Source organism: Paraglaciecola polaris LMG 21857, assembly GCF_000315055.1.
Taxonomy (GTDB): Bacteria; Pseudomonadota; Gammaproteobacteria; order Enterobacterales; family Alteromonadaceae; genus Paraglaciecola; species Paraglaciecola polaris.
This window is the reverse complement of record NZ_BAER01000097.1, coordinates 1-51,377: the sequence shown is the minus strand read 5'-3', so window position 1 is coordinate 51,377 and position 51,377 is coordinate 1. Positions and strand designations below refer to the sequence as shown.

General features: G+C 42.8%; 42 protein-coding genes. 29 read left to right on the top strand and 13 right to left on the bottom strand.

The window, feature by feature from the left end; genetic code table 11:
• The 11 genes from GPLA_RS16255 to GPLA_RS16205 all read right to left on the bottom strand — a co-directional run.
• A partial coding sequence (locus GPLA_RS16255) for a helix-hairpin-helix domain-containing protein (protein WP_304621364.1) occupies positions 1-994 on the bottom strand: 994 nt, incomplete at its 3' end.
• A complete protein-coding gene (locus tag GPLA_RS16250; RefSeq protein WP_007106046.1) occupies positions 991-1,428 on the bottom strand; it encodes a VPA1267 family protein in 438 nt (145 codons plus the stop codon). The genes GPLA_RS16250 and GPLA_RS16255, both read right to left, overlap by 4 nt.
• On the bottom strand, positions 1,428-2,105 hold the full coding sequence (gene gmtX, locus GPLA_RS16245; protein WP_007106045.1) for a gamma-mobile-trio protein GmtX: 678 nt from the start codon (positions 2,103-2,105) through the stop codon (positions 1,428-1,430). Before gmtX ends, GPLA_RS16250 begins: the two co-directional genes overlap by 1 nt.
• Position 2,106: 1 nt before the next feature.
• Positions 2,107-4,773 (bottom strand): gamma-mobile-trio integrase GmtZ, encoded by a 2,667-nt coding sequence (gmtZ, locus tag GPLA_RS16240; RefSeq protein ID WP_007106044.1) that lies wholly within the window; start codon positions 4,771-4,773, stop codon positions 2,107-2,109.
• Positions 4,773-6,230 carry a gamma-mobile-trio recombinase GmtY gene (gene gmtY / locus GPLA_RS16235; RefSeq protein ID WP_007106043.1) on the bottom strand — a complete coding sequence of 486 codons (1,458 nt, stop codon included), beginning with the start codon at positions 6,228-6,230 and terminating at the stop codon, positions 4,773-4,775. Before gmtY ends, gmtZ begins: the two co-directional genes overlap by 1 nt.
• Before the next feature lie 304 nt (positions 6,231-6,534).
• Positions 6,535-7,476: a protein translocase subunit SecF gene (gene secF, locus GPLA_RS16230; RefSeq protein WP_007106042.1), complete on the bottom strand. Its 942-nt coding sequence runs from the start codon at positions 7,474-7,476 to the stop codon at positions 6,535-6,537.
• 10 nt (positions 7,477-7,486) lie between these two features.
• Positions 7,487-9,331 (bottom strand): protein translocase subunit SecD, encoded by a 1,845-nt coding sequence (gene secD, locus GPLA_RS16225; RefSeq protein ID WP_007106041.1) that lies wholly within the window; start codon positions 9,329-9,331, stop codon positions 7,487-7,489.
• A 76-nt stretch (positions 9,332-9,407) separates the two neighbouring features.
• Positions 9,408-9,743 (bottom strand): preprotein translocase subunit YajC, encoded by a 336-nt coding sequence (yajC, locus tag GPLA_RS16220; RefSeq protein WP_007106040.1) that lies wholly within the window; start codon positions 9,741-9,743, stop codon positions 9,408-9,410.
• Between the two features lie 30 nt (positions 9,744-9,773).
• Positions 9,774-10,886 (bottom strand): tRNA guanosine(34) transglycosylase Tgt, encoded by a 1,113-nt coding sequence (tgt, locus tag GPLA_RS16215; protein ID WP_040515108.1) that lies wholly within the window; start codon positions 10,884-10,886, stop codon positions 9,774-9,776.
• 157 nt (positions 10,887-11,043) lie between these two features.
• Positions 11,044-12,084: a tRNA preQ1(34) S-adenosylmethionine ribosyltransferase-isomerase QueA gene (gene queA / locus GPLA_RS16210; protein WP_007106038.1), complete on the bottom strand. Its 1,041-nt coding sequence runs from the start codon at positions 12,082-12,084 to the stop codon at positions 11,044-11,046.
• Between the two features lie 233 nt (positions 12,085-12,317).
• Positions 12,318-12,626, bottom strand: coding sequence for a DUF6471 domain-containing protein (locus tag GPLA_RS16205; protein WP_007106037.1), 309 nt, complete (start codon positions 12,624-12,626; stop codon positions 12,318-12,320).
• A 185-nt stretch (positions 12,627-12,811) separates the two neighbouring features.
• Here GPLA_RS16205 and GPLA_RS16200 point away from each other — a divergent pair, with 185 nt between their 5' ends.
• The 9 genes from GPLA_RS16200 to GPLA_RS16160 all read left to right on the top strand — a co-directional run bounded on the left by GPLA_RS16200 (position 12,812) and on the right by GPLA_RS16160 (position 19,435).
• The gene (locus GPLA_RS16200; RefSeq protein WP_007106036.1) at positions 12,812-13,201 is read left to right on the top strand and encodes a YjfI family protein; all 390 of its coding nucleotides are present in this window, start codon (positions 12,812-12,814) and stop codon (positions 13,199-13,201) included.
• A gap of 15 nt (positions 13,202-13,216) precedes the next feature.
• Positions 13,217-13,897, top strand: coding sequence for a PspA/IM30 family protein (locus GPLA_RS16195; RefSeq protein WP_007106035.1), 681 nt, complete (start codon positions 13,217-13,219; stop codon positions 13,895-13,897).
• Positions 13,898-14,037: 140 nt separating this feature from the next.
• Positions 14,038-15,087: a potassium channel family protein gene (locus GPLA_RS16190; protein ID WP_040515106.1), complete on the top strand. Its 1,050-nt coding sequence runs from the start codon at positions 14,038-14,040 to the stop codon at positions 15,085-15,087.
• Position 15,088: 1 nt separating this feature from the next.
• Entirely contained in the window at positions 15,089-15,736 is a 648-nt protein-coding gene (locus tag GPLA_RS16185) for a YjfK family protein (RefSeq protein WP_007106033.1), read from the top strand.
• Positions 15,737-15,764: 28 nt separating this feature from the next.
• Entirely contained in the window at positions 15,765-16,181 is a 417-nt protein-coding gene (locus GPLA_RS16180; RefSeq protein WP_007106032.1) for a DUF350 domain-containing protein, read from the top strand.
• Between the two features lie 8 nt (positions 16,182-16,189).
• Positions 16,190-16,804: a DUF1190 family protein gene (locus tag GPLA_RS16175; protein WP_007106031.1), complete on the top strand. Its 615-nt coding sequence runs from the start codon at positions 16,190-16,192 to the stop codon at positions 16,802-16,804.
• Between the two features lie 6 nt (positions 16,805-16,810).
• Entirely contained in the window at positions 16,811-17,974 is a 1,164-nt protein-coding gene (locus tag GPLA_RS16170; protein ID WP_007106030.1) for a glutathionylspermidine synthase family protein, read from the top strand.
• Positions 17,975-18,041: 67 nt separating this feature from the next.
• A complete protein-coding gene (locus GPLA_RS16165; protein WP_007106029.1) occupies positions 18,042-18,623 on the top strand; it encodes a rhomboid family intramembrane serine protease in 582 nt (193 codons plus the stop codon).
• Between the two features lie 113 nt (positions 18,624-18,736).
• Positions 18,737-19,435 carry a VC0807 family protein gene (locus tag GPLA_RS16160; protein ID WP_007106028.1) on the top strand — a complete coding sequence of 233 codons (699 nt, stop codon included), beginning with the start codon at positions 18,737-18,739 and terminating at the stop codon, positions 19,433-19,435.
• Positions 19,436-19,560: 125 nt separating this feature from the next.
• Here the strand turns inward: GPLA_RS16160 and GPLA_RS16155 are convergent, their stop codons facing one another.
• Complete coding sequence (locus tag GPLA_RS16155) at positions 19,561-20,850, bottom strand: alkaline phosphatase (protein WP_007106027.1); 1,290 nt, start codon at positions 20,848-20,850, stop codon at positions 19,561-19,563.
• A gap of 476 nt (positions 20,851-21,326) precedes the next feature.
• Between GPLA_RS16155 and GPLA_RS16150 the strand changes: the two genes are divergently transcribed.
• The 3 genes from GPLA_RS16150 (at position 21,327) to GPLA_RS16140 (ending at position 26,414) form a co-directional block, all read left to right on the top strand.
• Positions 21,327-22,937 carry an isocitrate lyase gene (locus tag GPLA_RS16150; protein WP_007106025.1) on the top strand — a complete coding sequence of 537 codons (1,611 nt, stop codon included), beginning with the start codon at positions 21,327-21,329 and terminating at the stop codon, positions 22,935-22,937.
• Between the two features lie 265 nt (positions 22,938-23,202).
• Positions 23,203-24,147 carry a LysR family transcriptional regulator gene (locus GPLA_RS16145; protein WP_007106024.1) on the top strand — a complete coding sequence of 315 codons (945 nt, stop codon included), beginning with the start codon at positions 23,203-23,205 and terminating at the stop codon, positions 24,145-24,147.
• Positions 24,148-24,245: 98 nt separating this feature from the next.
• Positions 24,246-26,414 carry a malate synthase G gene (locus tag GPLA_RS16140; protein ID WP_007106023.1) on the top strand — a complete coding sequence of 723 codons (2,169 nt, stop codon included), beginning with the start codon at positions 24,246-24,248 and terminating at the stop codon, positions 26,412-26,414.
• Between the two features lie 283 nt (positions 26,415-26,697).
• Here the strand turns inward: GPLA_RS16140 and GPLA_RS16135 are convergent, their stop codons facing one another.
• Entirely contained in the window at positions 26,698-27,480 is a 783-nt protein-coding gene (locus GPLA_RS16135) for a S1 family peptidase (protein WP_007106022.1), read from the bottom strand.
• Between the two features lie 403 nt (positions 27,481-27,883).
• Here GPLA_RS16135 and GPLA_RS16130 point away from each other — a divergent pair, with 403 nt between their 5' ends.
• From GPLA_RS16130 to GPLA_RS16050, 17 genes are all read left to right on the top strand, one after another.
• Positions 27,884-28,639 (top strand): YdcF family protein, encoded by a 756-nt coding sequence (locus GPLA_RS16130; protein ID WP_007106021.1) that lies wholly within the window; start codon positions 27,884-27,886, stop codon positions 28,637-28,639.
• Positions 28,640-28,732: 93 nt separating this feature from the next.
• A complete protein-coding gene (locus GPLA_RS16125; protein WP_007106020.1) occupies positions 28,733-29,572 on the top strand; it encodes a patatin-like phospholipase family protein in 840 nt (279 codons plus the stop codon).
• Between the two features lie 31 nt (positions 29,573-29,603).
• Positions 29,604-30,413, top strand: coding sequence for a PEP-CTERM/exosortase system-associated acyltransferase (locus GPLA_RS16120; protein WP_007106019.1), 810 nt, complete (start codon positions 29,604-29,606; stop codon positions 30,411-30,413).
• Positions 30,414-30,767: 354 nt separating this feature from the next.
• Complete coding sequence (locus GPLA_RS16115; protein WP_007106018.1) at positions 30,768-31,604, top strand: Npun_F0296 family exosortase-dependent surface protein; 837 nt, start codon at positions 30,768-30,770, stop codon at positions 31,602-31,604.
• Between the two features lie 224 nt (positions 31,605-31,828).
• On the top strand, positions 31,829-33,478 hold the full coding sequence (locus GPLA_RS16110; protein ID WP_007106017.1) for an FAD-binding oxidoreductase: 1,650 nt from the start codon (positions 31,829-31,831) through the stop codon (positions 33,476-33,478).
• A gap of 134 nt (positions 33,479-33,612) precedes the next feature.
• Positions 33,613-36,369 (top strand): XrtA/PEP-CTERM system TPR-repeat protein PrsT, encoded by a 2,757-nt coding sequence (prsT, locus tag GPLA_RS16105; RefSeq protein WP_007106016.1) that lies wholly within the window; start codon positions 33,613-33,615, stop codon positions 36,367-36,369.
• Between the two features lie 61 nt (positions 36,370-36,430).
• Complete coding sequence (locus GPLA_RS16100; RefSeq protein WP_007106015.1) at positions 36,431-37,540, top strand: GNAT family N-acetyltransferase; 1,110 nt, start codon at positions 36,431-36,433, stop codon at positions 37,538-37,540.
• A gap of 9 nt (positions 37,541-37,549) precedes the next feature.
• Entirely contained in the window at positions 37,550-40,159 is a 2,610-nt protein-coding gene (locus tag GPLA_RS16095; RefSeq protein ID WP_007106014.1) for an RIFT barrel domain-containing protein, read from the top strand.
• Between the two features lie 30 nt (positions 40,160-40,189).
• Positions 40,190-41,146, top strand: coding sequence for a glycosyltransferase (locus GPLA_RS16090; RefSeq protein WP_007106013.1), 957 nt, complete (start codon positions 40,190-40,192; stop codon positions 41,144-41,146).
• A gap of 12 nt (positions 41,147-41,158) precedes the next feature.
• Entirely contained in the window at positions 41,159-42,274 is a 1,116-nt protein-coding gene (locus tag GPLA_RS16085; RefSeq protein WP_007106012.1) for a glycosyltransferase, read from the top strand.
• Positions 42,274-43,281: a polysaccharide deacetylase family protein gene (locus tag GPLA_RS16080; RefSeq protein ID WP_007106011.1), complete on the top strand. Its 1,008-nt coding sequence runs from the start codon at positions 42,274-42,276 to the stop codon at positions 43,279-43,281. The genes GPLA_RS16085 and GPLA_RS16080 overlap by 1 nt, the downstream gene beginning before the upstream one ends.
• Complete coding sequence (locus GPLA_RS16075) at positions 43,278-44,345, top strand: GNAT family N-acetyltransferase (protein ID WP_007106010.1); 1,068 nt, start codon at positions 43,278-43,280, stop codon at positions 44,343-44,345. The genes GPLA_RS16080 and GPLA_RS16075 overlap by 4 nt, the downstream gene beginning before the upstream one ends.
• Before the next feature lie 61 nt (positions 44,346-44,406).
• On the top strand, positions 44,407-46,308 hold the full coding sequence (asnB, locus tag GPLA_RS16070; RefSeq protein WP_007106009.1) for an asparagine synthase (glutamine-hydrolyzing): 1,902 nt from the start codon (positions 44,407-44,409) through the stop codon (positions 46,306-46,308).
• Positions 46,292-47,443 (top strand): glycosyltransferase, encoded by a 1,152-nt coding sequence (locus GPLA_RS16065; RefSeq protein WP_007106008.1) that lies wholly within the window; start codon positions 46,292-46,294, stop codon positions 47,441-47,443. Before asnB ends, GPLA_RS16065 begins: the two co-directional genes overlap by 17 nt.
• A gap of 185 nt (positions 47,444-47,628) precedes the next feature.
• Complete coding sequence (locus tag GPLA_RS16060) at positions 47,629-48,537, top strand: polysaccharide pyruvyl transferase family protein (RefSeq protein WP_007106007.1); 909 nt, start codon at positions 47,629-47,631, stop codon at positions 48,535-48,537.
• 125 nt (positions 48,538-48,662) lie between these two features.
• Positions 48,663-49,583 (top strand): glycosyltransferase family 2 protein, encoded by a 921-nt coding sequence (locus GPLA_RS16055; RefSeq protein WP_007106006.1) that lies wholly within the window; start codon positions 48,663-48,665, stop codon positions 49,581-49,583.
• Between the two features lie 186 nt (positions 49,584-49,769).
• The gene (locus GPLA_RS16050) at positions 49,770-50,573 is read left to right on the top strand and encodes a Stf0 family sulfotransferase (RefSeq protein WP_007106005.1); all 804 of its coding nucleotides are present in this window, start codon (positions 49,770-49,772) and stop codon (positions 50,571-50,573) included.
• Positions 50,574-51,377: the final 804 nt, after the last annotated feature.

The following is a 51,377-nucleotide window of genomic DNA, read 5'->3' as shown; positions in this document are numbered from 1 at the left end:
CGACATTTTCCATCAGCAACTGAGCCGTTGGATGGTAAGTGCCTGTCTCGTGATTTAAAAGGTATTGAGCCTTGTCATAACCCGCCTTAAACGCTTTAGCGACCAGCTCTTTGTCTTTGAGTAACTTGGTTAAGTGAGGGCGTAAATTGTCTTGTGCTGTGTAGGTATGGCCTTTATCAATCTCTTTGCGTATTGCTACTTCAAGCGCTGCGCTCAATCGCCTGTCATCATTTGTTGCGTCCTCAAGTTGCGCTTGAGAAAGAGCATCCACCTCTGTAAAGCTCATGCCAAAACCAATTAATACGTAAGGATTCTGTTTAATGGCTTCTATGGATTGCTCAGTGTGATACTTCAACAAACGCTGCTGAACACTGGCAGGGATTTTTTGTTCGGACATCCAATTGCAGTAGCCTAGATTCTTGTATTTAGCATACCCCTTAAACAATGCAATGATGGAATCTTCGCTCAGAACGCTTTTAAGCCGCTCTCTTGACTCTGGCGTATCTTTTGCCAACGTTTCATGAAAATTCTTACCTAAAAGCTCCCATAATGCCCTTGCTTTACTTTCACCAATACCTTTAAAGGCAGCTTCTCTGGCGATGAATCGGATCAATTGTTCGCCTGTTTCTGGCAAACTACACTCAACATGCTCAGGTGACTGGTAGGTATGCTGCTCCATCACGTAATCACCTATATCCATGCTTTCGACTTGTCGATTTCCTTTGACTGACCAATACTGACCGATAGATGGTTGTGCAGGCAATGTGTCGGGGTCTACCTTTACCGTGACATAGTATTTACCGCTGTTGGCTCTGTAAGAGTTTCTCTTTAACGGTGTGCCGCTGAATATCACCATGTTAGCTGAACTGAAAGGGATACTGGTGACGCGCATTTGGTCTTCATGCAATTGTCCAACGCTGTTGGACAATTTAGTATTTTCAGTTGTTGCATTTTTTGCAACAGCTTGTTGCAGAATTGAATTATCACCCATCATCTTGGCATGAACCCCATTTCTGACAGGGTTTCTGATAATTCACCAAAGCGTTTAAGCTTACCTTGAAGCTCTTTGATTTTGGCTTTTAACTCGATATTCTCAGCCTCCAGTGATGATGAACGCTTTGAATCAAGCGCCTTGCGATTTGCCGTGTTGTCGTATTGCTTTGGCTTATTCGCTTCTTTTTTGGCGGTGTCGGTTAGTGGTGGCAGTACGCCTTTGTCGCGCAGGTTATCTTCCAGCTTTTTTAAGTGCTTTCGTATATCAGGATTTTGATTTAAGGCTGATTTACCACAGCCAACGGCCTTGGCTACTTCAGTGCGACTGAGCTGTCCTCTAAAAGCAATCTGCTTGTAGTCATCATCCTTTTGGGTTGCCGACCACTCCAGAAACGCATCAAGGTTTTGTTGTGCTTTTTGCTGCCCATTTGCCATTAGTCGTCAACCTCACCAAGTAGCTTTCGCAAACCAGTCACAAAGCCACGAGGGAATATTTCTGTGTTGTAATCCATGTCTTTCACCTGGCCTGCCTGCGTGGTTTGCCAGTCGTTCTTGTCCATACACTCATCGGAGATGGCATAAGCCAGTGCCTTTTTCTCTGATTCAGTAAACACGCCAGAAAGTGAAGGTAGCACTTCAATGCTTGGCTCTGTGCTGGCATCAAACTGACGAACAGGTCGCTTATCAATGGTGATGTTGGCGTGTTGCTTAAGCAGGTTTACTTCTTTACGGTAGCGGTTTCGCTCAGCAATAATTTGCCCAAACAAAGCGCGAACGGCAGGGTCAGGAATACGCTCTAGCAATTTATTATCGACGGGTACGGACTTTGAACGGGCATGCGCCACCAATGGTTTCTTGGTGTTTGTCTTGCACTTTTGCGCCCATGCTTCAATCAAAGCGCGGTAATGCGTGTTACGGGTCGCTCTAAGTGCTTCGTAACCGGGGCCAGATTCGGCTGCCGATATTCGTCCAATCTGCGTAATTGAGAAGTCCTTCTGACCTGATTCAGCATACTCTTTTAAGATAGTATTGAGCGTATCTAAGTTTTGTTTGGTTCTCGGTACTTTACCGTCCTTTAAATCTTCAAGAATGACATCTATATCCAGATCCATGCTATTTCTCCAATAGTGCAGGTTGGGTGAAATTTTCTAATCGTAAGGCTTTATCTGACAGTGCGTTCATACCTGCGTTAAATAGTTTATTGTCAGATAGGTATTCACCCGCTTCGATGTAATTAGCCACTTTACGGTAGCCTTCCATTTTATCGTCTGGGTCGGCTATCTTTGCCATTTGGCGTAACATAGCATTGCCAGCGATTAGCTGCTGCTTCTCATCCATTTCCATAAAGATAGGCTCAAAGCCTTTCTTCATAAGCGCACGGCTAAGCTGCATGGAACGCTTTTGGATAGCTGGCGTTTTACGCAATTCATCCTGCAAATCAGGGTAGAATTCAGCATCATCACATAGAAGAGATAAGTGCAATAACTCAGACTCTGTTTCAACGAATCTCAAGGCATGGCTAATATCTTGCTCATTCCCTACTGCAATCAATTTATCTTTGGTGTCATCATCGTTTCGCGCTTCCTCTACGTGAATGATTTTGCTGATTAACTCAAAGCAGGCTATCCAGTCTTTGGTGTATTCATCAGCCTCTACTTGTTGCTTTTCATAGCGGCGTTGTAGAACCTGCATGTCATCATGCTTGGTAAAAGGCGCACCTTGCTCTTCACAGAAGAACTGCTCGTCTTTTAGGGCTTCTAGCTCACCCTCGATTTCAACGGATAAGTTGGCGGCTTGGTGCGCCTTGTAACTGAGTTGATTGAACTGAGCGTTTAGTGGCTTTAGATAATAGGCTTCGGTAATAAACCAGCGACAACGAATGCAGTTTTCAGGGCCGTGCGGTACGCTGCCATAGATGCGATTAGCGGCAGCACTTGCGTCTCTAATCAACTCTCCACCGTTCCAGCAACCGCCGAGCGTACTGATTTCATCGGATTTGACTGTGTTGCCTCCGACCAAACATAAGCCAGATGAGCGTTCTTCCCAACCGATGGGGTTACGGTTAACTAACGCCGCCTGAATGCTGTCTTCTTTGTGGTAGACCATTTTGCATTGAATTTGCGCTAGTGAGGCATCTTTAAGGAAGTTGCGCACTGACTGCTTGGCTTTACCCTCAAGCTCCCCTTCGGCTTCACTCATTTTTTCCGCCATCACGGACGGGGTGATTTTATTGTAGTAGATGGTCATTAGGATGCGTGAGTGGCCTGCCAGCAGTTTAGATATAACAGGCAGTGGTAACTGAGTGTCCATGCAGTAGGCTGTTATCAGCGATACACGCAAACTGTGCAGTGGGTGGTTCGTGGCAACCTTAGCGCCTTCTGGAGTGCCTTCGGGGTAATCCACAACCAGTTTAAGTCGTTCGCCATTATCAAGCGCATTTCCTTGCTCAGCGAGTTGGTTTTCCAGTGTCAGCAAGAGTTGATACCAGAAAGGTGCCAGAGTCTGTTTCCCAGCAATTGGTTTGCACCCGTCAATTCCTTTCGCTGACGCATCCCGAAACAGAAAGGCAATTTCCCCCATGCTTTCTAACTGAGTTTGTGACTTCTTATCGCCAATATGCTTTCTTTGCAGTGTGGTGCAGTCAGTCGGTTTCACTATTGGGTTGTATTTTTCCTGCCAGTTACGCAGCTTTTCCAGCCAATACAGTACATCTTCGTTTTGCCAAGGAATAATGTAGCCGCGCTCTAGTTCCGATTTATTCTGGTCTGCGGTTTTGTTGGTATTGATATATAACCCTGTGGAATATTGCCCTGTCATGGTGTCATGGATGCGGCGAAAGATACCTTTTCCGAAGGGGCGTTTTTCGCTACCGAGCACAAAGTCGTGCTTGTCATTGAGCTTCCATTGACCGTTTTCATAGCGCCACGTGTCCGCCTCGCCACTGTCTAGCATACGCACCTGATAGGTGCGCAGCGGCAGATGCAGTTTCATAAATATGATCATCGCTTTGACGGGCGACCAAATTTGGTGGAGGGTGATTTTTTTATTGTTTCGTTCCACTTCTTTAGTGCGCCACACACAATCGGGGTCGGCTTTGTCAATCAGCTCAGGCTCGACGCCGAACCAGTCGCCACTTCCACCTACTTTACCTTGCCCTGACTGCTCCTGCGCCCATGTCCAATGCTTGAAGTGGCGGTAGTGATAGCTAGGCAGTAACGACTCGCCTTGCGCTAGGTTTTGCTCAATCACCGCCAATTCCGCTTTATCTGGTAATGGGCACAGGATGTGGCGCAGGTCTTGGATATAACGATACGGCAGTGGGTTGCGCACGGTTTCAGTGAGTGAATTTTGACGCTTAATTTTGCTCAACGGGTTTTGAACCAGTGGTATTAATTTGCCACTATCGTCCTCTTCAGATAAATGATGCTCAATGATGTAATTAATGAATATACAGGAAGAGTTTATGTAAGTTGCAATTGAAGGAGGGTTATTAACGGTCTCTCTTATCCTAGATTCTAGATCTTCAGTAGAGCAGCGATGACCGTTATATCCTTTGAAAAACAGACCAACATCGGCTGAATAGGGTGCTCGCTCCGATAGGTAGGACTCAAAGAAAAAGCAAAGTGACTTGAGCTTGTCGTTAACTCCCGCAGGTTGTGTCGCCATCCACTCAGCGGCTAATACCTGCCATTGCTCCCACTCAGGGCCAAGCGTTGTGAGCATCCATTTAAACGTTAAATCCGATCCGCGTCCGTCATGTTTTTTGCCTTTTGTTGCCATTATTTACCTCGTAATTTCGGATGCTTGCCTGTGAAATACCCTTGCGGGTCAATGTCGTCAAAACCATGTTCGACTAATGTTTGCCAATCCAGTGGTTTCACTTTGGACTCAGGATTTGCCAGTTGCAGCGAGGCTTTGTTGAGTTCATCAGAGATTTCCTGTTGCCCTTTGCCTGTGTAGGGAACCTGAGACTCCAGTGATTTGTGGTGCATACAGCGGCGAATGACTAACGGGTTAAGCCCTGAACAATCTAAACGTCTACCGTAGTTATGTCGGTGTCCGTGTGGCCCTAACCCTTCCGCTTTATTCGGTGCTAACCCAATGCGCTTTAGACCCAGCGCATAGCTTTGGTGAAAGGCATTCAGGGTGTAGGGGTTACCAAGGGCGCTGTGATGAAAGGAGATAAACGCATACGGGTGATGGCAATCAATGCTGGCTCGGTACTTTTGGTAGTTCTTCCAAAGTGACATAAAGACCTTGCCATAGTCCGTTGGGAACCATTGTACTTGGAGGTAGCTATCTCGATGATCAACGACACGACTCTTCCAGCCAATCCGCGATGTACCCTGCATTTTGATTCGCGGTATACGGGCATATTCTTCTTTAAGATAGGCTGCTCTGGTATGCTTCCCACTTCGACTGCGCCAGCCATCAGGTGCTTTACCATCAACTTCGTTGTATACCCGAACCACAGCATTATCTGGATTGTAAGGGTCTTCAAACACATCCGTCACCCAAATTGATAACGCTTCACTTTCTCGCAGACCACCGCCGTGCATCAGCAGAAGAATAAGCTTATCTCTTAGTGCTACCCTTGGGTCTTTTGCGCCACCAATTCCATCTTTGAATAATGACTCCCAGTGTTTTTCTGGAAAGGCAATTGCATCGTCTTCAGTCATGGTTAAAGATGTGCGGCCCTTCATTGCTCTGGCTTTACGAATGGTTTTATTGATGTTCTTATCTTCGATATGGCCGAGAAAATCATTTTGGTTTTTACGAAACCATGCTGCGTAATTTAAGCGTTGTTCATGCGAAGTCGCATCACGCAAGGGGTTCATTGGCTCAGTACCTTGCTTATTAGCAATCCAGTCAGTAAAAGCTGTCAGCCTATGGATGTGTTTATTGACATGCTCTGTTGAGCTTGGCATCCAATATAAACCTGACGGATCGAGTCCATCTTCTCCGATAGTGCCGCTATACAAACGCTTAGCAAAGGTCTGGAAGAGAATTTTTGGGTCGTTGAACAAGTCCTTGTTTGCCTCCATATAATCTAAAAGCAAAGAAACGACTTGAATGAATTGATTCATGACGGACGCACTGACACCGTTAGCCTCCATTTTAAGAAGGTAATCCGTTACAACACTCAATTCGCCTTGTTCGGTAAGCAACACTGGCAGTTGGCTTTTTATGCCCGTGTTATCTTCAACAACGGTGGCTTTTACTTTGACTGAAGACAAATATCGTATCCCTGTACACAATAAACATACAGTACACTATATCCCTTAATGTATTTTTGTCAAAGAAAAGGCAGATTTCTCTGCCTTAATACATGTTATACACACTTAAAAGCACTATATATAACATATGACTCGTTTTTTTGTACCTGTCATACGCCGGAACACCCCCCAAGCTATTCCTCAACGTCCCAACATTATGGAGTTGTACTTTTTGCCCATATAGACCAATAAAAAAGCCGCTTAATTACTTAAGCGGCTTTCACATAATCTAACAGGTATATGAGACAAGCTCATATGGTGTAAATTACAACATCGACTCTTGGTCAGCGCCCTCTTTCTCTATCTCAGTTGGCATTAAGTCTTCACGACTCACCCCTAACCACAGTGCCACTAAACTGGCTACGTAAATAGATGAGTATGTACCAATCAGCACCCCAAACAACAACGCGGTTGCAAAACCGTGAATTGTCGCGCCACCTAACAAGAACAATGACATCAACACCAACACAGTCGTGAGTGAAGTAATGATGGTTCGATTCAGGGTTTGAGTAAGTGAAATATTGATTATTTCTTCGGTGTCTGAGTTGCGTATTTTGCGGAAATTTTCACGGATCCGATCAGATACCACTATGGTATCGTTCAACGAGTAACCGATGACCGCCAGTACCGCAGCCAATACCGTTAAATCGAACTCCAATTGTAAAATCGAGAACAAACCTAAGGTGAGAATAACATCGTGCGCCAATGCGATAACCGAGCCTAGGGCAAAACGCCATTCGAAGCGCATAGCGACGTACACCAAGATACATAGCAAAGATACCAGCATAGCTAATCCCCCCTGCTCAGCCAGCTCATCACCAATATTGGGTCCTACAAACGCAATACCGCGCTTTTCAGTACCGGGATCGGCGGTTTGCAACGCATTCACAACCCGGTCACCAATTTCAACGTTTTTCACGCCGTCAATCGGTGCAATACGTATAAGGACGTCTTGACTACTGCCATAATTTTGTACGATAGGTTCGTTAAAACCCGCTTGGGTTAATTCACCGCGGATCGCATCTAAATTCGCAACCCCTTCATAACGCATTTCAATTTGTGTACCACCGGTAAAATCCAAGCCCCAGTTGAGCTGATTCACAGCCAAGGAGACCAACGAACCAAGAATTAATACCGTGGAGAATATCGCCGCTGGAATACGTAACGACAAAAAGCCAACTGTGTTTTTCATGTTTAACAATTGCATATCACGGCTCCTATATAGATAATTTTTTCAATGGCTTACCACCACACCATGCATTAACAACAGCACGGGTAACAAAAATTGCGGTAAACATGGAAGTGGCGATACCTATCATTAAGGTAATCGAGAAGCCTTTAATAGGGCCTGTACCTACAGCGAACAATATCAAACCGACAATGAAGGTAGTAATGTTCGCATCTAAGATAGTTGAGAACGCGCTGTCGTAACCATGATGTATCGCTTGTTGTGGGCTTCGCCCTTCACGTAATTCTTCCCGGATACGCTCAAAAATCAGTACGTTTGCATCCACCGCCATACCAACTGTGAGTACGATACCTGCCATACCTGGTAGGGATAATGCCGCGCCAGGGATCATCGACATAATACCGACTATCATCACCAGATTTAAGGTCAGAGCTAAGTTAGCCACTAAGCCAAATCCTTTGTAATAAATCAGCATAAAAATAAGCACCGCAATAAAGCCCCAAATAATGGCTTGCGTACCTAATCTGATGTTTTCTTTACCTAAACTTGGCCCTACAGTGCGCTCTTCCACAATTTGGATGGGCGCGATCAGCGCTCCAGCACGCAGTAATAACGCTAAATTATGCGCTTCTTGAGGGGAATCTAATCCTGTGATACGGAAACTACTGCCTAATCGCGCTTGAATTGTAGCGACACTGATCACTTCTCGCTTTGCTTCAAATATTAGTTTTTCGTTTGCATCACGCTCACCGGTAGATTTATATTCAATAAAAACGGTGGCCATAGGTTTACCGATACTGTCTTTGGTAAACTGCGACATTTTGCTGCCGCCTTTAGAATCAAGGGAGATATTAACCTGAGGAATACCATACTCATCAGCGCTAGAGTTGGCGTCGATAATATGATTACCGGTTAAAATAATCTTCTTTTTCAGTAGTTGAGGTTGTCCGTCTTGGTTCAACACCAATTCAGAGCCCGCCGGTACACGACCAGCTACAGCATCGCGTACATCATGGTCTAAATCCACCGAACGAAACTCAAGTGTTGCGGTAGCGTTTAAGATTTCTTTTGCTCTGGCCGTATCTTGAATACCGGGTAACTGCACAGCGATACGGTCAACACCTTGTTTTTGCACACTCGGCTCAGCAACACCTAACTGATTTACCCGATTACGGATAATGGTAATGTTTTGCTTCACAGCGTAATCGCGTGTCTCAGCCAGTTTTTGCTCTGACATGCTGACCATGATTTTCAGATCGTTTTTCTCGGTAAAAACCAAGTCTCGATTCCGATTGCGTAAAAAGAATTCAGCTTTATCTAAGGTATCTTGGTCGCGGAAAAATATTTCTACTCCGCCCTCGACTTGACGCACGGTACGATAGCGAATGCCTTCTTCGCGCAAGGCACTTCTGAAATCCCCCACCATGTCTTCGAATGACTTGTTGACCGCAGAGTTCATGTCAACTTCCATTAAGAAATGCACCCCGCCGCGCAAATCGAGTCCTAACTTCATTGGTGCGCCACCTAAAGCCTCTAACCACGCTGGGGTATCAGGGGCCAAATTCATGGCGACGTAATAATCATCACCTAAGGCACGCTCTAACGTCTCTCTGGCGATTAGCTGAGAATCTGCATTGGTAAGTCGAACGAGAATCTGTTGGTTGTCCAGCACAATACTCTTGCTAGCAATACCTTGTGTGGCTAATGTTTCTGTGACCTGATTAAGCAAAGCGTCATCGACGGTTGCATTACGGCCTGCAGAGATTTGCACTGCGTGGTCCTCACCGTACAAATTTGGGGTGGCGTATAGAGCACAAATACCGATAATAAATATCAGTACTAGGTACTTCCATAGCGGAGTTTGGTTTAACACGTGAAAATCCTTCCGTTTTGGCTGGCGTAACATAAATAAAGCGGGCAATGGCCCGCTTTATTAGACGTAACTGAATTTAAATCGCTTTCATCGTGCCTTTTGGCAACACAGCTGAGATAGCAGATTTTTGCACAACGATGTTAGTAGTATCGTTTAAGGCGATTTCTAAAAAGTCTTTTTCATCAGATACTTTCACTATACGTCCAACCATACCACCTTGAGTCAAGACTTCATCGCCTTTGCCCAATGAGGTAACCAAATTTTTATGCTCTTTTACACGCTTTGCTTGTGGACGATATAACATAAAGTAAAAAATCAATCCAAATACACCAAGCATAATTAGCATTTCGAATCCGCCGCCTGAAGCACCTGTTGCGTCCTGTGCATAAGCATCAGAGATAAATAAGCTCATAAATTCCCCATATAAAGTTAAGTTTTGTAGTTATAGCGCCGGTACCGGCATATCTTTTTGTGCGTAAAAATCTGCAACGAAGCCATCGAGTTTTTGCTCGGCAATCGCATCTCTTAAACCTTGCATAACACGTTGGTAATAACGCAAGTTGTGAATAGTGTTTAAGCGCGCACCTAATATTTCGTTACATTTGTCCAAGTGGTGTAGATATGACCGAGAATAATTTTTACAAGTGTAACAGTCACATTTATCATCTAAAGGACCGGTATCCGTTTTATGCACCGCATTTCGAATTTTCACAATTCCGCTGGTGACAAATAAGTGTCCATTACGTGCATTACGCGTAGGCATAACGCAGTCGAACATATCAATCCCACGGCGCACACCTTCTACTAAATCTTCTGGTTTGCCCACGCCCATCAAATATCTGGGTTTGTGCGCTGGAATTTTGTCTGTGGTGTGATCCAATATTCTGATCATATCTTCTTTTGGCTCGCCAACAGATAAACCACCAATAGCATATCCGTCAAAGCCAATATCTTCTAAGCCCTGCAAAGACACATCTCGTAAACCTTCGTACATACCACCTTGAATAATACCAAATAATGCCGACGGGTTATCACCATGTTCCTTTTTACTACGCTTGGCCCAGCGCAATGAAAGCTCCATCGACAGACGCGCTTCACTTTCGGTGGCGGGATGCGGTGTACATTCATCGAAAATCATAACAATGTCGGATCCTAAGTCCCGCTGTACTTGCATGGATTTTTCAGGAGTAAGTAATATCTTTTCACCATTGATTGGTGAGCGGAATGTCACCCCCTCTTCGGTGATCTTACGTAAATCCCCAAGGCTGAATACCTGAAAACCACCTGAGTCAGTTAAAATCGGCTTATGCCAATGCATGAAATCATGTAAGTCGCCGTGCAACTTAATGATTTCCGTTCCTGGGCGCAGCATTAGGTGAAAGGTATTACCTAAGCATATGTGAGCCCCAGTTTCATCTAACTCTTCTGGCGTCATGCCCTTGACCGTACCGTAGGTACCGACAGGCATAAATGCTGGGGTTTCAACTACGCCCCGAGCAAACTTAAGACGACCGCGGCGCGCCTTTCCATCTGTATTGTCTAATTCAAATTGCATAAATACTTCCTGCTGATACGCATTGCCCACCAGCGTGTTCTCGTCTGAGGTGATATTCGATGCCTAACAAGCGAGTTGCTGACAAAAAGTGGCCGGATTATATACGAATTGCGCTAACGAATAAAAACTAATAACGAACAATTTATTTATGACGAAGCTAAGACTGGTTTTTCTCAATAAACATTGCATCTCCATAACTGAAAAAGCGGTATTGTTGGGCGATTGCTGCTTGGTATGCGTTCATTACATTCTCTTTACCGGCAAAAGCACTGACGAGCATGATAAGGGTTGACTCGGATAGATGAAAATTGGTCAACATGGCATCAACGACTTGAAATTGATAACCAGGATAGATGAAAATATCGGTGTCACTGAAAAATGGCGCTAATCCTGTCCCGTCTTTAATGGCTGCTTGTGCAGCGGATTCTAATGAGCGAACAGAAGTGGTACCTACCGCAATGACCCGCTTGCCCGCAGCTTTGGTTTTAGCGATGGCATTAACCACACTTTCCGGTACTTCCGCGTATTCAGAGTGCATTTTATGTTCAAGAATATTATCTACTCGCACTGGCTGAAATGTTCCAGCACCCACATGCAGGGTGACGAATTCGGTGTTTACGCCTTTGTCTTGTAACTGCTTTAATATAGCATCATCAAAATGCAAACCTGCGGTCGGTGCTGCAACCGCGCCAGGCTTTTGATTGTATACCGTTTGATAACGTTCCTTGTCTGATGCTTCATCTGGGCGATCAATATAAGGCGGTAATGGCATGTGACCGTATTGCTCGAGTACCTCCAGGATCGGTTCTGAATTAAGCAGTTTGAGTTCAAACAACGCATCTTGGCGACCAACCATTTCCATTTGCACGCTGCTTTCGAGCAGTAAACGGGTACCTTCCTTTGGCGACTTGCTAGCACGTACATGCGCAAGAACATGATGATCGTCAATAATGCGTTCTATTAACACCTCGACTTTACCACCGGACGCTTTTTGACCAAGCAAACGCGCGGGGATCACTCGGGTATTATTGAAAATTAACAAATCGCCGGGATTGATCAGGCTTAATACATCGGTGAATTGTAAGTGGGAAAGACCATCGGGGGACAAGTGCAGTAAACGGCTTGCCGTACGTTCCTTAGTGGGATAACGCGCGATCAGGGCTTCAGGTAAATCAAACTGGAATTCAGAAACTTTCATATATCATCCTGGGAAACATAGCCCATCATTTTACGTATAATAATTAATACCTGCAATCGCCTTGGCATACTAAAGTTAGCTTGTGACTTTGCCTCAGGCGGCTAAAATAACATCAACAGTTTAAATATTTTTGACGTTTCTCCTAACTGTTATTTTGCCCAGCGACTCTTGCGTTGGGTTTTTTTTGCCTGTGTTGCTGATTTATTTCAATAATAAGCGCTTAACTTAGGTATTTATTGCGGCAGATCTTGCCCCATGTCACTGAACATATCCACGATATCGTCTCGTTCAATACGGCGCATGTTCAGCACAAACATGATTTGTAACAACAAATCGGCGCCTAGGATTCCCTTATTTATTTTATTTCGCAAGTTGTCTGCGCTTTGATTCACACCAATAGTCACGAGTCGCTCGCTAAGATCTTGATATTTAACGCCACGCTTGGACATCTCCCCCTTTAGCAGGCGCTGCACCACTTGGCGCCAATCTGCCGAGGCACTATTCTTCTGTTTTGCTGTCAGACCGTCTGAGTGATTTTGCATAATTGCTCCGCCGATACAAATGTGACGTATAATTTACATTAGTAACGAATAAACTTCAAACGTTGAAAATAACATTTGACTATTTGTTTTTCAGCCGACTACACTAAGGCCCAGTTTCGCCTTCGACCACAATCAAATTTTGTGACGTATTCGAATACGGTCATTAGCCATACAGGAGAGTAGCCATGACATGGGATCTTAATCAACTTGAGGCCCTTTTTAGTGACAACCAAGATCTCGTTGTTACCCGTGAAGAAAATTGTTTATTAATTGCCAACAGCGACGGTATTGATGCGTGGTTAGCAATCAGTGGAGAACAGATTCTGGTTGAGTCTTTGCTGTTTTCAATCAGTGAAGTGAAAGACAAGCATGCACTAAACGAAGAAATTTTAAAATCTCACATGATTTTCCCATTGACCACTGTGGGTATCTCAAATGTTGCAGGTGATGAATATTATACTGCCTTTGGCTCACTCAGCTCTCAATCTAAAGCCGAGAGTGTGATGATCGAAGTGCAAACACTTTTTCAGAATGTAGAAGCATTTTTAGATGCTTATGCAGAACATTTACTTTAATCGAGGAGTGACATTATGTCAGTTTGGAGAAAATTAATTACAGCCGTCAAAGGCGGCGCCACTGAAGCAGCACAATCAGTTGCAGATAGTCAGGCCATTCGCATCCTTGAACAAGAAATTCGCGAAGCGAAAGATGAACTGCGTAAATCAGATCATGCGCGCACGCAGATTCTAGCCAAGTGTAAATTGGCCACACAAAAAGTATCGAGCTTGCAGTCATCCATTGATCAATATGAAGCGCATGCCCGTAAAGCGATTGATACCGATCGTCAGTTGGCACTAGATTGCGCTCAAAAAGTAAGCGACTTAAAAGCTGAACAAGAAAGTGAGCAGAAATATCTTGACCAGTTCAAGCAATCTGAAAAACAATTGGCTACCAATATCAGCCAAGCGAAAGGGAATTTACGTCGCCTAGAGCAACAAGTTGACATGGTAAAAGCGACTGAGTCGGTGCAAAAAGCACAAGTTGCTGTGTCATCTCGCCATTTAGGTGCCAACAGTAAGATGAAAACTGCCACTGAATCATTGCAACGCATTCAAGACAAGCAAACATTACGCGATGCGGAGTTACAAGCTGCGCAAGAATTAGCCACTGAGGAATCGAGTGATGACTTAGAGAAACGCTTGTCCCAAGCAGGTATTAAAGGTGGTCAGGCATCAGCCGACGACGAGCTAAGCCGTATCTTAGGCAAGTAATATACCGCACTACCCACATTGCCAGTCTGCATTAGCAAATTGGTAATGTGCGGTTCAATCCCCAGCCCTCAGTCTTACATTGGCTAATGACCTGAGGTGTGAAAGAATATCCCAAAATAACAATAACCTGAAATTACGCCATGTTTTCTACAATACGTAAAATACTCTCCCAGTATTTTGCCGAAATGCGCTGGTATACCCTGCTATCAGCATTAAGTTTTTACGCCATTTCGAGTTGGTGTTTAATGGCCCTAGCAGGAGAAGAGGCATTAACCAACAGCACTGACTTTATTTATTGGTTAGTCGTGACGGGGTCCACGGTTGGCTATGGCGATTTTTCTCCCGCTACATCCGCGGGGAAATACATCGTCTCGTTGTATGTCATTCCTGTGGGTTTAAGCTTTTTTGCGTTAATAATTGGTCGTGTGGCTTCATGGGTATCGTTTCAGTGGTTAAAAGGAGTAAAAGGCTTGCAAAGTTTATCTGTTTCAAACCACATATTGGTGCTTGGATGGAACGAACAACGTACATTGCGGTTATTAGATTTATTGCTGCGCGAACGGGAAGCTGTAGATGAGAAGCCAACTATAGTGCTGTGTGTGCGCGCTGACATCATCAACCCCATGCCAGATAAAGTTGAATTTGTTAAGGTCAATAGTTTTAGCAATGACAAAGACATGGACAGAGCCTGTATTGCCGATGCTAAAGTGGTCTTGATGGACAACCCAGAAGACGACTTGACCATGACCACCGCTTTATATTGCAGCCAGCGTAATCCTAATGCACAGATGGTTGCCTACTTTACCGATGAAACCTTGGCAAATTTACTTCAGCGTCATTGTCCGAATGTAGAGTGTACCCCAAGCGTAGCCATTGAAATGCTGGCTAAGTCCGCATTTGATCCAGGGTCGAGCGTTTTACACCACGATTTGCTCAGTGTCACCGAAGGCCAAGCCCAGTATTCAGACTCCCTGCCCCTTAATTCGGGACACATTCAAGTGCGCGCGGCATTTAACCAACTTAAATCTCGTTATAACGCGACTTTGATTGGCACAGCAAAAAGCCATGACCGACTGAATATACAAGTCAATCCCGATTTAGATGAACAGTTATCACCAGGGGATAAAGTGTTTTATATCGCTAAAGCGCGAATTAAAAAAATTGAATGGCAACGTTTTTCCGAGGAATAGCATGTTTAGCAAATTATTTGGCAAAAAAGACACGCCCACAACACCTAAAGCACCTGAAATTATGGGCCTATATTTGGGCGGCTCGTTTCAAATTGATCCACTCAGACTAAAGTTAATCGAACCCAGTCTAATTATCGATTCAGCGGCTAGTTCGCACATCATCCAAGGTGTTGGCGAGGTTGATTTAGACACAGGTGGTAAAATTTTACGCTTCTACACCGATGATGACGCCTTCTTACAGGTGGTATTAGATGGTGGCGTAACAGAAAATCACATTACTGACGTTAAGTTGTGGTATTTCTATGAAACCAAAACGGTTGGCTCAGATGCCCAATGGCAACAATTGCTCAAAAATGAAATATCTCAACCTCAATATTCATTGGAAGGTCATACCTACCAGCGAGTATGGGATGCCGTGGGTGATATTTCCCCCGCAGTGGCGATGACCGAAAAAACGTATGAAGAAGACGGTGATACAAGCGAAACGGATCAGTTCGTTATGTTGTACGAGCGCGAGCTTGAGGGAAACAACGTAGAAACACTACTCGTTAGCGGTGAAGAAAAATTAGTAGGACAAAATCTCGATCGCTGCTTGGTCATAAGCAGTGGTTTTAATATTGAGCAAGCAGACATTACTATTAATGGCTAACAATACGCATTCAATCTAAGGAACAAAAATGGAAACAATTCTAAACTCAATCGCTGGTCTGGGACATTTTGTGGCCTACTTCGCTGTATCCATAGTACTGCTTTTTATATTTAAAATAGTTTATGCCTTTGTCACTCCACACGATGAGTGGAAACTGGTTAAACAAGAAAAGAACCTTGCGGCTGCTATCGGTTTTGGCGGAGCGATAGTCGGATTTGCACTAGCACTTTCTAGCGCAGTGGCTAACTCAGCGTCCTTGGTAGATTTTATCGTTTGGGGTGTGGTAGCCATAATTGCTCAGGTCGTGGCGTTTTTATTATTGCGCTTTACCTTTATGCCAAAAATTGCCGAACGCATTGTCAATAACGAAATATCAGCAGGCACTATTTTAGCTGCGATTTCTATTGCAGTGGGCCTAATAAATGCCGCGTGCATGACTTACTAGGAGGACATATGACCCAGCGTAAACGCTCTTCAAATATCAATCTAGCAAGTATGCGTAAAGGCTTTTCGGTTAAACCATTAGCCTTAGGCATTGCCGCGGTCATGTTAAGCGGCTGCGGTGAAGAAACCGAAAAAGCTACCGTGTATACGGGTGTTGATGACTGTATCAATCAAAACCCCAGTCAGGCAGAATTATGTAAAACAGCCTATCAAGACGCCCTTGACGAAGCACAACGCACAGGCCCCAAATACGCATCTAGGCAAGTTTGCGAAGAAGAGTTTGGGGCAAATCAGTGTAACTATACACGCAGTGATAGTGGTTCATTCTTTATGCCGTTTATGGCTGGTTACATGCTGAGTAATTTGTTATCTCCTAGAGGTTATAATACGCAGCCGATGTTCACTTCTTACTCCCCTTACTCATCCTATCGCCAGCGCTGGATGGGTGCTGATGGCAGTGACTATGGTGACTATCGTCGTCGTAACATGGACGTCAATAAGAGCGCTTTCAAAGCGAAACCGAGCGTGACTAAAACCATGAGCCGTGGCGGTTTTGGCAGCAGTGTTCGAGCAAAATCTAGCTGGGGTAGTTCAAGTAAACGCTCCGGTGGTTGGGGCGGTTAGTCCGCTATGTTTCGTATTCCAATCAAGCAAAGACCCAATTGGCAGCGTAAAGCTGCTGATTTCGGTTTTAAGTTTCATACTATGCATGGCGAACCTTACTGGGATGAGTCCGCATACTACCAGTTCACATTGGCACAAATTGAAAATGACATAGAACAGCCCACTGCTGATATTCATCAGATGTGTTTAGCTGTGGTGGAGCGCGTTATTCAGGATGAAGCGCTACTGGCACGCTTTCAGATCCCGCAAGCATTTTGGCAGCCCATCGCCGACTCTTGGTACAACCGTGATCCGAGTTTGTACTCACGATTGGATTTCAGCTACGACGGTAGCGGACCGGCTAAATTATACGAAAACAACGCCGATACCCCTACATCGCTTTACGAAAGTGGTTTTTGGCAATGGCTATGGTTAGAAGAGCAAGTCAATAAGGGCGCTATCCACAAAGGAGCAGATCAATTTAATTCACTGCAAGAGAAGCTAGTGACGCGCTTTGGTGATATAGCCCAGCATTATCAGCTGGACTTCATGCATTTCGCTTGCTGCAAAGACACTGATGAAGACAGAGGCACAGTTCAATACCTTCAAGATTGCGCCAGAGAAGCAGGTATTGCCGATTATTTTGTGTATATGGAAGATATTGGCTTGAGTGAAAGTGGGGCATTCACCGACCATGACGATCAAATTATCGAATCGTTATTTAAGCTTTATCCTTGGGAGTTTATGCAGCGCGAAGATTTTGCGCCACATATTGGCCCATCAGGAAGCCATTGGATTGAACCCCTATGGAAATCTGTTTTATCCAACAAGGCCTTAATGCCCATGCTGTGGCAGATGTTTCCAGGCCATCCAAACTTACTCCCCTCTTATTTTGAAGATGAATTGCACTTAGCAAAAGAGACTAAGTTGGTCAAAAAACCGATATTCTCTCGAGAGGGAGCGAACATCAGCGTCATTGAACACGGTAAAACCGTGCTTGAGGCAAAGGGGCCATATGGTGAAGAAGGATTTATTTATCAAGCGTATGCACCATTGCCTAAATTTGGCAGTAATCACACCTTAATTGGTGCATGGTTGGTGAATGACCAGCCCGCTGGGATCTCCGTGCGTGAAGATACCTCGCTTATTACCCAAGATATGTCGAGATACTTACCACATATTATTTTGTGACAATTTGACATCTCATTTGCGAACTGTTTAGGTCACACTTGACTTACCATTTCTATAACGCAGCTTTATGAATAGCAAAACCATCTCATCCCGCTCCTCTTCCCGGTTAAGTCAGCAACTTAAAATCGTCAGCTGTATCTTTATCCTGGTTACCGCCATAGAAGTGATTAACTTGTTGACCGGGCGAATGTTAAACCAATTCGGTAACATACCGCGCTATGTCCCTGGGCTCATTGGGGTGGTCCTAGGACCATTTTTACATGGCAGCTTTAGCCACTACCTATCTAACATCGTACCTTTATGTGTACTCAGTTTTCTGATGCTGCAATACGGCAATAAACGATTTTTCGCTGTTACGCTATTTTGCATCATACTCACAGGCTTATTGGTTTGGCTATTTGGGCGCTCCGCCAGTCATATCGGCATGAGCAGTGTTATTTACAGTTACTTTGGCTTCTTGTTACTTGCTGGATTTCTAAGCCGTAAATTTAGCTTAATTGCCATCTCCCTATTAGTTGGATTTTTCTACGGAGGTTTGATATTTGGTGTGCTGCCCGCTCGAACATTTGTATCTTGGGAAGGCCATTTATTTGGATTTATCTCGGGATTGATCGCTGCTCGGCTGTGGGCGAAAAACGTTCGTTTATAGCCACCTGAGTGATGATTGTGAACAGACGTTAAATTAACCACAGGTTGTACTAGAGCACGCGGTACAACTGCCCTATAATCCAAGACGCAGTTTAAAAACACTTAAAGGCAAAAATGAGTAATCAAGCCCCTAAAAAGCAGAATGGTTTTTTCGGAAATCTCGCGTTTAATATTATTATCCCCGTCGTAATCATGAGTAATTTAAGCTCTGATGAATACTTAGGCCCTGCTTGGAGTATTGTTGCCGCACTGATCTTTCCTATCGGCTATGGTCTTTGGGATCTTAAAGAGTCTGGCAAGGTGAATGCTTTCTCAATTCTCGGTATCGTCAGTGTCATATTAACCGGTGGTATCAGTTTATTGGAGCTTCCTGCTGAATATATCGCCATAAAAGAAGCGGCAATTCCAGCTTTCATCGGGATCGCGGTTCTCGTCACCCAGCGCACAGCTAAACCCCTGTTGAAAGTATTGGTGTTAAATGAGCAAATTGTTAATTGGGATAACCTGAATCAAGCACTCGAAGCCAAAGGTACTACTGGCGACTTCGAAGCTAAAATGGCTATTAGCTCCTATATTGTCGCTGGATCGTTTTTTCTCTCCTCGTTTTTAAATTACGTATTAGCAAAAGTCATTCTAGTGAGCGCTCCCGGTACGACCGAGTACACAGAAGAACTAGGCCGCATGACGGCTCTTAGCTACCCCGTCATCGTGATCCCTAGCATGATTATGTTAATGGGTGCACTATGGTATCTCTTTGCCCAAATTAAGAAGTTAACGGGTGAAGAATTAGAGAACTTTTTAGCCCAGCAATAATGAGCTGCCCGAGCGGATAAATATTTTGTTTGATGCAAAACAAAAAAACGCTGATAGAACCCTCTGTCAGCGTTTTTTTATACATTTTACAATGTCTCAGCGATGCTAAAACGCATCTGTAACGGTTATTTCCGCCCCAGCAACGTAAAAATGTTATCCGCGACTTGAGTGTTGTTTAACAATCCACGGAATTTTTCACTACCTGGGCCTTTCGCAAATACAGGTACATCAACGCCAGTGTGACCGCCAGTAGTCCAACCTGTATTTGTGCGCAAATCGAGAAGCGTTTTGATCGTTTGATAGGCAATTTCTTCATCTTGGGTATCGATAGCATTCACCAGGGATTTTTCATCCTCGGTAAGTGTAAAGCCCAGTAACTCGCTGGCTAATGCTACTTTATTGTTCGTCGCCATAACTTGCTTAGCAATATTAAATGGAGACGCTTTAAGATTTTCCAGCCATTGAGGTTCCCATTTATAAATAGTATCAGCCCCAATAGTAAAACCACCTGTACTGTGGTCTGCCGTCAATACCACCAAGGTATCAGGATGCGCATCAACATATTGTTCCAACCAAGTCATAGTCTGAGCTAAATCTTGCATCTCTCCCATGGCTGCCCCCACATCGTTAGAGTGGCCAGCCCAATCAACCTGACTGGCCTCAACTAATAGAAAAAAACCTTTGTCATTTTCAAGATGTTTAACCGCAGCTTGTGTAAGGGTCTGCAAACGCTGCTTGTCAGGCATATCCAATGCCCAGTTCAAACCCTTGTCAGCAAACAATCCGAGCAATGGTTTGGAGACATCAGTGTTTTGTAGCGCCGAAATTGTATCTACATATTGGTAGCCAGCATCGGTAAATTCCGTCACGAGATCTCTATCATCGCGCTTAAAATAATTCCAACCGCCACCCAGCATCACATCAAGTACAAATGTGTTTGCTACTTTACGGTCAAAATAACTATCGGCAATTTCGTTGTAGTTTTTTCTGCTTTCATTGTGGCTCGAATAACCAGCAGGCGTGGCATGATTTATCTGTGAGGTTACGGCTACGCCTGTTTTCATGCCTTGTTTCTTGGCCCACTCTAATACCGTCTGAACCGGTTCCTTATCTACATCTACGGCAATGGCACCGTTATAGGTTTTGGTTCCCGTTGACAGTGCAGTTGCCCCCGCGGCGGAGTCTGTCACGTATCCAGACACCCTTGCAGGATACGTACTTGCCATACCGACAAGTAGACGATCGAAAACAGTCTGCTCTACAGCTGGGGTCGTTCGGTCGTCCGCAAAGTAACGGTATGCAGTGGTATAAGCTGGGCCCATACCGTCGCCTACCACCATAATCACATTCTTGGGTTCTTGCGCTATTGCTGCCATACACAAGGTTGATAGTAAGACTGTACTCACAAACTTCATTTCGATCCTATATATTGCTTAATACTTAAACGGTTGATTATACGCAGGGTTTTATGACAAGACGTAGAATCTGAGCATTTTTTTTACAAAATAGCGCAAGTAAAATGTAGCAAGATATGTAATGTTGCACCGTCATATCTCAAACATCCCTATATAAATTATCCAGTGCGCTGTAGTAGCCAAATCATTTTGGCCACGACGTTAGAGTAGGATTCAATGCTCATTGGGCACTTTCCGTTTTAATAAAATCAATTGGATGGCCTGTTATCACACCAAATATCTGCGTGTCTTTCTTCAACCGATTCACGTTTAAATAATCGTGCCCACAGTCATTCACAAAATGAATATCAAGAATAAATAGCATTTCCTTTCGTTATTATAAATCTAACAGTAGGATTCGGTCATCGGTTAGCAAAAACATCAATTCAGTAAACACGCTAATCAAATTTTACTCTACAAACATAAGGAACATCGTCATGTCTAATTACACAAATGACATTCAAGCAGCTCAAGCGTTAACTGGTGCAAATAGCCAAACGTGGAACGCCATTAACCCTGAATATGTTGCCCGCATGAAGGCGCAGAACCGTTTTAAAACTGGCCTAGACATTGCGAAGTACACCGCTGAAATTATGCGTAAAGACATGGCTGACTACGATAAAGATTCAAGCTCTTATACCCAATCTTTAGGCTGCTGGCATGGATTTATTGGCCAACAAAAAATGTTAGCAATCAAAAAGCACCACGGTACGACTGATAAACGCTACTTATATTTATCAGGATGGATGGTCGCAGCATTACGTTCGGAGTTTGGTCCACTTCCTGATCAATCTATGCACGAAAAGACATCGGTACCTGCCTTAATTGAAGAACTGTATACTTTCTTACGCCAAGCAGATGCAAAAGAGCTGGGTGAGTTGTTTTCAGCCCTAGACAAGGCAAAAGAAGCCGGTGAGAGTATTCAAGATATTCAAGATATTCAAGATAAAATAGACAACTACCAAACACACGTGGTGCCTATTATTGCTGACATTGATGCAGGTTTCGGTAACGAAGAAGCAACCTATTTATTAGCTAAAAAAATGATTGAAGCAGGTGCATGCTGTATTCAAATTGAAAACCAGGTTTCTGATGCGAAGCAATGTGGCCACCAGGACGGCAAAGTAACCGTACCACATGAAGATTTTCTATGTAAAATCAACGCGGTACGTTATGCATTCCTAGAGCTAGGCGTAGATGATGGCGTCATTGTGGCTCGTACTGATTCTTTAGGCGCAGGCTTAACACAGAAAATCCCAGTATCTCAATCAGCAAATGATTTAGCCGCCCAGTACAATGCATTCCTTGAAACAACTGCTGTTGATTCTGTTGCAGATTTAAAAGACGGTGATTCAGTCCTCAAGCTTGATGGCAAGTTAGTGAAACCTGTTCGCTTACCAAATGGTTTGTACAAATTTAAAGAAGACACTGGTTTTGACCGTGTGGTACTTGACTGCGTAACGTCATTACAAAACGGTGCTGATTTGTTATGGATAGAGACCGAAAAGCCTCACGTACAACAAATTGGTGAAATGGTTAATGCGATCCGTAAACAGGTTCCAGATGCGAAGCTTGTTTATAATAATTCTCCATCGTTCAACTGGACACTGAACTTCCGTCAACAGGTATTTGATACTTGGGCTGAAAACGGTAAAGATCTGTCTGATTACAAACGTGATGAATTGATGTCCGTTCGTTATGATACAACAGAGCTAGCCCTAGAAGCCGATGAAAAAGTACGTACATTCCAAGCTGATGCGGCACGTGAAGCCGGTATTTTCCATCATTTGATTACGTTACCAACCTATCACACTGCTGCATTGTCAACAGACAATCTCGCTAAGGGATACTTCGGTGAAGAAGGCATGCTAGCCTACGTAAAAGGGGTGCAGCGTAAAGAGTTACGTGAAGGTTTAGCGTGCGTTAAACACCAAGCGATGGCCGGCTCTAATTTAGGTGATGATCACAAAGAATATTTCTCTGGTGACCAAGCACTAAAAGCATCAGGTAAAGATAACACCATGAATCAATTCGACGTTGCAGTCTAACGTCTAATAATACAGCAGACTAAAATAGCAGGGTGACCTGCTATTTTTTTGCCTGTAAATTGATATTCACTTACGAAATACTTTCTTAATCAACATTTCTTATATATTTTAAAAAACGCCCGCCAGCTTGCCATGAAGCCACAACCAGCAGTAAACTTATCGTATAAATACATAGACTTAAAATTTTCACCTTTGCCTATAGCATCTTTATTTCATCTGAGTACAATCTAGTTATTCAATACAAATTTAAAAGTGCATTTATACTATGAATATTTCTAAAGTTGATCTCAATTTGCTGGTTTATCTTGACGTACTGCTAAGAGAAGGCAGCGTCACTCGAGCTGCAAATCAACTTAGCATCACTCAACCAGCAATGAGTAATGGCTTAAAGCGACTACGGGATTTATTTAAGGATCCTCTACTTGTGCGCACCAGTGATGGTATGACGCCGACTAAGCGCGCTTTAGAACTACAACCAGTTATTCGAGATGTACTGTCCAAGCTAGAAGCATCGATACAGCCGGAGACTGATTTCGTGCCAGAAACCAGTAAACGCACATTTAGAATAATGGCCAGCGATTATGCCGAGTCAACCTTATTACTAGAAGTAATAAGACAACTCGCCAAAGTCGCCCCCAATATCACCCTTGATATGATTACACCAAGTGACGTGACTTTTCATGATGTTGAGCAGGGTAAAGTTGATATGGCGATTAACCGGTTTGAAGAGCTGCCACTTTCCTTTCATCAAAAGGTTGTTTGGTACGATAGATTTGCCTGTGTTGTCAGCAGTAGTAACCCAATAGTCAATGATTTCACACTGCAAAACTACATTGATAGCAAACACATATGGGTGAGTAAAACGGGGTTTGGCGTAGGTGTCGGTATCGATCCCAATGAAGTACAAAAATTAGGTTGGGTGGATGCTGAATTAACAAAAATTGGCCAAAAGCGTGATATACGTGTGTTTACTCGTCATTATCACGTGGCTCTACAACTGGCCAAGGTGCAGAATTTAGTGGCCACCCTACCAAGTAAAGCTGCGGCACTTTACGAGAATGACCCAAATATTGTGATCCTCGACCCTCCTTTTGATATACCACCTATTGGTTTAAAAATGGCTTGGAGCGCGTTATTACATCATGATGCAGGTCATATTTGGTTACGCAGATTGATCACCGAAGTAGGCGATACATTATCCGCCCAATAGACATTCATGAAATTTATAGCTGAGATAGAAACCATAAATTAAACAAAATAAGCTTTCCTTCGTAAACTGATGCCATTGCCTAATTAGCGGAGTAGAACATGCAGAATTATATTCAACGGGGACAACTACAGGTTGCAACACAACTTGATGCCTTTATCGAAAGCGAGGCGCTACCAGGCAGCGGTATAACATCATCGACTTTCTGGGCTAATTTTAGTGACATCGTGGCCCAGCTAACCCCCATAAATGACACCTTGTTGGTAAAGCGAGATACGCTGCAGCAGACAATTGATCAATATTGTCAATCCCGCACAGCGTTGGTTCCTGAGGAATACAAAGCCTTTTTAAACCAAATAGGGTATTTGGAAACCCCACCAGCAAATTTTGAAATCACCACAGACAAGGTTGATCCAGAGGTCGCCACTATGGCAGGCCCACAATTGGTTGTGCCTATTAATAACGCTCGTTTTGCGCTCAATGCGGCTAACGCTCGCTGGGGTAGTTTATACGATGCCGCATACGGCACCGACGTCATATCACAAGATAACGGTGCTGCACGCACTAAGGGTTATAACCCCAAACGTGGTCAGCATGTCATTGAATACGCTAGAAAATGGTTAGACGTTATCGCCCCTTTAGCCAAGGGCAGTCATCAAGGTAGCCGTGGTTACGATATTACCTCTGGCCAGCTTGTTATTACTTTGCATGACCGAAGTACGACAACGTTAACTCAATCAGCTCGATTCTTAGGCTTTAGTGGCGATATTGCCAAACCAAACGCCATTCTTATACAACACAATGGCCTGCATATAGAACTGCAATTCGATCGTACACACCAAGTCGGAAAAGACGATCCTGCGGGCATGAAAGACATATTAGTGGAATCAGCTCTCACTACCATCATGGACTGCGAAGACTCAGTTGCAGCGGTGGATGGCGAAGATAAAACCTTGGTATATCAGAATTGGTTAGGACTGATAAAGGGCACCCTTGAGGTAACATTAGGCAAGCCCGATAGCGCATCTATCAGGCGACTAAATCCAGACAGAACTTATACTTCAACGGATGGTAATACGATTTCATTAAGTGGCCGTAGCATGATGTTCATACGCAATGTCGGACATTTAATGACTAACGACGCAATACTGTTTGACGCAAAGCCCATATATGAAGGCATTATGGATGCGATGATCACCAGCTTGATCGCCAAACATGATTTATTGGATAACGGCGTTTATCGAAATAGCCAAGCTGGCAGTATTTATATTGTTAAACCTAAAATGCACGGTTCTGAAGAAGTTGCTTTTGCCAACACCCTATTTAGTTGTGTTGAACGTGCATTGTCACTACCTGACAATACATTAAAAATGGGCATCATGGATGAAGAGCGTCGTACCAGTGTAAACTTAAAAGCCTGTATCTATGCGGCAAAAGAACGCGCGGTGTTTATCAATACCGGTTTCCTAGACCGCACCGGAGATGAAATTCATACCTCTATGCATTTGGGCCCATTCGCCTTAAAGGCACAAATTAAACAACAGCCGTGGTTAACCGCGTACGAGTTGGCTAACGTAAAAATAGGGGTTGATGCAGGCATGTCGGGGAAAGCACAGATCGGAAAAGGCATGTGGCCTATCCCTGACCACATGGCTGATATGATGCAAAGCAAAACTACGCACCCTCAATCTGGAGCGAATACCGCTTGGGTCCCCTCTCCGACAGCAGCAACCTTACATGCACTGCATTATCATCAAATAGACGTATTTAACTTACGCAGCACCATCGCTTCCGCTGAGTTTGATGGCCTAGACGACATTTTGACCGTTCCGCTTTTAGCGGACCCTTCAAGCCTAAGTGAACACGACATACAGCGTGAACTTGATAATAATGTACAGGGAATATTAGGTTACGTGGTTCGCTGGGTACATCAGGGCATAGGCTGCTCTAAAGTACCTGATATCAATAATGTAGGATTAATGGAAGACAGAGCAACATTGCGGATTTCAAGTCAACATATTGCAAACTGGCTTTTACATGGCCTAATTGACGAGAGTCAAATCAATGATTCCATGCTGCGCATGGCGAAATTAGTAGACGAGCAAAATGGCGCCGATGGTGAATACATTAACATGATGCCAAACCCTCTCGAGTCTATTGCATTTCAAGCCGCACAGGAGCTGATATTAAAAGGCACCGCACAACCCAACGGTTATACAGAGCCTGTATTACACGCTAAACGAAGAGAAATGAAGCAAAACATTCAATAGCCAATGAATAATCTCGTTAAAAACTTAGTCGCGTGTCGGTAGACCCGCGACTAAGTTTATCTCCGTGCTGGATTCTAACAATCTGATGTACATCAAATTGACCCAATGCAATTGCGTCTTGCATTTTGTTGTATATAAATGAAAGTAAAGGGTCGTTACTATATTAAACCTGCATACTTATTAGCACTTACCTAATTCAGTCACCCTGTTGCGTAAGTAACAAGCTAGTCGCCCACATAAAAAAACAATATGACGTTCAAATTACGCACTACTATGAATAACGCTAATTTACCGTTAGATTTTTATTTTTTGCCAGTGCGCGTAAATAGCGAACCGGTATAGCGTAACTGATACCACTTGGTTTCTCTAACACCGCTTCTTTCGTTTCTTTTATGAATACCTTGTTAAGTATACCAATAACCATTCCCGTATCTGCATCGTAGATTGCACTGCCACTATTGCCAGGATAGGCCGTCATATCTAATTGATAGATCATAAATGGATTTTCTAAGCGATTGCGCATCGTCATGGTCAGTTGACTAGAGTTAACACTGGGTATTACGTCAGGTGTCAATGCCGCTATCATTCCTTTGTGGGTTGCAGGATATAAGCCTAAAATGGAGCCGATTGGAAATCCCGTCATTAGAATATCTTGACCATCATCTGCATAATTATCAGAACCTAATGTCAAAGGCGGCAGCTTATCGTGGATTTTCAGTATGGCGAGATCATGCACCGGATCTCTAGCTACAATCTCGGCCTTATGGATTTTAGGCTGGCGACCTGTGCCAGAAAATACAATATGATACTGGACTATTTGCGGGTCAAGTGGCTCGGAAACCACATGATAATTAGTCGCAATCAGCGTCCCGTCACCAAACACAAAACCGCTGCCGCGAAGTTGATGAGTACTAAATGACATAGCATCATACAAACCGACGCCCACAACGGAAGGTTTCATTTTTTTGACTAATTTAGTTTTCCCCGTGGCATTCGCTGTCACTGAAAAAACTAAACAAGAAAAAACAACACAAATGATTTTATATATATAATCTTTCGATATCATAATGGGTTACTTATTGATCCATAGGGCTGGCGTGAGCAGATTAAACTCTGTCACAATATGAGTGTAATACTATTAATATCTTAAGGTTATACACAAAAGGTGAGTATTAATGAAATGAAAATATTAGCCACCGGCCCGCGGCTCGAGCAAACACTTATGGGCTATACGCGATATTGACAGGCATATATCGGTTAATTTCCGAATTTTATTTTCACCTTAGGAAATGCTCCAAATAGGTAGTGAGAGAGTCACTTCCTATGTAACTGATGAGAGATATACGTAAGACAATATGCGAGCACTTATATAGTGCGATCTGGATTATTAACTGATAACACAATAAGTATACAAGGTGCCTAACTTTGTGGTTCGCGATAGAAATTTCATTAGATTTAGGGAAATATAAATGCTTCAAGCATTAGCAAATAGCTTAAGCTCACCATTGGTTCATGCCCCTTTGTTGTTTGCAATACTTTTGATGCTATCTCGCACCTCATTATGGGGGCGAAATATATATAAATACCTCGCGTACGTACCATTATTGTGGTTGTGGTTTTGCAGTTTAATTTACCCTAGCGTAATGCTCATCAAGCCGCTTGAGGATCAATATCCGACCATTAAGTTGTCCTCTGCGTTATGGAAAAAAACAGATGGTATCGTTGTTTTAGCCTGCAATCACTTCGACGATGATGGCCTTCCTTTTGTAAGTAAATGGCCACAATGCACTCTGCAACGCAATTTACATGCAGCATTAATGTATAAAGAAAAGCCACTGCCTATATATTTGGCCGCTGGCATATTGAATGAATTAGATGCAAAGTCGCAGGCTCAATACAATAAAGAATTTCTGATAACACTTGGCGTAAACCCTACTGATATACATATATTCCCACAGGGTCATGACACTGAATCGGAAGTTGCGGCTTTAGCTCCACACTTAGTCGGTAAGTATATTGCTTTAGTCTCATCGGCAAGTCATTTACCTCGCGCAGTAGAGTATTTTAATCTACACCATCTTTCGGTACTTCCTATCCCTGTGGAGCATCTAAGCAGGAAAAACGTTTCCTTTGTTTTGGGTATTCCCAATGCTCTAAGCCTTTATCGCAGTGAGCGAGCCATTCATGAGTACTTAGGTCTAATATACCAACGGTATGTAAAGTGATAAAACACATAACATAAGTTAGTGCAAACGCGACTTTTCGTGTTAAATACCAACTTAACAAAAGTTCGGCAAAGGATGAGCAAGGAACTATATATGAAATCAATTGTGCCCATTTTTTCTGGCGGTGGAACCCGCTTAACTGTTCATATAGGTGTGTTTGATGCCTTACAAAAACTTGACATTCAATTTCAGCACATGGTTGGCGTATCAGGAGGCTCCATTGTCGCCGCCCTATTTTGCTGTGGTGTTCCCCTCCCAAAAATTAAACGCTTAGCAATGGATACCGATTTTAAAAAATTTAAAGGTTTTTCACTTTTTAGATTATTACGCCAAGGTGGTTTAAGTTCCGGAGACCAATTTGAAGCATGGATGGACAAACAACTTCAAGGTTTAACGTTTGCGGACATTGAAAAAGATTTACACATACTTGCAACGGATGTAAATGGCGGCGGTCCTGTGGTTTTTAGTCGTAAAACCAGCCCTGATTTAAAAATATCAAAAGCGGTTAGATTTTCTATGTCCATCCCGTTATTTTTTAGCTTTCAATCCTACAAAGAGCATGTGTTGGTAGACGGTGCTATTCTTTCAGAAGATGCCTTATATCAAGACTGGGCGGGCGATGGCTCTCCTGTCATGTGTTTTAAACTGAAAAGCGATCACGTAACCGATCCAAACTTTAAAAAAAGTTGGCTGCCATTACGCCAATATGTGATGATGCTTATTAGGACCTTTATGACGGCAATGTCGCGAGAGTACGTACACGCAGAATATTGGCGTAATACGATCATAATCAATACGGGTAAATTATCACCGGTTGATTTCAACATTACGGCTTTGCAAAAAGAAGAGTTGTACAACATTGGGTTTAACACCGCTTTTGAGTTTGTGCCTAAAAGAATGCGGCTTTATACCGATACACAACTAAGGATGTAGATGTGGAAAACCGTTTTAAAGACATAAGCCTATGAAGCAACTTCGAAAATATGCTGAGCTCCCTTTTATTGGGCCTGTGGTAAAAAAGCTAATGAACTTAATGGTCAGTCAGCAGGCTAACCAGATATCTAAACATTTTGCGGAATACCTTAGCCCGGTTGTCGCCTTAACCGATGAACTACGAAATGAGTCTTATAAAATAAGGCACAAGGTATATTGTGAAGAATTAAAATTCGAAGATCTTCGCACAGATGAAATGGAGACAGACCAATTCGATAGTCACTCCACTCACTGTTTAATAAAACATATTCCCACTGGTGAATACGCCGGAACAGTACGAATAGTTCGCTCTGGCAGCGACGAGCAATTATTACCAATCGAAAAGTACTGCATAAGTTCAATCGCAGACGACGCAGTTCACCCTAGTGATTTTCCACGCAGCGAAATATGCGAAATATCACGCTTAGCGGTACCCGCTCAGTTTCGTAAACGGGCGACGGATAAATTTAAAGGTTCAGCGACGGGTGCAATCAATGAACATATTTATTCAGAACGGGAATTACGCTGCTTTCCCTTTATAGCCGTAGGGCTCTATTTATGTGCAGCTTCGACCTCTCGAAAACATGACATAAAACATTGTTTTGTCATGATGGAGCCTCGTTTGGCGCGAAGTTTACGCTTCGTTGGCATTCCATTTCAACAAGTCGGGCCGGTAGTGGAGTATCATGGTAAACGCGCACCTTATTATATTAGTCGCCATTTGCTTATGAGCGGCCTTACCCCCGGCTTTAAGCGCATGCTCAAAAATATTGAGAAGAAGGTTAATACCCAATTCAATTAGCCTGGGGTACGCGGTCAATTATCTTGGCCGCGTAACCTGTCAAAAAATTTTACACTTCTAAGTTTCCATAAGCCGCTTGCCAATAGTCTTGAATAAATTTTTTAACCTTATAACTATGGGATACCTTATTTACCTGTCATTGATTTTAGATAAAAAGCAGAGACCCCCATATAAGAAAACTAGTCTGATAATCTGTAATAAAAACCACTCTTCTTGTCAGGAAATTTTACAGCTATTCAATATCTAAACATAAAAAAACACCTATCCAATTGTTATTAAACGGCTTTTCAACGTTGGCACAAGTAATGCTTTATCTTAGTCAGCAGTATCTTTGGTCTAAATAAGGAATATATCGTGTCAAATGTAGTTAAATATTCAAAATCAGTCACATTAGCCGCTTTATTAGCGTTCGGTGCAGTAAATCAAGCAAGTGCAGCAAACATTACTTTTGGTGGCCAAGCGGCTACTGATAATTCAGGTTTAACCAGCCAGCGTATAGATGCAAGCAATGTTATCTCTGACCCATCTCTTGGATTCTTTGTTGAAACCTTCGATGCGGCAACTTCTTTCCCTGCTGGCGCAAGCGGAAACACGGATTATAACGTTGAGAATGCATCTGCAGGTTGTCAGATCAATTCACCATTAATGGTTTCTCCTAGTAGTGCAGGCGTGGTTAATGTTCGTAGAGGTTCGGTGCCTAATGAAGCAGCAGCTCCTGCTGGCGATACGACTTGTTATGCATACACTACCCCAGCAAATGAAGGCGTTGATAGTTTCGTAGATATAGATTATACCAATTTTCTAGCTAATCTCGGTGACATTGATCCAGCTCTTGCAGGCTCACGTATTGACTATTTAGGTTTCTACTGGGGTTCAGTTGATACTTACAACTCGTTTGAGTTCTACGCTAACGACGTTCTTGTATCTTCGATTACTGGCCCAGAATTATTAGCGTTACAAAATGGTGACTCAGGTAACCAAGTTGACCCAGCTTCGAATACTTACGTTAACATTGATTTCACGTTTGCTGAGTCGTTCGACAGATTACGTGTAGTATCTTCAGGTATCGCCGGTGAGTTCGATAATATTGTTGTTGGTCTAACTCAGCGTCCAGTACCTGCTCCTGCTAGCTTAGCGTTCTTAGGTCTTGGTCTTCTAGGCTTAGGTCTTGGCAGAAGATTTAAAAAATAAGGTTTAACGACCTTTAATGAGAAAGCCGGTCTTCCGGCTTTTTTTATGCCTAAAATTGTTTGGCTAAACGAAAACGCCATTATTTTGCTTATTACTACTTTGATTTATTGACCCGTAATCTAGCTAAACAAGTCTGCTCGCTTATTAGCAATTTTTCCATTTACTCCCGCGGCATTCGCTTTGTATAGTAGACTTCTTTTATCGCAGACCAAATTGGAATAATAATGGATTTAATGGACCTGTTCAGTAAAGCTTTACATGATACCGAAGCGGTATTATTGGAAACGAAAATTGCAACAGAGCGCTATGGTAGAACGACGTTTTCAAACAATATACCCATAGATTTTGCGGTTGAAGTGTTGAACACGTCTGCGATATCCAAATTACTGCAATTAGCAAATAGCCACCAATTCTATTTATTTCCCATTAGTTCAGGAAACAATTGGGGGTATGGCTCTATTCAAGATACAAGTCTTGACGGCCCACGAGTTGTCGTCGATTTAGGCCAACTGAAAGCCATTATTCCCACCAATAAAAAAGCTGGGCTGATTACCGTTCAGCCAGGCGTTACGCAACAAGATTTATTTGATTATTTACAACTGAATGACTGGCCTTTTATGGTGCCAGTGACAGGTGCTGGCCCCCATTGCAGCATTTTGAGTAACGCGCTTGAACGAGGTTATGGGATCACCCCAAGAACCGATCATTTCGCAGCCGTAAACGCCTTGAAAGCGTATCTACCCCACCCTGAGTTGTGTAAAACCAAGTTTGAATCTGCCGTCTCTGGATTGGACGGCTCAGGACAAGATTTCATAGACAAAACCTTCAAATGGGGACTGGGACCTTATATCGACGGGCTATTTACCCAAAGTAATTTTGGCATAGTAACCGAAATGACTATTCGCTTGGCACCTCGACCTGAACATTTTAGCGCCTTCTATTTACAAATTTTCGACGCAGATAAGTTCGCCGATGCTGTCATGTTAATTGAACAAACATTGTTAGAATGCGAGGGAATTGTTGGCTCAATTAACCTAATGGATCGCCGCAGGATCGTATCCATGGTTGCGCAAAATCCTAATGGTCAAGACAACCATAAAACCATGACGGAAGAACAAGTTGAGACGATAGCGAAAGAGCAACGTTTGCCTCAGTGGATGATAGTGGGCTCAATGTACGGTTCGAAAGCGGTCGTTTCTGCAACCCAAAAGCGCTTTAAACATCGCGCAAAGTCCCTTGGCCAGCTCAATTTCTCTAACAGCTGGTTAATTAATATCGCCAAGTTGATTGTCAATTTGCCCCTACCATCAATCGCTATCATGAACAAAATTAAGGCTCAACTGCTGACGTTAGATGAAGGTATAGAAATCATGTTAGGTAAGCCGAATCAGGTCGCCTTACCCTTAGCCTATTGGCGCAATCCTCGGGTCACAGTAAATAAAAAAAATTCATTATTACCTGATAAAGATAAATGTGGCCTGCTTTGGTATGCTCCGCTCATTCGAGTGTCACCAGAAGTGCTAACCGATTTTATTAATTTTGTTCGCGCCACAACACCAAAATATGGCATAGAGCCTTTAATCACATTTACTAACCTTCGACATGATTGTATCGATTCAACCGTGCCGCTCGTGTTTGATTTAGAAAATCCAGAAGCGATAAAGGCTGCACATAACTGCTTAGAGGAGCTTTTCGTTGAAGGATGTAAAAAAGGGTTCATACCTTATCGTATCAACATTAAGCAACAAGCAGTACTGCCAGCTGATGACATTTTTTGGAAGACCACAAATCTATTAAAGCAAGCCATTGATCCAAACGGTATTTTGGCACCTAATAGATATAACCCTGTTGAAACCACCCCACATTCGATTTAAATCCTAACTACGGCTGTTATCTGTTGTTCAGTGCAATATAATACAATAAAGTAATATGCGATTGACCTAAAGAACATGCCGTGGAACGGTAAGTAAAATAGTGCAGCGTTTTATATTTAACTAATGGAGTTAGTATGCGTATTAAAGTTATCCCAATTTTCATCGCCCTTTCCGCTCTTTCAATCTCTGGTTGTGATAGTAAAACTGCTGAAGAATATATCGCGGCAGCAGAAACACAATATCAACAGAACGATACACAAGCCGCAATCATAGATTTGAAGAATGCTATTGCCCTAGCCCCAAAAAATAAAGAAGCCCGAGCAAACCTAGGCAAGTATTACCTTACAGCCGGTTTATTCGTTGAGTCTGAAAAAGAGTTACGCAAAGCCCTTGAGTTAGGCGAATCAAAGGATTCAGTCTACCCCGCTCTCGTTCGAGCGATATATTATCAAAACGATTTTGATCGCCTGACTAGATTGACCCAAGATTATACAAGTCAGGATACACAGACACAGAGCTCCGTCGCGCTTTTCACTTTTCTGGCAAATTTAAAAAGTACAGATACAGGTAGTACCCTAAATACTGATTTTTCAGCACTGTTAGGCGACGATAAAATATTGGCGCAAGTCTATTACGAATTCTCTCAAGGTAAATTCTCTCAAGCAGATGAATTACTATCCAGTTTCCAACAACCTGAGCAGAATAAAATTGAAAAGCTGATTGTTACCGGTTTACTTAAAGCGCAGTTAGAAGATTATGATTTAGCTATTATAGCACTAGATCAAGTTGTCGCTTCTTCTCCCGAGTATTATGTTGTTCAGTTTCAGCTCGCAGAAGTGTTGATTAACGCTAAAGAGTTCGAAAAAGCTAAGAAACTGGTAGATGAGCTGTTAAAAATTAACAGTAGAAGCGCCTACGCTAATTTGTTAATGGCACAAATATTTTTACACGATGAGTATTACAAAAAAGCATTTGATGCTGCCGAAATTGCAATTCAAAATGGCATAGATAGCACCCAAAGTAACTTACTTGCTGGGATAAGTGCATATAAGATCGAGCGTACAGAAAGTGCTTATAAGTATTTGTCAAAAGCATCGAGAAATATTTCGCCTAATCACATGGCAAATCGGCTATTAGCGGAAGTAAAAATTAGGCTAGGAGAAACCGATAATCTGGCAGAGATGCTCGAGGGTATATCAGGTCAAGATGTGCAAAAATCTGCGTTATTAGAAAGCGCAGCCATGATTAAATTTCGCGAAGGCGACATAGAAGCATCAAAAAGTTTATTCAGCCAAGCAAAAGAGGGGGATCCTGGGAATGCAGTGACCCTATTACGCGAAGGATTAATCAAATTATCTTCAGGTGATCAATCTGGGATAGATAGTCTAGAATCAGCGATTGCCCTTGATAATACTTTAGGTGAAGCATGGAGCTTACTGGCTCAAGGGCACATGCAAGCAGAAGAACCCAAAAAAGCATTAGCTGTTGCCAAGCGCTGGCAGGAAGTGAACGAAGTGGATGGTTTAGTGCTTGAGTCTTATCTCTTACAGCAGTTAGACGACGACATTCAAGCAAGAATAAAGTTGGTTAAAGCGCTTGAGTTGGCTCCCAAAAACTACGCCGCCATGCGATTTTTAATGCTCCTCAACGCCCGGGAAAAACGCTTTGATGAGGCTCGCGCACTAGCTAAAACGTTACTCACATCGACCGAGAACCTGAGTGGCAAATTCCAACTCGTGTTCACATTGATAAACTTAGCAATAGAACAAGATGATCTCGCATCAGCAGAGGCATTATTGCAATCTTTATTAAGCCAACAAACCGATAGTAGCGATAAACATGCACTGCCTATCAGTGTTGGCCTCGCGACGATATATAATTACCGAGGAGAATTCCAGAAGGCGTTATCTCTTTTAACTGATTTGCATGATACAAATGATTTCTACGTATTATCTACTTTAGGTCAAACTTACTCGGGACTGAACGATTTCAACAATGCCAAGTCGACATTTCAAGCCCTTATCAACGCCTTCCCTCGAGATATGCGCAGCTGGAACAAATTAATCACTTTGCTCAATCAATACGGGCTAAATAAAGAAGCAGTTGACGTCGCAACCCGTGGTGAATCAGCACTGCCTCATGATCCTCGACTGACTGTTCTTAATATCAGATCTCTTATCCGGGCTGGTGATATCCATAAAGCTCAGCAGAAAATCGATAATATGAAAGCCCAGGGAAATAGCTCACCTATGTTTGAATTATTTACTGGTGAGATGGCGTTGCATCACAAAGAATACGAAAAAGCGCATAAATACCTTTCCCAATATTACGCTGTCGATCCTTCTTGGGATAGTGCCCAGCCGCTTGCAGAAGCCCTCGCCCACTTAGGTAAAGCAGCGGAGGGTGGAAAATATCTAGAAGCACAAACAGCTAAAATTCGAGATAAGCTAAAAAACATTCACTACATTGCCGAATACTATTCACGAAGTGGTGAGCTCGAAAAAGCGGCGCAGTATTATAAAGCCCTGCTGGATATTAACCCGGAAGACTTTATTACACTAAACAACTATTCAGCTGTAGCGATTAAGCAGGGTGAAATTACGTTAGCTATAGAATTGGCTCAAAAGGCATTACAAATATCTCCTGAGTCCCCTTTCGCCATGGACACTTTAGGTTGGGCGTTATTTCACGACAAAAAATATGGCGATGCGCTGACGTATATAAAGAACGCACACGAAGCAATACCAAAGAATAATGAAGTGACATTCCACTTAATTGAGACACTCATCGTCACTGGCAGTAAAGACAAAGCCAAGTCGTTACTAGGTCGGATTAAACCAACCAACGACAGTGACAAGCAGACACTAACGCGTTTAAACGCCAGTATTTAAACGTAACTGCACCGTCCGGCGCTCAACTGCGCTGGGCAATTCAAGGTATTGTAATTAGCGAGTGAATTCTATTTTTACGATTAAACATTATAGCTTAGAAGATATTGAGCGGCTCGAAATACTGTGGAACGGGCTTTATAAGCAGTCTACAGCTAATGTGTTTTTAAGTTGGCTATGGATACAGGCATGGATCAATACCCTATCAACGGCTCCGATTGTGCTAACCGCGCACCAAGGTGGCACTTGCGTCGGTTTAGCACTATTCACTCAGCGTAGTGTAAAAACCGTAATTGGGGTGAAGATCAATCAGCTCTGGTTGCACAGAAGCGGTGAGCAAGCCCATGACCAAATGTGGATTGAACATAACGATTTTCTGCTTAGCGAAAAGAATCACCGAGAGATACGTTTGGCGATGCTCGAATACCTATTTAAGTGTCAACATTTATGGCATGAACTATATGTAGGTTTAACCCGCAGAGATATAGCTACAGAATTCATGGATCGCCTACCTCATTACAGAGAGGTACTTTCCTCAGCAGATTTTGAAGTCAACTTATGTAATAAAAAACATATAGATGAATACTTAAGTGAACTATCTAAAAATACCCGTGCCCAAATACGGCGCACGGAAAAGTTACTTTCTCAATCGGGTGATTTGTCTCTTACACTCGCGGAAAATGAAGCACAAAAATTTAGCTATTTACAAGATATAGCTAAACTTCATAAAGAAAAATGGGAAAGTACGGAATACGGAAGTGGTTTTAACAACCCTATTTTTGAGCGATTCCATCAACAGCTCATATTTGCGCCTGAACCATCAAATGTAACTCGCTTATATTGCCTCAGAGTTAATAATGAACCACTCGCATACATATATGTATTAAAGGATGATAACGCCTGGTATTTTTATTTGTCCGCAATTAAAAGTCATACTGACAACCGAGTCAAAATTGGCTTACTTGCCCATACCTATGTTCTCAAAGAAGCGATAGCACAAAATATAAGCAAATATAGTTTTTTGGCGGGAGAAGCAAGATACAAACGTTCCCTTTCTAATATGCCCGAAACCAATCAAAAGTTGATGTGTTTTTATCAACCTACATTGCTGATGAGCATGCGCGAACTAATGCGCAAGTATAAACACGCACTACAAAATTTACTGCTACATTAGAATAATAAAATGAATATCAACACCCAAAGTACTTACCGTATCCCATTAGAGCTAAGCTTCTCGTCTGAAGAAAATCCCGTAGGTCTTTTATCAACCAGTGTGCCATTACCGGTAGGTGCGCTTTACAATTTACAACATTGTCATTTATTACATGATGGCAAAAATGTTAGTTGTGGGGCGCGTATCCTTGCGACTTGGCCGGACAAGAGTATTAAATGGGTCCACCTATCCTTCTCGGCGCCTCAGTCCAACCAGAGTAAATTCATATTTGTTACCTGCCAACAGGATGATATAACGCCAAAGTCTGTCACGCAGGCTTTGTCTTACACCCAAAGTGATTCGCAAACCAAGGTACATCACTCAGATTTTTCATTTGTGCTGGATCACAATAATGGCCATTTTTCTCTGGCGCCTAAGAAAAACAATATCGCTGAGTCAAACCCACTGAGCGCAGAGCTAATATTAAAAGACGCATTTAAACACGATTGCACAATGTCGTCGTGTAACGTGGCGATCCATGAAACCCCAGACTTACTTGATGGGGCTGTATTCGCGTTACAACTTATTGTGGAAATGACCTACTCAGACGCTGAACAAGGTATATATTCAGCCATCAGCGCAATAAATACCTTTAGCTTTAGTGCTGAACAAAGTGCTATTAAGTTAGATGTGACCCTACACAATCCAGCATGCGCTTTGCACAGCGGAGGAAGTTGGGATCTTGGTGATGCAAATTCATTTCACTTCTCTGAACTGAGTGTTAATTTTCACAGCGACGTTATTTGCCCTGTCAACTATCGCGTAGAGAGTCAACAGGAATGGAAAATCGCAGAGACATTACCAATCGCAATTACGCAGCACTCGAGTGGTGGCACAAATTGGCAAAGCCCAGTGCATGTTGATCATGAACAAAAAATCCCTTTTGCAATAAAAGGCTACTGTGTTCAGCACCAAGATGCACAGGCTGAAAATGGCTTGCGGGCTACGCCCAGTATTCATTGGGCTAATTTTTTCAATGTCACTCTAGAGCACTTTTGGCAAAAGTTCCCTAGCGCTGTCCTTATCACCGAGGATAGGGTTTCCTTAGGGTTATTCCCAGCACAAGCCGATATCAAATATGAACTCCAAGGCGGAGAGAAAAGTACGCACACTTTATGGCTAGCAGCCAATGAAGATAAAAATGCGCTTAATGGCGTGCACACGGCACCCAGCGCTAAGGCTGATACTATCCAATACGCCAATAGCGACATGCCTTTGTACATAGAGCACAGTCAACGTGACGCAAAACTACAACAACTGATAAATAACGGGCTTTTGTCGCACAGCAATTTTTTCGAAAAGCGCGAGCAGCTAGATGAATATGGCTGGCGTAACTTTGGTGATCTCTATGCTGATCATGAAACAGCTGAGCATGATGCGAGCTCTATTTTTGTCTCACATTACAACAACCAATACGACCCGATTTATGGTTTTTTACGCCAGTATTTAATAAGCGGCGATCACCGCTGGTTTACCCTAGCAGATGACTTAGCTAAACACGTAAAAGACATAGACATTTATCACACCAAAGACGATAAATCTGAATACAATGGCGGATTATTTTGGCACACGGATCACTACTTACAGGCATTTACTTCTAGTCATCGTTCTTATTCAAAACACCAAGGAAAAGGGGCATATCAAGATCATGCTGGTGGCGGAGGCCCCGGCGGGCAACATTGCTACACATCAGGCTTAGCGCTTTATCATCTACTAACGGGGGACGAAGCCGCTAAACAAGCGGTGCTAACTTTAACGGACTGGATCACTTATGTGTACGAAGGTGGCAATACTTGCCTTGAGCTATTGCTTGCCCTTAAAAATCGTCATGTACTTGGCCTGAAAAACCACTTTAGTGGTCAGTACCCGCTAGACAGAGGAACAGCAAACTATATTAATGCTTTACTCGATAGCTACGTGCTCGTCAGTGATACAACGCTGCTAGAAAAAGTCGAACACATTATTTATCACACAGCTCATCCAGATGAAGATGTGTCATTGCGTAAGTTAGAAAATGTCGAAGAAACCTGGTTTTATATCGTATTTTTGCAAGCTGTTGTGCGTTACTTGGATATCAAGCGTAAAACCAATGATTACGACAGGGCGTTCTACTATGCTCGTGATTGTCTGCTCAACTATGCCCACTGGATACTAGAACACGAGTATATGTATCTAGATAAACCAGACATTCTGGAATATCCCAATGATACTTGGACAGCGCAAGACTTGCGTAAAGCTCATGTATTGGCTGCGGCCTACTTCTATAGCAATAAATCTTCAGAAGAGTATCAGTCCAAAGCGTTATATTTTGAAAATCAAGTCGCCTCTCGCATAGCGGCAAGCGACACTAAAACGTATACCCGGATCATGGTTTTACTGATGCAGAATGATGGACCAACAGCCTATTTTACCCAAACAGAGCTTGTTCATGAGTTCAAATCCCGTGAAACCAACTGGCCAGCACCTGATTATGTTAGAAAAGGCTCCTTCAGCGCTCTCTTATTGAAAGCTTTTAGTAAACGATTGCTAGAAGTATCAATATCCAATGAAGTAAACTGGCTCAAAAAAAGGCTACGATAGCCAATGACACACTCAGGGTAGCTAATTTAGATGCAGATTTCGTTTATTATCCCGCACAAAGGGCGGTTTGAAATGTTAATTCAAACCATAGTATCCATTGCTAAGCAAAACGTTGACTTATCACAAGTTGAAGTCATTGTTGTTAGCCAAACCCCTGATGTGCTAAACCAAACATTATCCGGTAGTGCAAAATTGCTTATTAAGCCCCACTTACGTCCTGAAAATGAAACAATATCAGCGCTGAGAAATTTCGGCGTAACGCAATCATCGGGGCAATACTTAGCTTTTCTCGATGCCGATGTTTATTTGTCAGAAAACTGGGGCGAGCAAATGCAGCGTATCTTGACGCAAAACCCCAAGCGCATTATCGCCAGTGCCATGCAAATATGTACCTTTGACGCGCCCCCGTTAGAGAAGATCCGTACCAGTTTAAGTAATGCCGAGCTTGATGTGAATGTGGCTTTTTTACCCGGTCGAAATTTATTTCTAAGACGCGAGGCATTTGCAAAAATTGGCGGGTTTCCTGAGCACTTGATTACTTGCGAAGACTATTATTTTACCGATAAGGCCGCGCAACTTGGCGAGCTATTTTACACATCCTCTGCAACCTACATTCATCTTGGTGAAGACAAGACATTAAAAGGGATGTTTGACAAGGAAATATGGCGCGGCCAATCAAATTTGCAGTCAATAGAAGGGCGACACATTCCGCTTCGAGAATGGCCGAGCTTTGTTGTCCCCCCAGCGATATTTCTATTTATCGTCACCAGCTTTATATGTTTATTTGCCGGGTTATACAGCCTCGCTATTTGCAGCCTGCTAATTGGGCTAATACCCGTAATGGCATACAGTATTCGATTGCAGAATATTAATGAATTACCGGTATCTTTTTGCCAAATATTTTTGTTTTATAGCGTTTATTTTCCCGCTCGTGCCATCGGTACCTTTGTCGGTTTATTTAAATCCATTCGTGTAAGAAACTCCTGAGGCATTATTACCATGACGTCGAAACTTAAAGTACTCCAGTTTATTTGCCCTACGGGCTTTTACGGTGCAGAGCGCTGGGTGCTAGCTTTAGCCAAACATTTAGACCCAAGTACAGTGTCATGCGATCTAGCGGTAACCATGGAACCAGGACAGAAGCCGCTCGAGTTGGTAAGCGAATATAAAAAATTGAATTTAGGTATCCATATCATTGAAATGAAAAATAAATTTGATTTAGGTGCCGTTGCTCGATTAGCCAAATTAATCCGTGAGCAAAACATCGATATTATCCACACCCACGGATATAAATCAGACATTATTGGTGTACTTGCAGCCAGACGCGCAAAGATAAAATGTATCGTTACCCCTCACGGTTTTGAGAATGCGAAAGATTTCAAACTCAGATCGTTTATTTGGTTGGGTTGCCAGTCTATGCGCTTTGCTCACAAGGTTGTCCCCTTGTCACAACAACTTATGCGTGATGTCTTGAGTATGGGAGTAAAACCCCAGAACGCTTTGTATATTCAAAACGGTGTTGATTTATCGGAAGTTGAAGCGGAGCCGATCCCTGTGCGCACGGAACCCGGCAAAAAGCGTATTGGTTTTGTCGGTCAAATGATAAGCCGTAAAAATATCCGCGATATACTCGACATATTTGACCAATTACATAAAAAACAACCTAACACTGAGTTGATTTTACTCGGCGATGGAGACGCACGCCAAGCCCTAGAAGACTATAGTAAAACCTTAGATTGTAAGGCAGCAATCGATTTTCTCGGTTTTAGAGATGACAGACTAAGCCTGCTCAAGTCATTTGATTTATTCGTCATGACTTCCACCCTTGAAGGTATTCCTCGCTGCTTAATGGAAGCCACAGCAGCAAGTATTCCCGTTGCTGCATATGACATCCCAGGTATCGACCAACTTATTAGTCATGAAAAAACCGGGTTATTAGCCACATTAGGTGACAAAAAAACCTTACTGGCTTATTGGGAGAAGCTGTTATTTGACCCATCATATGTACGTGAAATTACTGAAAATGCCAAACAATTCGTATACGATAATTACTCAGCTCAGCGTATGGCTGTCGAGTACAGTGACTTGTTTGAAGAAATAACAAAGGACAGTTGATGCAACAAGGAAAATCAGCACCAATCATATTCGTATTATCCATTGATACAGAAGAAGAATGGGATTGGTCAGGGGCATTTCCTCAACAAAATGTTGACGTGAATAACGTTAAGCTATTACCAAGTTTTCATCAACAGTTGGCCCGTATAGGCGTGCGCCCTACTTACTTTGTCGATTATGCCGTTGCTGACTGCCCTGATGCGGCGGCTAAAATGCGCGCTATTATCGCCCAGAAAAACTGTGAAATAGGCGCGCATTTGCACCCCTGGTGTAATCCACCTTATTTCGGCCCAGCGACAGATAAAAGTTCCCATGTGATTAATCTTCCTGTGGAGCAAGTATCGCAAAAGCTAGACGCGTTAATGCAACTCATATTCCAGCAGTTTGACATTCAAGCTAAATCGTTTCGTACGGGACGCTGGGGGATTGACTCCAAGGTGCTTAATCTAATCATGAATGCCGGTATCAAGGTTGATTCCAGTATTTACCCATTTTATAGCAATGATTATTTCAGTTGCCATAGCGCACCCTCACTTCCTTATTGGCCGAATTTAAATAATCCGCTAAAGAAGTCACAACAAAAAGAGATTTATGAATTGCCGGTAACTGTGGGTTTCAATCGGCCTAACTTTCCGTTATGGAATAATATTCATACCAGATTTGCCTCCCCGCCATACAGTTGGACGCGTTTTAATGGCATTGCTTGGCATACACAATTATTACGCAAGCAATATTTGTGTCCCGAATTATCCTCCCCTAAAGATATGCTGTCTTTATGTGAGACAGTCATCAACAAAGGTTATCCGGTTTTACACATGTATATGCATAGTTCGAGTCTGTTAGATAACAATAACAGCCTATTAGGCAACCAAAACGCCTACCAATTTATCAGTGACTCTGTTGCTGAGGTCGTTAGTGCACTGAGCGAGAAATACGAAATCGATTTTTGCACCATATCCGAAGCCGCGGCTAAGTTACAGCTAGCAACAGAGCAAAAAAACACATGACGCTGCACATCCGCCTAGCAACCAATAGCGATGAACGACTCTGGAACGAGTACGTTAATGCTCACCCCAGAGCAACGCCGTATCATCGTTTCGGATGGCTAAAGAGTGTTGAACAAGCATATCAGCACAAAAATATTGCTGCCATCGCACTAAATGACACGCAAATAGTAGGTGTATTGCCCTGTATCCAAATGCAACGGCCATTGCTACGCCCCTCATTTTGCGCCCTTCCCTACTGCGATCTAGGTTATGGGCTCGGTGATGACAACGCTACGGTCGATTTACTGACCCAGTTTGGCAAACAGCAACTTTTGGCAATAAATGGGCAAACCTTCGAGTTTAGGGATTTTATCGATGAGCCTATGAGCGATTCGCAAATGGAAGGGCAGAAAGTACGTATGCTCTTGCCGTTACCTGAAAACAGCGAGACGTTATTGAGTGGATTCAAATCAAAGTTACGCAGTCAGATCCGCAAATCAGAAAAGAATGGATTGCACTACAAAATTTATAAAAATGGCCAAGGCCTAGACGATTTTTATCAAATATTCGCCATTAATATGCGTAAATTGGGCTCCCCGGTGCACAGTAAAGATTGGTTTAAGCATCTGCTAAATAACTACCACGGCAACTGCGTTTTATCCGTCGTATATTTTGAAGATACACCTGTGGGCGCGGGTATTACCCTATCAAATAATCAAGGTACGGCGATACCTTGGGCTTCCACCGTCGCTGAATACAATAAACTTGCGCCAAACATGCTGCTTTATTGGTCATTGCTCAAAGAAGCCTGTGATAACAAGATGTGTACCTTCGACTTTGGACGTTCCACTTTTGGGGAAGGCACCTACCGCTTTAAAGCCCAATGGGGAGCAGAGCCACAATTATTGAACTGGTATGATGCTGCAAAACAAAGCCAACAAGATTTTGAAATGCTGAGCAATAATGAGCGAGAGAGTGCCCCAAAAGGACGGCTAAGACCCTTAGTAGAATCCATTTGGGCCAAACTGCCGCTGAGCGTCACCACCTCAGTTGGTCCAAGGATCCGAAAACATATCAGCCTGTAAAATAATTAGACCAGCAGTTTGCTGAATAAAAGACGACATTAACAACAAGGTCAGAAAAAATATGTGTGGTATCGCGGGGTTTACGCAATTTAGCGGGAATATGGGCAATGAACAAACCCTAAAAAGAATGGGCGATAGTATCTATCACCGCGGGCCTGATGCGGGTCGTGAATACTTGGACGAGCATGTAGGTTTGGCCCATCGCAGATTAGCGATAATCGATCTATCAGAAGCTGGCACACAACCCATGTATTCTTTTGACGAAAAATACATAATCGCGTTTAACGGCGAAATATATAATTTTCAGGCACTACGTGACCAGCTTAGTCATGACGGTTACCCGTTTCGGACCCATACCGACACGGAAGTGATCCTTGCATTGTATGCAACACATGGCGAAAAAATGCTGAGCATGATAAACGGTATGTTTGCTTTTGCTCTTTGGGATACAACCAGTAAGCGTTTGTTAATCGCTAGAGACCGGGTGGGCAAGAAACCGCTTTATTACCTAAAAACTGACACCCAATTCGCCTTTGCGTCAGAAATAAAAGCCTTACTGACACTACCAAACGTATCAAGAGAAGTGCGCTTAGACGCAGTACACGACTTCTTCGCTTATCAGTATGTACCGGATCCAAAAACCATCTTCACCGATATGCACAAGCTCCCTCCGGCGCACTTTATGTGGGTGTCACAAGAAGGTATTCACATTGAGCAATACTGGGATGTGTCGTTCAAACATGTAAGTGATAAATCAGCGAGTCAACTCACCAAAGACTTATACGCCTTAGCAACCGAAAAAACCTGTTCACGTATGGTCAGTGACGTACCATTAGGTGCGTTTTTAAGTGGAGGCATCGACTCAAGCGGCGTAGTTGCCATGATGGCTTTGAACAGCGATAAGCCCGTTAAAACCTGTTCCATTGGCTTCGATGAAAAGCGCTTCAATGAAACCGAATTCGCACAAATTGTTGCTGATAAATACCATACTGAGCATCATGAATTTACCGTTCATCAAAATGTAAAAGACAATTTAGAAGAAATTGTCGCTTACTTTGACGAGCCCTTTGCCGACCCCTCATTAGTGCCCACTTATTTTGTATCTCAGCTGGCCCGCTCGCAAGTCACAGTGGCAATTGCCGGTGACGGCGGTGATGAAGTCTTCGCCGGTTATGAAAAGTACACCACTGACGCGCTTGAGAATAAATTACGCCAGCGCTTCCCTGAAGTGTTACGTAAAAAAGTTTTTCCTATCCTGGCAAACCTATTCGCCAAAAGTGAGCACCCACTACTGCGCAAAGCAAAGTCTTTGTTAACCAGTTTGAGTTTAGAGCCCGCCATGGGCTTTTATATCACAAACTCCATGATTGACGACCGTTTATGGCAGCGTCTCGCCACAAAAGAAACCAAATATAAATTGGGCGATTATCATCCCAGTGAAGTCACTTTAGAAAATTACCATAAAGCTGATGGCGCGGATCACCTGTCTAAAATTTTGTACACGGATATGAAAACCTATTTACCGGGAGGTATTTTGGTCAAAGTTGACCGCATGAGCATGGCCCACTCTTTAGAGGTTCGAGCCCCGTTATTAGATAAAGACATTATCGAATTCTCCGCGACCCTTCCGTCAGATTTAAAATACAATAATGGGGAAAAGAAGTTCATCTTAAAAGAAGCCTTCAAACCTGTGTTACCAGACGATATTTTGTACCGTAAAAAGATGGGCTTTTCTGTACCACTAGCCTCATGGCTACGTCATGAAATTAAAGCGTTAACAGAAGACTATCTATTCACTAAAGCCCAAGGGATCCAGCAATACTTTGACATGGACGTGGTCAAGCAACTTTGGCAACAACACCAAGAAGAAAAAGCAGACCACAGTACTGTGTTATGGAGCATGCTAATGTTCCAAATGTGGTGGTTTCGTTATATACAAACACCCCATGAAAAACAAACCTAATGCCGAGCTTAGTTTAATGAATATCCTTCACCTCACATTTGATATGCGTATCGGAGGCACTGAGCAAGTCATCAAAAATCTGATTTTAGGTGCTGACTCGATGCGCTTCACTATGTCTGTTTTGTGCATTGAATCACCGCTTGGGCCGTTCGCTGACGATTTACTCGCAGAGAACATCCAAATCCACGCCCTTGCCCGCAAACCAGGCTTCGATATCGGTTTAATCGGCAAAATACGCCAACATATCATTGAACATAAAATAGATATTATTCACTGCCATCAATACACACCTTATGTATACGGTTTATTAGGTGCATTACTGACATCTGCAAAAGTGGTTTTTACTGAACATGGGCGTTTTTATCCCGACTCCACCACTTGGAAACGGAAGTTAATTAACCCTATTTTGCACAAATTCACCGCTGCAACTACCGCTATTTCTGCAGCCACGCGTGATGCCTTAGTTGACTATGAATTCATACCTCATGACGACATACACGTTATTTACAATGGCATTATTGGCGTTGCAGCTGATAAAGAAAGTGTTAAAACATTGCGTATAGCCTTTGATTTACCTCAAAATTGTATTCTATTTGGCACCATAGCTCGACTCGATCCGATTAAAAATCACAGTATGATGTTGCGCGCATTCAAACGTGTGATTTACGCAGGAGTTAATGCTAAGTTGATGATAGTGGGCGATGGCGATGAACGGGCTAATGTTGATTCAGTTATCAACGAACTCGGGATTGCACAATATGTCGTCATGACAGGCTATGAACCAAAGCCACACAATCATTTAGCGTTAATGGATATTTATTTATTGCCATCCTTGAGCGAAGGCACCTCTATGACACTACTCGAAGCCATGTCATTAAGTAAACCTTGCATTGTAACCGATGCTGGAGGCAACCCAGAGATTGTGTTACATAACAAAACAGGACTTGTCACACCAAATAACGACGAAGAAGCGTATGCACAAGCTATGCTAACGCTCGCTGGCGATACGTCACGTCAAATGTTATTTGGCGTGGCTGCAAAAGTGCGTTTCGAAGAAGTCTTCAGTGTTAAAAATATGACTAATTCATATGAAAACATATATACCCAACTTTGCCCAAATCATCAGAGGTCTTAGATAGTGCAAGCAAAATACTTTAGCTTTCTCGTACGTTAAGCTCTCTATGTCACTTACGTTCTGAGCGTTTATTTAAAGCCAATGATGAAGAACTCGTTATATAATGTCTATCTTGTTGGATACATTGAAATTTTAATACTCGTCAGAGAAAAAATTTCTCTCCTTAATTAAGAGCATAAAAATTAATGAAGCTTTTCTACTTTGAAGCACCTGAAGGAAATGTTGGAGATGATCTGAATAAATGGTTGTGGCCGCAAATTTTAGGTGATCAGTTAGATAATGATGAGGATCATCTTGTTATTGGAATTGGCACACTGTTAAATCACAAAATTCCCCCGGCAAAAAAATATACGGTACTAACTTCCGGTGTGGGATATGGGGATCTACCCGATCAGTCAACGGGTATTTGGGATTACGTTGGTCTTCGAGGCCACTTGAGCAAGGAAAAAATGTCGGTAACAGACGACATTTCACTTTTAGACGGCGCTTATTTACTCCCCAGCTTCCTCAAATGTCCCAAGGTTATCAAACACAAATTTGGTTACATCCCGCATGTAGATAGTATTGGAAACGGTCTTTGGCAAGAAACCGCTGAAATTGGTCAATTCAAATTAATCGATCCTAGATGGCCGGTCGAAAAATTCATTGCGGAACTGCTAAGTTGTGAACAAGTAGTAACCGAAGCTATGCATGGCGCAATTATGGCTGACGCATACGGCGTGCCATGGCAACCAACAAAAGCCTACGACTACATTAATGACTTCAAGTGGAAAGATTGGGCGAGTTCATTAGATATGACGGTATCTTTCAACCTTATCAAGCCAACTTGGAAAGGCGATCAAGGCGAATCCACAAAGCGTATATTTATCAATAATGTTAAACGCACACTTGATAGTGTAGGAATTCATTCGGCAGACTGGACACCTGTGCTCCCGAGACGAAGTAATGTAAAGCATCTCAAGTCTGTCGCTGATAAAATTAATTTTAATGCGACCAATCTAGAATTCTATCTTTCTAACGATGATTTACGCAAAGAAAAAATTGAGATCTTAATTCACAGTATTGAGAAGAAGTTCGGAATCGCTATTGGTTAAAAGCATTTTCAATATATTTAGTGAAGCCGAAATGATGACGTTATTATGGGTATATGCTACTCAAACCCGAAATTCGATTATCGTTTACAACAGAATCACATTCCTAGGCATATGAATAAAGAAATATGAATAAACTTGAGAGTAACTCCCCTTTAATCAGTGTCATTATTCCTGCCTACAATGCGGAAAAATATATTGCGTCAACACTCGAAAGCGTATTGACGCAGACGTACACCAATATTGAGGTTATCGTTGTCGATGATGGTTCAAGCGATGACACTCAAGTTATCCTAGCGGGCTACTCAAATAAAGTAATAATAATAAAGACCGAAAATCTGGGCGTGTCCCACGCAAGGAATACCGGAATTGAGGCTGCTCAAGGTTCTTGGATCGCATTCATAGATTCAGATGATATCTGGCACCCCACAAAGCTGTACGAGCAATACACGACCCTAGGCAACTGTAAGTGGTCACATTGCGACTCCGTTTATATCGGAGAAAACCAAAGTGGCACAGTAAAGCGGTCAGACTATAGTCACATACCCACAATTAATGTATTTGATGAGCTAATCGTTGAGAATTTTATTACCACTTCGTCAGTGTTAATCGAAAAAGCCTTACTCAGCGAATTTGGTAAGTTTGATGAAAACTTACTCTGTTTGGAAGACTGGAAATTATGGGTTGAAATCGCACGCACCAACCCACTCGCTTATTGTGATAAAGCGCTTTTAGAGTATCGCGTTTATAGTGGTTCCACATCAAGAAAGGCAAGATATGTGCTGCCTCTACATATTGCGTTAATCAATAATATATTTAGTCAAGCACCAGCAAAGGCACATTATAAAACGCTAAAAACCAAGGCTAAAACAAAATCATACACAATCTGTTCGTATATCGCTGAAGAAGCAAACGACTTTAGTTTTGCAATGACTTGTTCATACCGAGCTTGGTTACTTAAACCCACGAATATACAAGCGATTAAACGTTTGATAGCGTGCACGCTCAACTTTTTGCGTTTTTCCAACAACCAAGCGTTAAAAAAATAAATAACTTAATGGGTTTTAGCAAGATTTCAAAGACCGAAGATAGTGACATAGCTAGGACCACAGGGCGTTTCAAGCGGTCTCTATTCACTAAACATAAACCTGTCGGCTATCGAATTAGCTTAATGACGTGTCGGTCAAACTAGCATATTCTGCAGCCAGCTTTTATTCCAGATGTAGGTGCTTTACGTGAACTATTATCAAAACCAGTTTTCAAGTGAGCATGACTTTAGCAAGGTCAAAAGACCGACTAAAGTGCTTATTATCGCCTCAACAGCGCGCAGTGGAAGTCATATGCTCGGGCATGCTTTGCATACCACAGGTTCCTTTGGTTTTCCTCTTGAGTATACTAACCCTGCAAACTTTAAAGAATGGCAACGGCTTCTTAAGAAGGAAACACTTCCTGAAGTAATAGACGAGCTACAAGCTCGTAGAACATCCGACAACGGTGTATTCAGTATAAAAATACATTATTCGCATTTAAAAATGTATGGCGGATTTAACGGATTAAGGGCATTATTTCCAGATGCTTATTACGTATTATTGTCACGCAAAGACGTTTTGAAACAAGCAGTATCGTTATCAATCGCAGCCCAAACTGGAATTTGGATAACAGGACAGAAAGCAAAATCTGACAGCCCTAAATACGATTATATCGGCATAAAGAATTGTCTAAAAAATACGATTCTCGAACAAGCCTCTTGGCGCTATTCCTTGGCCACAAGTGGGGCTAATTTCTTAGAGATGAATTTTGATGCTATTAAATCTAATATTCCAGGTGCCGTATCGAAAGTTGCCACTTTTATGGATGTCGGATTGACGCCAGAGAAAATGCCATTAAAACCAGTGACTCAACAACAAAGCAGCGAACTAAACAACCTCTGGTTAAATCGTTTTCTACAAGACCACTCCGATGAACCGCTAGTGATGCCTGATCGACTATTGTCGTTAAAAGCATGGATAAGGAAGCTATTGAAAGGTGAAGAACTCTAACCCTGAGGGATCCTCACGAATTTAACTGACACCTGCAGATGCAGATACATAATCTTCCCCCAGTTTCGTAGACACTTAACCAAGGCGTTTTGAAGCCCGCATCGGTGACAACAATGGGTTTCACTTTGTTGCCCATCATCGTTTTCAGCATATTCAGAAAGCGTTTGTGAGTTGCAGGCTTTTCTTTTGTGTTGAGACCATGTACTTCCTGATATAGCGTGACACTACGCCCGTCAAAGGCCAGCGACGCACGGAGCAGGAAGAACCCTTTGTGCTCATCAAAATCTGACCAATCAATCAAAATGACTGGGCGGGATGATATCCGTCCGAACAAGTAGCATAGTCCGGTATAAATATAGTCTGACTCAATCAGTAGGTGGGGATTCGAGCACAGTCTATCAGCACGTTTAATGTTATGTTTCTCATAGGCTTGTGAATCATGCCTGTGACGCTGGCAGAGCCTCCGCGCAACAGACTAGACACTCATGCACAAAGTGCCGTGATACGAATTTTATGCATATTGGGCGTGATAAGTGACAGGGTATTGCTCAAGATAGTTGTTACATTCATGGCATTAATGCTTTGAGAGTTTTGGCGAGTGATCGGAGCACTGATGCCATGAATGTTCCCCAATTTTCAACTATCGCTATGATTTACTTATATTATTCGTGGGGGATACTGTAGTGGTTTAATGATCCCGGACATCATTTTAGGTGGTAATGTTATCACCTTAGAAGAGGTGTTCGATGAAGAGACAAAGACGTACGTTTTCAGCAGAATTCAAGTTAGAAGCAGCAAACCTGT

What these genes read in the sequence shown, in the direction of transcription:
- GPLA_RS16095 (WP_007106014.1), top strand. Translation starts at nt 37,550, where the DNA reads ATGAATATCAACACCCAAAGTACTTACCGTATCCCATTAGAGCTAAGC.
- gmtX (WP_007106045.1), bottom strand. Translation starts at nt 2,105, where the DNA reads ATGGATCTGGATATAGATGTCATTCTTGAAGATTTAAAGGACGGTAAA.
- GPLA_RS16060 (WP_007106007.1), top strand. Translation starts at nt 47,629, where the DNA reads ATGAAGCTTTTCTACTTTGAAGCACCTGAAGGAAATGTTGGAGATGAT.
- GPLA_RS16065 (WP_007106008.1), top strand. Translation starts at nt 46,292, where the DNA reads ATGAAAAACAAACCTAATGCCGAGCTTAGTTTAATGAATATCCTTCAC.
- GPLA_RS16120 (WP_007106019.1), top strand. Translation starts at nt 29,604, where the DNA reads ATGAAGCAACTTCGAAAATATGCTGAGCTCCCTTTTATTGGGCCTGTG.
- GPLA_RS16140 (WP_007106023.1), top strand. Translation starts at nt 24,246, where the DNA reads ATGCAGAATTATATTCAACGGGGACAACTACAGGTTGCAACACAACTT.
- GPLA_RS16155 (WP_007106027.1), bottom strand. Translation starts at nt 20,850, where the DNA reads ATGAAGTTTGTGAGTACAGTCTTACTATCAACCTTGTGTATGGCAGCA.
- GPLA_RS16075 (WP_007106010.1), top strand. Translation starts at nt 43,278, where the DNA reads ATGACGCTGCACATCCGCCTAGCAACCAATAGCGATGAACGACTCTGG.
- GPLA_RS16130 (WP_007106021.1), top strand. Translation starts at nt 27,884, where the DNA reads ATGCTTCAAGCATTAGCAAATAGCTTAAGCTCACCATTGGTTCATGCC.
- GPLA_RS16135 (WP_007106022.1), bottom strand. Translation starts at nt 27,480, where the DNA reads ATGATATCGAAAGATTATATATATAAAATCATTTGTGTTGTTTTTTCT.
- gmtZ (WP_007106044.1), bottom strand. Translation starts at nt 4,773, where the DNA reads ATGGCAACAAAAGGCAAAAAACATGACGGACGCGGATCGGATTTAACG.
- queA (WP_007106038.1), bottom strand. Translation starts at nt 12,084, where the DNA reads ATGAAAGTTTCTGAATTCCAGTTTGATTTACCTGAAGCCCTGATCGCG.
- GPLA_RS16055 (WP_007106006.1), top strand. Translation starts at nt 48,663, where the DNA reads ATGAATAAACTTGAGAGTAACTCCCCTTTAATCAGTGTCATTATTCCT.
- GPLA_RS16180 (WP_007106032.1), top strand. Translation starts at nt 15,765, where the DNA reads ATGGAAACAATTCTAAACTCAATCGCTGGTCTGGGACATTTTGTGGCC.
- GPLA_RS16250 (WP_007106046.1), bottom strand. Translation starts at nt 1,428, where the DNA reads ATGGCAAATGGGCAGCAAAAAGCACAACAAAACCTTGATGCGTTTCTG.
- GPLA_RS16190 (WP_040515106.1), top strand. Translation starts at nt 14,038, where the DNA reads ATGTTTTCTACAATACGTAAAATACTCTCCCAGTATTTTGCCGAAATG.
- GPLA_RS16150 (WP_007106025.1), top strand. Translation starts at nt 21,327, where the DNA reads ATGTCTAATTACACAAATGACATTCAAGCAGCTCAAGCGTTAACTGGT.
- GPLA_RS16145 (WP_007106024.1), top strand. Translation starts at nt 23,203, where the DNA reads ATGAATATTTCTAAAGTTGATCTCAATTTGCTGGTTTATCTTGACGTA.
- GPLA_RS16200 (WP_007106036.1), top strand. Translation starts at nt 12,812, where the DNA reads ATGACATGGGATCTTAATCAACTTGAGGCCCTTTTTAGTGACAACCAA.
- GPLA_RS16080 (WP_007106011.1), top strand. Translation starts at nt 42,274, where the DNA reads ATGCAACAAGGAAAATCAGCACCAATCATATTCGTATTATCCATTGAT.
- GPLA_RS16090 (WP_007106013.1), top strand. Translation starts at nt 40,190, where the DNA reads ATGCAGATTTCGTTTATTATCCCGCACAAAGGGCGGTTTGAAATGTTA.
- secF (WP_007106042.1), bottom strand. Translation starts at nt 7,476, where the DNA reads ATGCAATTGTTAAACATGAAAAACACAGTTGGCTTTTTGTCGTTACGT.
- GPLA_RS16085 (WP_007106012.1), top strand. Translation starts at nt 41,159, where the DNA reads ATGACGTCGAAACTTAAAGTACTCCAGTTTATTTGCCCTACGGGCTTT.
- GPLA_RS16165 (WP_007106029.1), top strand. Translation starts at nt 18,042, where the DNA reads ATGAATAGCAAAACCATCTCATCCCGCTCCTCTTCCCGGTTAAGTCAG.
- GPLA_RS16185 (WP_007106033.1), top strand. Translation starts at nt 15,089, where the DNA reads ATGTTTAGCAAATTATTTGGCAAAAAAGACACGCCCACAACACCTAAA.
- GPLA_RS16205 (WP_007106037.1), bottom strand. Translation starts at nt 12,626, where the DNA reads ATGCAAAATCACTCAGACGGTCTGACAGCAAAACAGAAGAATAGTGCC.
- GPLA_RS16160 (WP_007106028.1), top strand. Translation starts at nt 18,737, where the DNA reads ATGAGTAATCAAGCCCCTAAAAAGCAGAATGGTTTTTTCGGAAATCTC.
- tgt (WP_040515108.1), bottom strand. Translation starts at nt 10,886, where the DNA reads ATGCAATTTGAATTAGACAATACAGATGGAAAGGCGCGCCGCGGTCGT.
- GPLA_RS16170 (WP_007106030.1), top strand. Translation starts at nt 16,811, where the DNA reads ATGTTTCGTATTCCAATCAAGCAAAGACCCAATTGGCAGCGTAAAGCT.
- GPLA_RS16175 (WP_007106031.1), top strand. Translation starts at nt 16,190, where the DNA reads ATGACCCAGCGTAAACGCTCTTCAAATATCAATCTAGCAAGTATGCGT.
- GPLA_RS16195 (WP_007106035.1), top strand. Translation starts at nt 13,217, where the DNA reads ATGTCAGTTTGGAGAAAATTAATTACAGCCGTCAAAGGCGGCGCCACT.
- asnB (WP_007106009.1), top strand. Translation starts at nt 44,407, where the DNA reads ATGTGTGGTATCGCGGGGTTTACGCAATTTAGCGGGAATATGGGCAAT.
- GPLA_RS16110 (WP_007106017.1), top strand. Translation starts at nt 31,829, where the DNA reads ATGGATTTAATGGACCTGTTCAGTAAAGCTTTACATGATACCGAAGCG.
- GPLA_RS16125 (WP_007106020.1), top strand. Translation starts at nt 28,733, where the DNA reads ATGAAATCAATTGTGCCCATTTTTTCTGGCGGTGGAACCCGCTTAACT.
- yajC (WP_007106040.1), bottom strand. Translation starts at nt 9,743, where the DNA reads ATGAGCTTATTTATCTCTGATGCTTATGCACAGGACGCAACAGGTGCT.
- prsT (WP_007106016.1), top strand. Translation starts at nt 33,613, where the DNA reads ATGCGTATTAAAGTTATCCCAATTTTCATCGCCCTTTCCGCTCTTTCA.